Raw genomic sequence first — 57671 nt, 5'->3', positions numbered from 1 at the left:
CATGACCTCGAACATGTGGTAGCAGGGTCCGAAGCCCAACTGCTCCAGCGCGGCCTTCATGGACGCCGTGCCGGTGCGCGGGAGCCCCGCGCCGATGACGCGCATCATCGTTCCTGAAACTCCTTCCGCGGCACCGGCCTCGCCGCTCCGGGGCGCTTGGCGGGGACGACCGGTACCCGCCTGAATCTGTGCCCGGAACGGCGCGGCGGTCCACGGCGGAGTGAGCAAACGGTCAGCAACAACCGGTCGGCAGGACGCCGTCCAGGAGCATTCGAGGCGGATGTTCGAGCCGTGGTCGGCCTGGAGCATGACGCTGCGGGCGCTTCCGCCCGCCGGCCGGACGGCGATCTTGTCCTCGATGTCCTTGGCGCGCCGCCCGCGCACCCGTTGAACACCCACCGAGAAGACCAGACGGTGCCCGGACGGTTCGCCGATCAGGTTCCGGAGATGCCGTGGCGCAGTGCGGTCAGGCTGGGCTGGACGAGGCGTCCCAGCGGTCCGTTCGCGCGCAGTGCGGCGCGGGCGGCGTTGGCGCCGCAGGCGCCGTGTACTCCGCCGCCCGGATGTGCCGACGCCGACGCCAGGTACAGCCCCGGCACCGGCGTCTCGGGGCGGCCCAGCGCGCCGGGCACCGGTCGGAACACCAGCTGCTGGTGCAGCGCACTCGTCCCGCCGTTCAGCGCGCCGTTGCGCAAGTTGGCGTTGTGCAGCTGGAACGCGGGCGGGGCGATGACGCGGCGGTCGATGACGCGGTCGCGGAAGCCCGGCGCGTACCGCTCGATGAGCCGTTCCAGCCGGTCGGCCATGGCCGTGCTCTCGCGCTCATCCCAGACGCCGGTGATCCCGTCGGGGCCCGCGTCGCCCGTCACGCGCTGGGGCACATGCGTGTACGCCCACACCGACTCCGTTCCCGCCGGCGAGCGCGTCGGGTCGGCCGTGGACATCTGTCCCAGCAGGATGAACGGCTCGCCGGGCACCCTGCCGGTGGCCAACTCCGCGCAGCAGCCGGTCAGCGCGTCCATCCCCGACGCCAGATGCACCGTGCCGGCGCGCGCGACCCCCGGGGACGACCACGGGATCGGGCCGGACAGCGCCCAGTCCACCTTGAACGTCGCCAGGTCCCACTGGAAGCGGCGCATGTCGGCGCGCAGCGAGGGCGGCAGGTGCTCCCAGCCGACGAGCCCTCCGTACAGGGCGGGTGCCGCGACGTCGGCGAGGACGGCCCGGTCCGCCCGTACCGTCTCGCCGGACGCGGTGCGCACCCCCGCCGCGCGCCCGCCGGCCACGACGACCGAGGCGACCGGGGTGCCGCAGTGAACGCGGCCGCCCCGCGCTTCCAGCCGGCGCACCAGCGCCCGCGTCAGCTCGCCCCCGCCGCCCTCCGGCACCGGCCACCCGTACTGCTGCCCGATCATCGCCAGCAGCCAGCCGAACGCGGTGCCCCCCGCCGCCTCGGGGGACAGGTCGGTGTGCAGCGCCGCCCCGGCCAGCAGCAGCGGCCCGCCGGGCCCGGAGAACTCCTCCTCGCCGGCCCGCCGCACCGGCGACAGCAGGAAGCGCAGCATCCGCAGCATCCCCGCCGGCCGCAGCCGCGCCGCGATCGCCGCACCCGCCCGCAGCGGCGGGAACGGCCCGAACAGCGCCGCAAGGAGGTCGTCGCCGATGTGCTCCCAGCGCCGATAGAGCCGCGTCCACGCCTCCCCGTCGCCCGCGCCCAGCTCCTCCAGCGATTCGGCGGTGCGGTGGACGTCGCGTTCCAGCACGGCGCAGCGGCCGTCGGGCAGCGGGTGCGCGAGGACGGCCGGGGCGTGCCGCCACCTCAGCCCGTACCGATCCAGCTCCAGGGCGCGCATGACGGGGGACGCCACGCCCATCGGATAGAACGCGCTGCACACGTCGCTGACGTAATCGGGGTGCGCGCCGCGGTCGCTGCGCACACCGCCCCCCGGCTCCGGCTGCGCCTCCAGGACGTCCACCGACCAGCCCGCGTCGGCCAGCACATTGGCCGCCACCAGCCCGTTCGGCCCACTTCCGATCACTACGGTGTCGCTCATGCCCCACGCCCTACCCCGCGCTGCGTCGGGCTCTCGGGTGCGGGCTGGTGGCTGTCCGCTGGGTTCAGGGCGGGAGCAGGCCGATGGCGGCCTTGGCCATCCGGATCTTCTTGCTCGCCAGCTCCCGCGCCCGTTCGGCACCCTTGCGCAGCGCGGTCCGCACGTGGTCGGGGTCCTCGGCGAGTTTCAGGTAGCGCTCCCGGACGGGGGAGAGCGTGGCGATGACCGTGTCGGCGACGGCTTCCTTGAGTTCGCCGTAGCGGTCGAAGTCATCGGCCACACGCTGCGGGGTGTCGCCGGTGCACGCGGCCAGGATCGTCAGAAGGTTGGACACGCCCGGTTTGCGTTCGGGGTCGTAGAACACGTCGGTGCCGGTGTCGGTCACCGCCCGCATCACCTTGCGGCGCAGCACCTGCGGTTCGTCCAGCAGCCGCAGCACGCCGGCCTGGGACGCGGCGGACTTGCTCATCTTCTCGCCCGGCGAGGCCAGGTCCATGACGCGCGCGGCGACCGGCGGCGTGACGGCCTTCGGCACCGTGAAGGTGGGCCCGTACCGGGCGTTGAACCGCTCGGCCAGGTCGCGGGCCAGTTCGAGATGCTGGTTCTGGTCCTCCCCGACCGGCACCTCGTCGGTGTCGTAGAGCAGGATGTCGGCCGCCATCAGGATCGGGTAGGTCAGCAGCGAGACCCGGACATGCCCGCCGCGGCGCGACTTCTCCCTGAACTGGATCATGCGTTGCGCCTCGCCGAAGCCCGTGACGCACTCCAGCAGGTAGTGCAGTTCGGTGTGCTGCGGCACATGAGACTGGACGAGGAACAGGCACGTGTCGGGGTCGGCGCCCGCAGCCAGCAGCAGGGTCGCGAACTCCAGCGTCCGCCGCCGCACCTGCGCCGGGTCGTGCTCCAGCGTCATCGCGTGCAGGTCGGAGATGAACACCACCGTGTCCGTCTGCGCCTGCGCGGAGACGATGGGCGCGATCGCGCCGATGTAGTTACCGAGGTGCAGGTCACCCGACGGGGTGAACCCGGTGAGGCGTCGTGGCATCGTCCGATGGCTCCCGTGGAGGTCGGGACCGCCCTGGCCTGGCCACCGGACGCGGATCACGCGACGGCCGCCCGATCAGGGCGGCCGTGTGGTCAGAAAACGCGGATGAGTCGGTGCCGCCCCGTCAGGGGCGCCACCAGCCGAGACGACAGGAGCCCATCCGCATGCCCAACAGATTACCACCCGGCGTCCATGCCCACAGATCTCCTGAATGTGCGTGATTGAGCCGTGGAATCGTGCGCCCATTCCCGTGGTGGACGAGACGATTTCGGTGGTGGGGCGGCTCTCGCCAGTTAAGGCCGGGTTGCTGAGGGGGTGGGGGCTGGGGCCGGTGAGCTGCGGGAAGGGGCATGGTGCGATATCCGCATAAATGCGTATTGATTCGGGATTGTAGGGCGGGGACGGGGAGTCAAATATCGCTGCCAAGAGGTGGTGATGTCCATTTGCCGGTGAGGTCTGCCGGGTACGTTGACAGTGGGCACTCGCCTTACGGTCCGAAGGCGGACCACCTGGCGACATGATCACAGGAGCGTGAAAAATGACCGATTCGCGGGTTTCTCCGATCGTCTGGAGAAAGAGCAGCTACAGCAGTGACCCGAACCTCGCCGTGTGCGTCGAGGTCGCGGCCGTCGACGGTGCCCGCGCGATCCGCGACTCCAAGGACCCGGACGGTCCGCGGCTGTCGATGTCGGTCGAGGCCTGGCGGCGCTTCATCGGCTCGATCAAGAACGACGCCATCGAAGGCTGAGGACGACTGCGGGCGCGCGGATCGGCTACCGCCGCGCGCCCTCGCATGTCGGCCTCCCGGCCGGCAACATGCCGGTCAGCGCAGGTCCCATGCCCCGCGCTTGATCTCCTGGATCAGACCGCGCAATGCCGACCTCGGCATCACGAGCGTCACGGGCTGGGGGTTCTTGCTGTCACGAATCGCGGCCCACGAGCCGATCACGCTGAGACAGACGCATCCACCCGGCGAATCAGATCTCCTGCTCTTACGCCACGACGCTTGGTTCCACTCCCTTTGGCCGACCATTACCTCTTCCACTCCTCGGGAGCATTGCGGCGTTCGTAGATGAGGGGACGGCGTTGTCCGCGACGGAGCTCACCGACGATCGGCCGCCTGTTAGGCTCTGCTGCCTGTCGCTAAATACATGGAAGTCTCTGAAAATCAGACATCATAGTATATATTTCACTACACTGTACGCTCGATGCTGGACCGTGTCCAGATCGTGGACAGGGGCGGGGGAATGTGATCGGCGCTGAATCCTGCTCTTTACCCTATTCATGGGGCGTCGAAACATGGCAAGTCAAGGGCGGGCCGAGGCGTTGCCTCCCTGTCGTGCTACACGGGGATCGGATAGATATCGCAGTCGGCGCGCATGCCTTGCTGGGCGCTGAGCGTCGCCGGGTGGTTGGGGCCGTGCACTCGCCGGAGCCTGTCGATGGCTTGGGCGGTCAGGGTCTCGGCCTCCTCCACTTCACCCACGGCGTGCAGATCACGCGCATGGTTGAACTCACAGGCCAGCGCGGTCGGATGGTGGTCGCCGAGCACGCGCCGCGCTCGTGCGAGGGTCTCCCGGTCCCGTTCCAGCGCATCCTCGGGGTGTCCGAGCGCGCACAGATCGCTGGCCAGGTTGATCGAGCAGATGATGGTGCGCGGATGGTCCGGGCCGACCATGCGCGTCAGCACCTCCAAGGCGGCCTCGTCGAGCCTCCTGGCCTCATCGGTCTGTCCGTTCAAACGCAGCACGACGGCCAGGTTGATGTCGGCGGTCGCGGTATTGGGGTGGTCGGGGCCGAACATCTTCAAGAAGTTCTGCGCGGTCTCCCGCGTGAGCTTGATCGACTCGTCCAGTCTGCCGACCTGGCGGAGGTTGACCGCGTGGTTGAGCGCGGCGGACATGGACGACGGGTGGAAGGAGCCGTAGCGCGAGTGGTAGCGGTCCAGCGCTTCGGTCGACAGCTCTAGCGCCCGCTCGTGGTCTCCGGCCTTGCGCTCCATGACGGACTGGGCGCTCAGGGCCTCGGCCAGCCCGGCGAAGCTGTCGCCGAAGGTCGTCCTGAGGCGCTGGACGTTCCGTCGGGTCAGCTCACGCGCCGTCTCGTAGTCGCCGCACTCCATCTCGTCCCAGGCGATCGCCGCTTGGGACGACAGCGCTCTGGCGTGCGTCTCCCCGAAGATTGTGACGAGGTGCTGGTAGGTCTCGCGGTCCAGCTCGCGGGCCCCCCAGAAGTCGCCGGTGAGCCTGAGGCTGATGGCGTACAGGTGAGCCTGCTCCAAGGTGATCGGGTCCTCGGGCCCGTACATGCGGCGCAGCGTCTCGTGGTTCTGCCGGTCGTACTCCAGGGCCCGATCGAACTGCCCCAGGTACCGCAGGTCCGCGGCGACGAACCGCTGCGCCTCCAGGGTGCGCTCGTCATCGGCGCCGTGCGCCCGCTGCTGGACCTCGAAGACGCGCATGTGGTGCTGGTAGGCCTCCTCGAACCTGCCGTGAAGACGCAGGGCGCGGCCGAGGTGCAGTTCGGCGGCGAGGGTCTGGTCGTGGTCGGGGCCGAGCGTCCGGGTCCAGGTGTTGACGGCCTCCTCGGCCAGTTCCAGGAAGCCCTTGTGGTCGCCCCACTGGAACAGAAAGTCGATCTCGTTGAGGACGAGCTGGCGCGCCCAGACGTCGTCGGACTCGACGACGCGCGAGTAGAGGACGTGGGGGAGCAGGTCGGCGTACCGCTGCCAGTTGGTCGGCACCACCGGGTCCTCGGGGTCGAACTTGGCCATCAGCTGGTGGCCGCACCGGCGCAGCACCGCGGCCTCGTCCGGGTCGAGCTGGCTGACCAGCACCCGCTGCACCAGGCGGTGCAGCTGGATCGTGTTGTGCTTGTGGCTGATCTTGGCCAGCGCGTACTGGTTGATCGCGCGGATCGCCCGGCCCAGCCGGACCGGGTCGCCCAGGGCCTCCAGCAGTTCGGGTGGCCCCTCGACGTTGCGGGCGCCCGACAGCAGCCGCAGCGAGATCGGTTCGGGCGCGAAGAACGCGCAGACCTGCAGCAGTTGCAGCGCGGCCGGTTCGCTGCTGCGCAGCCGGTCCAGCGACACGTTCCAGGCCGCGGCGACCGGCAGCTCGTAGGGCGCCGGAGCCGAGTCGTAAAGCAGCTCGGTCGCCTTCTCGTGCTTTTCCTTGAACAGATGCAGATATTCGTCGACGGGCATTCCCGTCTCGGCCAGCCAGACCGCCGCCTGCGCGATGGCCAGCGGCAGGTCGCCGAGCACCTCGGCGAGTTCGTCGGCCGCCTCGTCGGAGATCTCCGGCCCGCGCAGACGCAGCAGCGCCTTGCTCTCCTCGCGGGCGAAAACGTCGACCTCAAGCGATTTGGCCACCTTCGTCCACGCCTGGTTCCGCGACGTGACGAGAATCTTTCCGGGGCCGTTGGTGGGGAAGAACTGCCGAACCTCCTCCAGCTCCTCCGCGTTGTCGAAAATGAGCAGCCAGTTGCGGTACGGGCGGCCCAGGCGCAGCGCCTCCCGCACGGCCGGCACCGCGACGTTGACCTCCTGGCTCACCGGCAGGTTCAACGCGGCGGCCAGTTCGGTGAGGTCCTGCTGGATCTGCCCGGGACGCTCGGACCGGATCCACCAGATCAAGTCGTAATCCGCGGTATGGCGGTACACGTACTCGATGGCAATCTGCGACTTGCCGACGCCGCCCATTCCGTGCAACGCCTGCGGCAACACGGCGGTGGTGCCCTGCGAAAGCCGCTCGTGCAGCTGTTCGAGCAGTTTTTCCCGTCCGGTGAAATTGATGTTCTGCGGGGGGACGTTCCCCCACACCGGGGGCGGGTCGGAAGGCTTGCGATCAGTCACCTGAGGAATATTGCGAATGGTCACACCGACTCCAAGTGGGGGAGGCTTGGCAACGTCCTGGGTGACGACGGCTCCATCCGCTGCGGCGGCGTCCAGCATCTGCGTCTGCATGGGGCCGTTCCTACCCGCGTCGTTGGCGTTCAGTGGAGGCGTCGTCGATCGTTGATCAACATTTGGTGTCGCGGCAGCCGACCCGAATCCGCCGGCCGAGCCGGGCAGCCGGGACTCCAGCTCCCGGGCGGCGCGCAGATAAGGGCCCGCCAGCGCGCGCAGCACATGCAGCGTCGGAACGGCGAAGGGCACCAGTTCGGCGCCGATCTCCGGCGGTTCGGCCTGCTCCGGCTCGGTGACCATGGCCATCAGGTCGCGCAGCCCGGCCACCCGGTCACCCAGATGCCGCCCCACCATGAGCAGCACCTGCGTGGTGTCGGAGCGGCGGCCGTTGGCCAGCAGCTCGTCCCGGACCCCGGGGACGAAGTCGAGCGTGACCTCCTCCGGCGCCTCGGAACCGGGGGCGCGGCCGGTGCCGACGCGGCGCACCAGGCCGCTGCCGACCACCTCGGCCAGATCCGACGGCCGCGACTGCGGCAGCATGGTCCGCTGGACGAGCCGCATGACGGGCGCGTTCAGCGGCGCCGCCGCCAGATGCACGGCCAGCGAGAACACGGTCGGGCTCACCGCCGCGCGGAAACGCCGGACGAGCTCGGACGCGGAGGCGGGCGGCGCCGCGGTGTCCTCGTCGTCGTCCGGATGCCAGGACGGAGACCGCCCGACCGAGCGGGTGTCGCACACCGCCACGGCGCCGAGCCAGCTGCCATTGGGTTCGGCCACGAAACGCGCCCACCCGGCGAGCTGACCGGGGTTCAGTTCGATGACCGGGATGTGCACCTGGGAGGGGCCGGGCGCCCCGGTGTCGTGGACGGCGGGCGGCCACGGTTCGTCGCCCACTGGCCGACCCGCGGGAAGACGCGGCGCCCCGTCGCCCCACGGCGCGGACGGGTAGCGCACCCGGTAGCTGCGGTTGGCCGCCGCCGGAGTCGACGCGTACAGCCGGGCGGGACGGGTGACCAGCCCGGTGCGCCGCCACTGGCGGCGGGCCAGCAGGTTGATCACGACCAGCGGGACCTGCCGCCCCCATCCGGCCAGCAGCCGCTGCGCGGTGCCCGAGTGCCAGGCGCGTCCGACGCCGTCGGTCAGCACGACCAGGAGCCTGCGTTCGCGCCGCCCCCGCCCGATGAGCCTTGCCGCCGGGCGGGCGGCGGACGGGCGGGCCGCCGGGCGCAGCAAGGGCTCCGCCAGGCCGGGCCGGTCGGTGTCGAGCAGGTAGGTGTGGATGGTGCGGAACGCGCCGACCCGGCCGACGCAGTCGATGAACGCGTCGGCCACCGGGCGGGTGAGCGCGGACAGCGGGCCGTCGTCGACGACCACGTCGATGTCCAGCCAGCGCTCCAGGGCGGGGCGCGTCTCGGGCAGCCACAGGTCGTCCTGGACGGCGCGGACGGCCGTCGCCTCCTCGTCCAGCTCCGGGGCTCCGTGCACGGACGGCACCGGTTTGCGGAACGGCCGCAGCGCCTGCTCGATGCGCCGCCGGTCGGGCAGCGGGTGCACCCCGGCGAACGGGTCGTCGTAGGGGAGGCCGCCGGGGCGGGGCACGCGCACGTGGCTGCCGTTGGGGCGCTCGCCCGGCCGGGCGGGGCGCGCGGGGGTGCCGAAGGCGAAGCCGTTGAGCGACGACGGGACGCCCGCCGGCTCCCGGGCGTGCTCGCGCGGAGGGGGCGCGTGGGCGCGCGCCTCGCCGTCGATGCCGAGCCGGCCCGCCGCCGTGTCGGGATCGGCCCCGCCGTCCGCGGGCCGTTCGTCACCGCCCCCGGCGGAGGGCCGCCCGCCCGGCGGCATCGCCGCAGAGGGGGACGGCGGGGGCTGCGGGGAGGCCGTGTCGGACGCGGACGCCGCGGCGACCATGTGACCGGCCAGCCAGATCGCGTCGGAGACCTCGAACCAGACAGGCCGCTGCCGCGGCGCGTCGGGGGCCTTGGGACGCGCCGGCGCTCGGGTGGTCGGTTCGTTCACTCAGCGGCCGCCTCGGGATTCAGGCGCTGCCAGAGCAGGTCCAGCACCCGCTCCCACTCGTCGCCGGGGAGATGCCGTCCCGAACCGGTCAGATAGGCGGCGTTGAGGAGCTGGTCCGCGGCGAGCCGGCCCTGGCTGCGGCGGTATTGAAGAAATCTGCGGACCAGTTGCCGGGTCCGCTCGTCGGAACGGTCGCTGAAATGCGCCGAGACCATATCGGCCAGGCGGGCTTCGTCCGGCTCCTTCATCGTGTAGAGAAGGCAGCGCCGGAGAAAAGCGGGAGGAAAATCGCGTTCGCCGTTGCTGGTGATGAAGATGAGGGGAAAGGCGCGGCAGCGCACATGCCCCCGCACGATCTCGGCGGTGCCGCCGGGGTCGGCGGTATGCACCGTCACCACGGGTTGGCGGGCACCGACGCGCACCAGCTCCGGTATCCGGTACTCGCCCTCCTCGAAGACGTCGAGCAGGTCGTTCGGCAGGTCGATGTCGCTCTTGTCGAGCTCGTCGATCAGCAGCACCCGGGGCAGCTCGTACGGCAGCAGCGCGGTGCCGAGCGCGCCGAGCTGCAGGTAGTTGCCCAGGTCGGTGTCGGCGGCCGCCCCGGCCTCGCCGCCGTCGCCGTCCTCGGCGCGGGGATGCGGCGGGCGCCCGGAACCGGCCAGCCCGCGGGCCGCGGCGGCGTCCTGCGCCCGGCCGATGGCGTCGTACTCGTACAGCCCTTCGCGCAGCGTGCTGCGGCTGCTGACCGGCCACCGCAGCACCCTGCCGAGCCCGAGCTCGCGGGCGACGCGGTAGGCGAGGGTGGACTTGCCCACCCCGGGCTCGCCGGTGACGAGCAGGGGACGGCGCAGCAGCAGCGCGGTGTTGACGATGTCGATCTCTTCACGGTCGGCGAACCGGGGCCGGTCGCTCGCCACCGGCCCGAGCCTGCGGACGAAGTCGCGCTCGTCGTCGGGCGGCGGGGGCAGCGGCGGACCCCCGTCGAAGGTGCGCCACGGGGGCGGCGGGGGCAGCGCGGCGGCGAGCTCGCCTTCGGCGAGGGGGCGGCCCGTGCCCCGGTAGATCCACCAGGCCGGGCGGTCGGCCGCCGACGGCCGCGGCGGTTGCTCCGGTGCACCGGCCGAACCGGTCCCGTTGCCGGAGGAAGGGGGCATGGACAGCTCGTCCGCCATCGGCAACGCCCTCCTGATGCGGCCCGCTGGTCCAGTCGGATTTATTGCGCGAATTGCACAAAGGCCTGATGCGGCGACCCGACTCTATCGTTGAGGATCCCCGTCTTGAGAGTGGTTGGCAAGATTTCCCGCGGTGAGGATCTTCTCTCCCGCGGGCCGGATAGCGGCGCACGCAGGCAGAAGCCGATTGTGTCCCGTTGCGAGATAAGTGCAGGTCTTGCGAGACCATCATCCTGGGGCGCGAAGAGTGTCTGCTTCGTCCAAAAAGTGGTGGGGGTCGTCCCAAAGCAGCGCGACCTGCGTGTCCGCACGACGGTTACGGTCGTCGGGCACCGGCATGGTCGCGCGCAGCCGCTTGATGTCGGCGGGCAGGTCGCGCAGGTCGCGCCGGTCGACGATCCGGCGCACCTCCTGCCGGATCTCGGCGGGCGGCTCCTGCGTCCGGTGCCAGAGCACCACGGGGATCCCCGCCCGCAGCGCCATCCACAGCTCGCTGCGCCCCGGCTCGCGGTCGGGCGGGCCGCTCAGCACGCACGCGACGATCTCGCGGCAGCCCAGCAGCCGGTGCCCCATCCGGCGCAGATGGGCGGGGTCCTCCGCGGTCGCCCAGTACGTCAGGCACTCGACCCCGTCGATCAGCACCTGCCAGCGCTGCCGCCACGCGCGGTGCATGTGCAGCGTGCGCAGCCGCTCCTGGCTGCGGATGAGGATCTCGTACTCGGTGCCCAGCGGCGCCGGATGCGGCGCGTCGGGCAGGTCGCGCGTCCACTCCTCGAGGTCCAGGTTGAGCATGTCCATCGGCAGGACGAACTCCAGCACCAGCGAGTCGTCCAGCTGGTAGGCCCAGCCCTCCTCGGCCTCGCGGATCAGCTCGCCGACGTGCCGGGGCACCTCGTCCAGCGGCACCACCCGGTCGTCGCCGGGTTCGGGGCGCCACTCCAGCGGATGCACCTGGCGCCAGTGCGACACGCGGCACATCACATGGCCGTCGACCAGGTCGTAGATCGGTTCGAGCTGGATGATGAGGTAGATCGGCTTGTCGGGACGAGCCTCCAGGGCCGGCATGCGGTCCCGCACGCGGTCGAGGTAGTCGGCCTGCGCGGTCGCCCCGTCCCGCCGCAGCTGCTCGGTCTGCGTCGCCAGCCAGTCGCGCAGCTGCTTGAGCCGCCAGGCGTTCTCCGAGGTGGTGGCCTCGGCGGCCTCGCGGGCCTGCATCGTGCGCAGCAGCATGGCGACGAAGATCAGGTGGGGGGACGGCCGGTCCGGCGCGGCGTTGTGGTCGAGCAGGGCGGTGAACGCGTCCCAGGCGTCGGTGAAGCGGAACGGGACGTGCGTGATGTCGCCGCCGGTCGCCGCGTAGTACAGCCGGGCCGGCGACGGCACGCGCAGCCCCGCCAGCAGGTCCTCCAGCTGGGACTCCATCGCCGGTTCCAAATGGTCGCGGACCGGGCTGACCAGCCTGCGCAGCCGCGTCACCGCCGTCGTCTGCCCGGCGATGAACTCCACCCCGCCGACCAGCAGGCGCATCCCGTCGGGGATTTCCCGGCAGGCCAGCACGAGGTGGTAGAGGTGGGACTTCGGGTTCGGCACTTCCGGCAGCATCAGCGGAAACCCGGACGCCTCGCTGATGTAGTGCACCAGCACCGCGCGCTCCGTCGACTCGCGGAGCGCCGGCACCTCGGTGAGCAGTTCGACGATCTCGGCGGTGGACTGCTCGATCTCCCCCGTCTCGGCGGACCTGTTGCGCAGGCTCTCGACCGCCCGCTGCGGCAGGGCCGACAACCTGCCCTCGTCCTCCACCATGCGTTTCTCCCCGGCATTCGGGCAGAGGTCCCCTCGCTCCGATCAAGTTAAGCACCGTTCGGAACGTCGGTCTGCGTCTCAGGACACAGTGAAATCCTCGGCCAGGTCCCAATACGGTCCCCCGATGTGTCAAGGGTAGGACGCGCTCCGGCGCGCAGACGACGGGGGCACCGAAATGATCACAGAAAGCTTGCCGGGAGCGTCGCGGCGCGTGCACAGTGGGAGTATCACCGCGCCAGGGAGTTCGAAGCGATGCGCGACGGCGTCGATCATGTCGGGGAAGCCCGGAGACAATGGCTTCCCTCCGGGCATTGCACGATCTTCGCCTGCGATATCGTCGGATTCGGGAAGCGGCCCGACGGCGTTCAGCGCAGGCTCCGCGAGGTCATGTACGGGGCGTTGAAGCGCTGCTTCGAGGCGTCCGGCCTGCCCTACGACGACTGCTACCAGGAGGACCGGGGAGACGGCGCGATCATCATCCTGCCGCCGGCTGCCGACCCGGCCCGCCTGGTCCACCCGCTGCCCGATCATCTGCGGGCCGAGCTGCGCAGACACAACGAGCTGTCGGTGCAGCAGGCGCGGATGCGGCTGCGCGTCGCGCTGCACGCCGGCCCGCTGACGATGGACGGCAACGGCATGGTCGGCACCACGGTGAACCACGCCGCGCGGCTGCTGGACGCCCCGGCGTTCAAGGAGGCATTCGCCGAGAGCGCCGCCGACCTGGCAATTCTTGCGTCGGACGAATTCCACCGCGAAGTGATCAAAGATGGGCTCGGCCCGATCGACCCGACCGAGTTCCACCGGATCGATATCCGGCTGAAGGAGACCGCCGCCGACGGCTGGCTGTGCATTCGCGAACCGGCGGGCGGGCGGCCGGCGGAGAACGCATCCGCGCTGGCTCCCGCGGGGCGGGAGGCCGAGCCGGACAAAACGGCGCCCGGGCCGGAGCCGGGGCGCGCGGATCCCGGAATGGACCGCCCGGCGCTGCCGCCGATCTTCGAGATCGTCGACCGGCTGCTGGAAATCCCGCTGCTGGCCTCGCCCGACGGCAGGGAGCAGATCGTCGGATCGCTGCGCCAGGAAATCGCCATACGCATCGCGCGGCGGCCGCAGCCGAACCTGGACGTGCATTCCATGGTGCGGACCTGCCTGGAGTTTCCGAACGGCCTGGAGGAGTTCCTGGCCGTCGTCCGGTCCCTCGCCGGGGACACCGCCCAGGTGAGGCGGCTGGAGCAAACCGTGGCCGCGCTCGTCCGGTCGCCGGACTGAGCCGCGCCGCCGCACACCGGCCACCTGCCCGATAACCTGCCCGGCCACCGGCCCGGCCATCTGCCCGGCCATCTGCCCGGACACTGCCCGGACACCTGCCCGAACGCCGCATCCGGGCCCGGCGCCGCACCGGCCCGCACGATTGGCAAGTGGTCAGCCACTATTGGCGAACCGTCAACAAATCGCTAATGTGGCCGTGCCCACATCCGGGTCGCCGCCGCGGCGGCGGTCGGACGGTGTGTCCCACGGCGTGTCCGGGGAGGAGGTGACGGCCATGGCGACGGTTCGGGTGCCGGCGCGGGTCCACGGCCTGCTCGGCGAGACCGGGGAGCTGTTCGTGGTCGCACTGGAGGGCCTGCGCCGCACCTGGGACGTGCGGGCCTGGTTCTGGGAGTTCGTCGAGCAGTCGCTGTTCCTCGCCCGCGTCACCAGCGTGCCGGTGATCCTGGTGTCGCTGCCGCTCGGCGCCACGGTCGCCTTGCAGGTCGGCCAGCTCGCCGCGCAACTGGGCGCGCAGTCGGCGACGGGCGGCGCGGTGGTCGTCGGCCTGGTGCGCGAGGTCGCGCCGATCGGGGCGGCCCTCATCATCGCCGGGGCGGGCGGTTCGGCGATGACCGCCGACATGGGCGCCCGCCACATCCGCGACGAGCTGGCCGCCATGGAGGTGATGGCGGTCAACCCGATCCACCGGCTGGTCACGCCCCGCCTGTGGGCGGCGAGCCTGGTCTCCACGCTGCTGGCCTCCCTGGTCATCGTCTCGGGAGCCGCCGGCGGGTTCGTGTTCAACGTGCTGCTGCAGGACGTGACGCCCGGCGCCTACTTCGACGGCGCGGTGTCCCTGCTGCAGCTGTCCGACCTGGTCGTCACGCTGCTGAAGGCGTGGCTGTTCGGACTGATCGCCGCCATGGTCGCCTGCTACATGGGCATGAACTGCGCGTCCAGCCCGGTGGGGGTGGGGCAGGCGGTGAACCGGGCGATCGTGGTCGCCTTCATGCTGGTGTTCGCCCTCAACTACGTGATCACGACGGTGTACTTCGTCGCGTTCCCGCCCCGCATCTGATGGCCGGCCCGTTCATTCCCCCGCGCGTCGCCGGCCGGGCGGCGGCGGTCGCCGCGACGGCCGCGCGGCGCAGCGGCGACCTGGCCCGGTGGCCGGTGTTCATCTACCGGGTGCTGCTGTACTCGCTGCGCGACCTGGTCTGGCACCGCCGGTACGGGCGGACCGTCGCGCGGCACGTCAGCGATGTCGTGGTGGGCGCCGGGGCCACCGTGGTCGGCGGCGGCATGATCTTCGTGATCTTCACGATGGCGTTCTTCGTCGGCACCGAGGTGGGGCTGCAGGGCTACACCGGGCTGCGGTCCATCGGCGCCGAGTCGTTCATGGGGCTGGTCGGGTCGTTCGCCAACGTCCGGGAGATCACCCCCGTGATCGCGGCGACCGCGCTGGCCGCTCAGTGCGGGTCGGCGTTCACCGCCGAGCTGGGCGCGATGCGGATCTCCGAGGAGATCGACGCGCTGGAGGTCATGGGCATCGGTTCGTTCACCTACCTGGTGTGCACCCGAGTGGTCGCGGCGCTGATCGCCCTGGTGCCGCTGTACCTGATCGCGCTGTTCGCCAGCTTCTTCGCCACCCGGTTGATCAGCACCGAGTTCTTCGACCTGGCACCCGGTGTCTACGACCACTACTTCCGGCTGTACCTGCCGACCATCGACCTGGTGTACAGCTCGATCAAGGTGGCGGTGTTCGCCTTCGCGGTGATCGCCATCCACTGCTACTACGGCTACTACGCCACCGGCGGGCCCGCCGGGGTCGGCCGCGCCGCGGGCCGCGCGATCCGGCTGTCCATCATCATGATCGTCACCCTGAACCTGCTGCTGTCCTACGTGTTCTGGGGTGCCGGAGCGACCGTGAGGCTGACCGGATGAACGACGAGATCCCGCTGCGCCGCGCGCTGCTCATCTCCGCGGTCACCATGGCGGTCCTGGCGCTCGGCGGATACCTGCTGATCGCCCGCCCGCTGCGGGCGGAAGGGATCCGGCTGACGGCCGAGTTCGGTCGCGCCGGGCAGGGCCTGGGCGACGACGCCCCGGTCAAGATCCGCGGTGTGACCGTCGGGTCGGTGGAACGCACCGAGCTCACCTCGGCCGGCCGCGCCCGCCTGACCCTGCGGCTGAACCCGGGGGTGCGCGTGCCGACCTCGGTGACGGCGTCCATCGAGCCCGCCTCGGCGTTCGGCCCCAAGTTCGTGAACCTGGTGCCGGGGTCGGGCGAGAACACCGGCCCGTACCTGGCCTCCGGCGCCGTGATCACCCGCACCTCCGCGGCCCAGGACCTGTCCGACCTGCTGGCCCAGGCGGACGCGACGCTGCACGCGGTCGACGCGACCGAGGTCGGCACGATCGTGCACACCCTCGCCCAGGGCCTGGCGGGGCAGGGCGGGCGGCTGCGCGCCACCATCGACCAGACCGGCACCCTCACCGACGTCGCCTACCGGCGCCGCGACGAGGCCCGCCGGTTCCTGGGCGACGCCGCCGACCTGACGGAGGCCCTGGCCCGCGCGGGCACGGCCGACGACGCCGTCTCCGTCGCCGGCGACGCCGACTTGCTCATCACGACGGCCGCGCAGGGACGGGACCGGCTCGGCTCGTTCGCCGACCGGCTCGCCGAGATCTCCGCGCTGGTGTCGCACGGCTTCGACAAGCGCGGCGGCCAGCTCGGCGAGGGCTTCCGGTCCGGGGAGCGCGCGGCCGCCGTCGTGTACGCCCAGCTCGGACTGGCCGGGAACGCGGTCCGGACCGGCAACGAGCTGCTGCCGCTGTACGGGGAGCTGTCCTCCCTGCCCGGCCCGCAGGGCAAGAACTACCTGCGCGTCCAGGGCCTGCTGCCCACCGACCCGTGCCGCCTGATCATCGGCCTGTGCGGTTCGACGGGAGGTCGCTGACATGACCGGATCGGCGCAGCGATCGGCACAGCGGGCGGGCGCTCTGGCGCGGGTGCGCCGCCGGCTGGCCGCCCTGCCCACGCAGGCCCGCGCCCGCATCGGGGCGCTGGTGCGCCTGGTCGCGTTCGTCACCGTCACCGGCCTGCTCACCGTGTACATCGGCGCGCAGATCGCCCGGGTGAGCCTTCAGGACGGCTGGTCGCTGACCGCCACCTTCGACGACGCCAGCGGCTTGGAGCGCGGCGACGAGGTGAAGATCGCGGGCACACCGGTGGGCCGGGTCGACGAACTGCGCGTCGTCGACGGCCGGGCCCGGGTGCGCCTCACCGTGAACCGGTCGGTCACCCTCCCCGCCGACAGCGAGGCCGCCATCCGCTGGCGCGACGCGATGGGACGCCGCGTCGTCTACCTCATCCCCGGCACCAGCCGGACGAAGATGAAACCCGGCGCGCACATCACCCGGACCCGGTCGGTGGTCGACGCCAACGCCCTGATCGAACAGCTGGCCCCGCTGACCAGGAGCGTCGATCCCGCCCGGGTCAACCAGGTGCTGGTGTCGCTGGCGCAGGCGCTGGACGGCAACGCCGGCGAACTGGACCGGCTGGTGGTGAACGTGGAGGAGCTGTCGTCCACCATCGCGGCCCGCCGCGCCACCCTGCGGCAGATGCTGGCCGACTACGCGACCGTCACCGAGATCATCGCCCGCCGCGACCGGCAGATCGCTTCCGCCGTGGACGACCTGGTCGAGCTGAGCGACGCGTTCGCCGACAACCGGCGGCTCATCGACCAGGCCCTGGTGGAGCTGGCGGCCCTGGCCAACACCTCCGACAAGGTGCTGGCGGGCAACAGCCGCGAACTGGCCTCCGTCATCTCCCGGCTGGCGCAGTTCACCTCCGGCGTGCGGCGCAACAGCGGCACGCTGGCGCAGGTGCTGAAGTCGGCGTCGCCCAAGCTCCAGCACATCTTCTCCTCCGTCGACAACGGGCAGTACATGGAGGTCGCAGCGCCCTGCATCAGCCTCGCCGCCCCGCCCTGCCCGTATCCGACCCGCCTGCCCGGCCCCCGCGAAACCGGCTCCAGCGGCAACAGCGGCGACAAACCGCGCGCTTCCGGAGGCGCCGCTTCCTCGGGGAACGGCGGCGTGGTCGCCCTCGACTCGTCCGATGCGCTGCGTCGTCTGCTGGTCGGAGGCGACTGAATGGCACTCAAATCGTTCCGCGACCGCAACCGGGTCGCCGTCGGGCTGGTCTCGATGGGGACGCTGCTCACCCTCGTCGTCGGTGTCTATCTGGTCGGCACCCGGGGCCTGCTGCAGAACCGCTACACCGTGACCGGCGTGTTCGCCGACACCGGCGGGCTGCGCTCCGGGGACGAGGTGCGGGTCGCCGGCATCCGGGTGGGCGAGGTGACCGCCGTCGACCCCGACTTCGCGCGGGGGCGCGTGCTGGTCACCTGGAAGGTGGACGCCGACGTGCACCTGGGGCCGGCCACCCGCGCCGAGGTCGAGGTCGCCAACATCCTGGGCGGCCGGTACCTGCGGCTGTCCGGCCCGGTCACCACCCCGTACCTGGCCGACCTGCCCCCCGAGCGCCGCCGCATCCCCCTCGACCGCACCGGCACGCCCACCACCGTCAACGACGTGCTGAACCTCACCACCAAGACCGTCACCCGGCTCGACACCCGGTCCATCGACCGGATCGTGAGCGAGCTGGGCGAGGTGAGCGAGCGCGACCGCGACCGGCTCGGCCGCGCCCTCACCGACCTCGCCGAACTGGCCGAGACCGTCGAGGAGTCCGACCCGCAGATCGACAAGCTGCTCACCAACGGCGAGCGCGTACTCGACCTCGCCCGGTCCAAGGACCGGCAGCTGTCCCAGCTGCTCACCAACGTGCGGATCATGCTCGACGAGCTGAAGCGCCGCCGCGACGAGCTGTCGACGTTCCTGGGCTCCGGGGGCCGGACCGTCACCGCGATGACCCGGTTGATCGACCAGCAGCAGCGCCGGCTGATCTCCGTCATCGACGACCTGAACCGCACCCTGGGCAGCCTGCGCCCCACGACCGACGACTTCAACGAGCTGCTCGCCTGGGCGGGCCCGACGCTCAGCGGGCTGTCGGCCATCGGCGGCCGGGGGCCCTGGCTGGACGTCGTGGCCACCGGGCTCGGCCCGCTGTCCCCCGAGGACCTGGCCGAACTGGCGCGGCTGTCGGCCACCAGGGAAGGAGGACGATGAGACGACTCGTCGCAACCGTGTGCGCGCTGGCCCTCACCGCGAGCGCGGGCGGATGCGCGGTGATCGGCGACGGCGACGGCACCTACCGCATCACCGTCTACTTCGCCAGGACCACCTCGCTGTACGAGAAGTCCCGGGTGAAGGTCATGGGCGCCGACGCCGGCACCGTCACCGCCATCCGCGACGAGGGCGACCGGGTGCGCGTCGACCTGGCCATCGACGAGTCGGTACCGGTGCGCCGGGACGCCAAGGCCGTGATCGCCTCGGCCAACGCGCTCGGTGAGCGGTTCGTCCGGCTGGAGCCGGCGTGGACACCGGGCCAGGCCAAGGCCCCGCCCGGCATGGTCATCCCGCAGGAGCGCACCGAACTGCCGGTCGAGATCGACGACGCGCTCGCCGCGTTCGCCAAGCTGAACCGGTCGATCGACCCCGAGCGGCTCGGCACGGCCGTGCAGCGCGGCGCCGACGGCCTGGAGGGCCACGGCGATGAGATCAACGATGCGCTGCGCGGCACCGCGTCCCTCACCCACAACCTGGCCGCCCACGACCAGCGGCTGGTCTCGCTCGCGGAGGGACTGCGCACGCTGGCCGCCGACCTCAACCGCCGCGACCGCCGCCTCGGCGAGCTCATCGACTCGTTCTCCACGACCAGCCGCGAGCTGGCCGAGGAGCGCACCCGCCTCAACCAGTTCGTCGAAGGGCTCGCCGCCATCCGCAAGAGCGAGGTCCTGGTCACCGCCTACCAGGAGACCCTGCCCAGCACCGTCTCCGACCTGTCCAACATCGTGATGACGCTCAAGGGCAACGCCGGCTCGTTGGAACAGGCCATCGACGCCCTCGGGAGGTTCGCCGACGTGGCCGTCCAGGCGTGGGACCGCAAGAACCACGTCGCCACCGTCCGCGTGCTCGTCCACGGCACCCTGCGCGCCTGGCTCCAGCCGCTGTTCACCGCGATGGGCTGGGGCACCGTCCCCTGCCTGCAGGGGAACACCGAACTGGCCAACTGCACCGACCCGCCCGGAAAGGACAAGCCGTGAGCGCCCGCACACCGCAGCACCGGCGGGCGGCCGGGGCCCGCGCCAGACGGTCCATCCCGGCCGCCGTTCTCGCCGCGCCGCTGGCGGTCGCCCTGGTGGCGGGGACGGGCGGCTGCTCCCTCCAGACGATCGGCGCGCCGCGCGGCGACATGACCCTCACCGCCACGTTCGACGACGTGCAGAGCCTGGTCGTCGGGCACAGCGTCCAGGTCGCCGACATCCGCGTCGGCACCGTCACCGGCATCCGCCTGGCCGGATACCGCAGCAAGGTGACGATGTCGCTGCGCGGCGACCGGCACATCCCCGTCGGCACCACCGCGACCATCGCCAGGACGTCGCTGCTGGGCGAGAACTACGTGCGCCTGGACCTGCCCCCCGGCCGCGACATGCGCACCGGGCCGTTCCTGCCGAGCGGCGCCGAGATCGCGCAGACGTCCGTCCAACCCGACCTGGAGCAGATCAGCCGGCGGCTCGGCCACCTGCTGGCCGCGCTGGGCGGCCAGGACCTGTCCACGATCACCAACGAGTCCGCGACCGCCCTCGACGGCAAGGGCCGCAAGATCAACACGCTTATCAAGAAGGCCGCCGACGTCTCCGACAGCTACGCCGCCGCCGGCCGCGACCTCGGCCGCGCCCTGGACAGCCTCGCCCGCATCGGCGGATCGCTGCACAAGGGCCAAGAGCAGATCGACCGGCTGCCCGGCAGCATCGCGCTCGCCACCGAGCGGCTGCAGGACGACCGGGCCCAGCTCAAACGGGCCATCCAGCAGCTGACCAAGCTGGCCCGGTCCGTCAACGCCAAGGTCCAGACCCGCCACGCCGAGCGCCTGGCCGTCCTGCTGCGCCGCGCCGACGCGCTGCTGGCCGCGGCCGTCCGCGGCGGCGAAGACCTCAAGGAGCTGGCGAACGCCGTGCTCGCCTTCCTGCGTGGGCCATCGGTCTCCTACAGCGGCCAGGGACTGCTCTTCATCTGGCTCAAGGGCTTCCTGCCGCAGCCCGGGACCGCCCAGCAGGCGACGCAGCACCGGCCGTTCACCGAGCTGATGGGGCCGCGCCGATGAGAGAACCCCGCATCCTCGTCAACCTGGTCTTCTTCGCCCTGCTCGGCGTGCTGCTGTCGGTGTGGGCGGTGCGCAGCATCATCCACATCGACGCCCTCGAACGGCCGTACCACGTCACCGCGGACTTCGCCACCTCCCCGGGGCTGACCTCCGACCTGGAGATCACGCACCTGGGCGTGCGGGTCGGCCGGGTCGGCGACGTCCGGCTGCGGCAAGGGCACGTGGAGGTGCGGTTCGACCTGAACCGCGGCACGCGCATCCCCGCCGGCGTCGGCGCCCGGGTGCAGCGCAAGTCGGCGATCGGCGAGCCTTACATCGAGCTGACCCAGCCGTCCAAGCCCGGCACCGGCGTGCTGAAGGACGGCGACCGCATCCCGCTGTCGCGCACCGCCGGAACCGTCGACTACCAGGAGCTGTTCGCCGGGCTCAACGCCACGCTGCGGGCCGTCGACCCGCGCGACGCCCGCACGCTGGTGCACGAGACGGCCACCGGGCTGCAGGGCCGGGGCGGCTCCATCCACGACATCATCGGCGACACCTACCAGCTCACCCGGACCCTCGCCGCCAACGCCGGGACGCTGGACGCGCTGTCGGCCGAACTCACCCGCCTCACCGCCACGCTGTCCGACCACCGCGACCAGATCGCCTCGGGCACCGCCGACCTGGCGTCGCTCACCGCCTCGGTGCGGCAGAGCCGCAAGGAGCTCGACGCCATCCTGGACGAGGGGCCCGGAGCGCTGGCCCAGGTGAACCGGCTGCTCCAGAAATCGCGGCCCGGGCTGGACTGCCTGCTCACGGCCGCCGCGACGCCGACCGCGCCGCTGCTCACCTCCGCCAACTCGGCCAAGATCCGGCACGTGCTGACCATGGTCCCCACCCTGCAGGCCCTGGTCGGCGACATCACGGCCCGGGACGCGTCCGGCACCTACGTGCGCGTCACACCCGTGATCACCCTGAGCGGGTCGCAGGCGGCCGCCGAGTACAACCGCCCCATCGCGCGCCCCGATGCGCCGGACGTGCCGCTGTGCAAGGCGACCGGGAAGGGCAAGGGCGGCGGCTCGGCGAAGGAGGCCGCCGGGTCGGCGAAGAAGGACTCCGGCTCCGCTCGCTCGGCGGGGACGTCCTCGCCGACCTCCGATCCGACCCTGTCGGCGAAGCCGGTGAGCTCCGTCGGCGAGCAGCCGGCGTCCTCGCGGTGGCTTCCGCTGCTGCCGCCGCTGATCGGCGTGGTCGTGCTGCTGGCCGTCGCCGCCCAGTTCGTACGTGCCCGTGTCCGCACCCGCAGATGACCCTCTTGGAGGTAGCAGTGCCAGCCGAGGTCACGACCGAGGAACAGCGCCCGCGGACCGCGGAACCGGACGCCGGGGAACCCGAGCGCGAGGAAGCGAAGGCCGAGGAGCCGAAGCGCGAGGAACCCAAGGGACAGGAACCCAAGGGCGAAGAGGCGAAGGCGAGCCCGGAGGACAAGGCCGACCCGGAGGAGGGGAGCGGCGCGGAGGCGAAGGCCGCCGAGACCCAGGAGAAGAAGGCGTCCGAGGGCCGGGAGAAGAAGGCGGCGGAAAACGCGGAGACGAAGGCGTCCGAGGACGCGGAGAAGAAAGCGTCCGAGGGCGCGGAGGGGGACGCGGACGAGGGGCGGGCATCCTCGTCACGCTCGCGCCGTCTGTCGTGGGCGGCGCTGGCCAAGGCGGCCGTCCTGGTCGCGTTGGCCGCCTCCGTCGTCACCGCCGGGCTGCAGTGGTACCGGGCCGACCAGGCCGCGCAGCGGGAGGCCGAGCGGCGGGCCGTGCGCGCCCGGGCCAGCGAGTTCGGGCAGGCGCTGCTCAGCTACGACCACCGCAACCTGCAGGCGGCCAGGAACCGCGTGCTGTCGATGGCGTCCGACGACTTCGCCAAGACCTACGACGCCGCGTTCACCGGCGGACTGGAGAGCGTCATCACCCGGCTCAAGGCCGACGCGACCGCGACCGTCCGCACCGTCTACCTCGGCGACATCGAGGGTTCGACGGCCCGGGCGATCGTGGTCATGGACTCGGAGGTGCACAGCTCCGCCGGCACCCGCCGGGTGCTGGGCTCCTACCTGGACATGCGGCTGACCCGCACCGGCAAGCGCTGGCGGGTCACCGAGGTCACCTCGATCGGCGCCGCCGACGAGACCATGACGGGCGACGACGGCGAGCAGAAGCAGGGCGGCGACACCCCGCTTCCGACGCCCTCCGCGTCCTCTTCCGGCAGGTGAGCGCGCCCGGCGGGGGCCGGTCGCGCCCGTGGCCGCCCGTGACCGCGCAGGTCCCGGCGCCGGTATCGTCGGATCGCGGGGACGGGGTGACGAGGGCGAGGACGCGATGAGTGTGCAGCGGGGGGACGGGGCGGCGCCGCGTCGTGTCCGCAAGGAGCCGGACGAGCGGCGCGACCAGATCCTCGCCTGCGCGCGCGAGCTGTTCAGCCGGCGCCCGTACACCACCGTGTCCAGCACCGAGATCGCCGCCGCGGCGGGGGTCAGCCGCGGGCTGCTGAACCACTACTTCGGCACCAAGCGCGAGCTGTACCTGGCGGCGGTGAGCCAGATGATGAGCGTGCCGCCGATCCCGGTGCCGCCGTTCGTGCCGGGCGTCAGCGTCGCCGAGCGCATCGACCAGAGCCTCGACGGATGGCTGGAGCTGCTGCAGCGCAACCGCGAGACCTGGATCACCGCCCTGGACCTGACCGCCTCGGGAGGCGACGCGGACCTGGACCGCATCCTGGAGGAGGCCCGCGACCGCGCCGTCGACCATATGACCGAGGTTGTGGGGCTCACCCCGCTGTCGCGGGAGCATCCGGAGATCCGCGCGGCGTTCCGCGGCTACTCCGCCATGGCCGAGGCCACCACCCGCGAGTGGCTGAAGTCGGGCCGCCTGTCCCGCGACCAGGTGCGTCTGCTGCTGCGGCAGGTCCTGCTGCACCTCATCGAGGACGTCGTCCCCGAGCTGGTGGAGACCGAGCCGGCGCGGCCCGCCGAGAAGTCCGCCGAGCCACCCGCCGAGGCGCCCGCCGGGCCGCCGCCCGGATGACGCGAGACCCGGCATTGGCCGCGGGGGTACGGGTCGCTAGTGCGGCCAACACCGGGAGTCCAGGGGCGTTCTCTGCTGGAACGTGCGGCAGGCCTTGCGGTACCGCACGCGGTAGGTCCTTGTTGACGGTTCTACACGAGTTATTGGCGCTTTGCCAATAGCAGGCCTACAGCGGGCGCTTGGCGAGGGCCCGGTCGAGCCGCTGCTTCGCGCGGGCGGCCTCCCGCGCCCGGTAGGCGATCGGCATGTACCGCAGGCGCTCGGGCAGCCGCCCGGTGGTGATGGCGATGGTCCGGCAGACGGCGCGCAGGCGCCGGTCGTCCGCGGGGCTCCACGGCAGCCCGAGCTTGTCGCGCGCCGCCGGGGGCAGCGTGCCGACGGTGATGAAGCGGACGAGCCGGCCGCCGGTGAGGCCGGCCGCCGCCGCCAGCGGCCGCAGCAGGGCGGGCGTCCCCGGCGGCACCCGCTCCAGCATGTCCAGCACGTCGTACGCCACCCGGTGCGGGACCAGGGTGTTGTCCACCATGTCGTCGAAGTAGGCCCAGTAGTCCGGGATCGACTTCGGCAGCATGCGCTCGGGGACCCGCAGGATGCGGCCGAGGTGCATGAACTCGTCGAAGAGCTGCTGCTCCTCCTCGGGCGTGAACGGGGCGGGGGCGAAGTAGCGCACGGCGGTCACCGAGGCGTAGTAGCCGGTCAGGTGCACCCAGGCCCACGGGTCGGCGGACAGCGCGTGGTGGGTGCGCCCCTCCTCGTCCACGGCGCTCAGCGGCTTGTGCATCTCGCGCAGCCGCAGCCCCTCCGCGATCGCCTCCTCGCCGCCGTAGATCCAGGTCTGCACCGAGGCGAAGCTGCGCGCCGCGCGCCCCACCGGGTCGACGCGGAAGCGCGACCGCTGGTCGACCACGGTGCCGATCGACGGGTGCATCACCTGCAGGACGAACGCGCTGTTGGCCGCGAGCACCGATGTGTGCAGCCCGACGGTGTCCCACAGGATCGAGCCGGGCTTGAACGGGACCGGCGCCGGCGCCTTCGCCCGTGCCTTCGTCCGGGTGCTCGCCAGCTCGGTGACGTTCGATTCGGTGGTGCCCGTGTCGTTGGTGATGGTCATGAGTCACTCCTCATGGCTTGTCGTCGGTGTCTGCGGACCGGTCGATGCCGCAGACCGGTCGGTGTCGTCAGACCAGTGGACGGCCGGTGCGGATGCGCCGGCGCACGTCCCAGATCAGCAGGTCGAACGGGAACCGCCGCACCACCGGCGGCTGGATGCGGATGAAGGCGCGCAGCGCGCCGATCAGCCGGTCGAACCGCCGCTGGTCCCGCTCGCTCCAGGGCAGCCGCATCTGTTCGCGGAACTCCGGCGGCAGGAACCCCGTGGTGACGAAGCGGTTGAACGGCCCGAACAGCAGGCTGACCGGTGCGGGCAGGAACTTCAGGTCGGCCAGGTCGCGCAGATAGCGGCGCACCGGCTCGTCGATGGAGATGTTCTTCAGCTCCCGCTGCCAGTACTCCTCGAAGGCGGCGCGGTCGCGCGGCCAGTCCTCCGGCCGCACCTGCAGGGTGGTGCCGAGGGGCGCCGACGCCCGGTAGAACCGCTCCCGCTCGGCGGGGTCGAGAGGGCCGATGAACGCGTGGTAGGTGTCCTCCAGCCCCCGGTACAGGCAGGCCGCGACCCACAGCTGCAGCTCGCGGTCGAAGGCGTTGTACTGCACCGGGCTGCCGGGGCGCGAACGGACCTGCGCGTGCGCCTTGTTCACCGCCTTGCGGTAGGCGGCCTTCTCCTTCGGGGTGCCCATGGTGGCGACGGCGAGGTAGCTGAACGTCGTCCGGGCCCGCTTGATCGGGTGGCGGTGCAGCTGCCCGCTCTCCACGGGGCTCTCGATCACTCCGTATCCGACCCCCGGCCGGGCCAGCTGCATGATCACGTTGGCGGCGCCGGCCAGCAGGGCCGCGCCGACGATCGCCTTGCGGTCGAACGGAACCACTTCGGTGGGAACCGCTCCGGTGGCGGGCATGGTGCCTCCGCTGATCTGATAACAAGCGTTTTCAGAAAGTGAAGGCCGCTCCGGCGGGTCTGTCAAGATGGCCGCATGGGTGCATCTGAGATGCGGGTCTACGGAGGCGTTACCGGTGCCGACCGCAAGGCCGAACGCCGGGCGCAGCTCGTCGAGGCCGGGCTGGACCTGCTCGGCGGCGCCGAGGGAGACCAGCTCACCGTGCGCCGCGTGTGCGGGCGGGCCGGGCTGACCCCCCGCTACTTCTACGAGAGCTTCGCCGACCGCGACGAGCTGGTGGCGGCCGTCCACGAGCACGTCGTGCAGACCATCGCCACCCGCGCCCTGGCCGCGGTGGAGGCCGCCGGGCCGGACGCCGAGGCCAAGATCCGCGCCGGGCTGGCCGAGCTCGTCCGCGCGGTGGCCGAGGACCGGCGGCACGGGCGGGTGCTGTTCTCGGTCACGCTCACCGACCCGCTGCTGGCCCGGCGCAGGGTGGAGTCCTCGCGGTTCTTCGCGCGCCTGCTCAGCGGGCAGGCGCGCCAGTCCTACGGCGTCCCCGACACCCCGGAGCTGGAGCTGGTCGCCCAGTTCATGGTCGGCGGCCTGGCGCAGACCCTGTCCGCCTGGCTGTCGGGCGCGCTGCGGCTGAGCGAGGCGGAGCTCGTCGCCGCCTGCGTGGAGATCTTCACCGCCATCGCCGACCGGAAGGCGCCCCCGCCGCAGGGCTGACCCCGGCCGCACGCCCCGCCTCCGCCTCGCTGTCCACCTCTCCTGCGGGCGGGGGCGCCAGCATCGGACCGAGCAGGGCGGCGGTCCGCGCCTCGGTCACCGACGGGCCTGCGGAGCGGGCGAGATCGGTGACGACGTTCAGCGCCGCGTGCACCCGGAACCGGATCGCGGCCGGCTCCTCTCCGGGGCGCAGCTCGGCGACCAGGCCGACCCAGGTGTCGACGTGCCGGCGCTGCGCGGCGCGCAGCCGCCGCAGGTCGGGCGGGGCCAGGTTCTCGCTCTCGGACACGTAGACCGCGGCCAGGTCCGCGTGCGCGAACGTGAGCCGCACGTAGGTGTCCACCAGCCGGTGCAGCGCCCGCCCCGGCGAGCCCGCGCCGACCAGCGCCTCGGCGGCGGCGTGCTCCAGACGGCCGGTGGCGCGGTCGTAGGCGGCGGCCAGCAGCTCGGCCTTGCCCGTGAAGTGCGTGTAGACGCTGGAGGCGGTGATCCCGGCGGCGCGGCCGATATCGGCCATGCTCACCTGGTGGTAGCCGTGTTCGTGGAACAGCCGCACCGCCTCGGCGAGCAGCCGCTCGCGGCGGGGGAGCAGTGCGAACCGGTCCGGGGGCCGGCGCGGCGGCGGCTCGGCGGGCGGCGCGGGCAGGTCGACGGCGAGCACGGCGTCCACGCAGTCCAGCAGGGTGCGCTCGGCCTTGGCCCGGGCCAGAGCCGCCCGGTGGGTGGCGGGGCTGGCGATCACGCTCAGCGCCGCGGCCACCAGCAGCGCGGCGTCCCGCCGCGACAGCCCGGGCCGCACCCCCAGCAGCAGTCCGCGCAGCGTGCGCACGGCGCGGTCGAACGGCACGGCCAGCGCCGCCTGCCGCTCGGCGTCGAGATGGCGGCCCTCCCACTGGTAGAGCCGGGCCACGGTGCGCCGCTCCAGGCCGTAGCGCACCAGCGCCCGCAGCACGGCCCGCAGGCGGTCGGCGGGCGTATCCCCCTCGGCGCCGGACTCGACGCACTCGGCGAACCGCAGGCCCAGTTCCCGCACGGCCGCGGCGAGCACGTCCTGCTTGGTCGGGTAGTGCCGGTAGATCGCCGGGCCGGTGATGCCGACCTCCCGGGCGATGTCCTCGATGCCGACGTTGTGGTAGCCGCGGGCGCAGAACAGCCGCGCGGCGACGAGGGCGATCGACTCCTTCCGGTCCTTGGGGCGTGGGCGCTGGCGGGGCGGCATGGCGCCGAGTGTAACCCGGGTCGGTGAACCGCCGAACACCTTCAGCCGCACTCGACTCGGCTCCTACCTGCGATAATGACACAGGAAGTAAGTGGCCATTCGGATCTATTGACAACCGAATAGCGTTCGGGTTGTGATGGTTGCCCCCGGCCGTCCCGGCGAAGGAGCAAGGATGATCACTGCAGCCGATGTGCACGCCGCGGTGGGCGCGCGAACGGTACGGGCCCTGCTGCGGCGCAACGCCGACGAGTACGGCGACCTGCCCGCCCTGACCGGAGCGGACGGCGCCACCCTTACCTGGCGGGAGCTGTACGACCGGGTACGGGCCGTGGCGAGCGGGTTGCGGGAACTCGGGCTGCGGCGCGGCGAGCGGATGCTCATCGGCATGTCCAGCCGTCCCGAGCACTGGATCGCCGACTTCGCCGCCGTCGAGCTGGGCGCCATCCCCTGTACCACCTACGCCACGCTGAGCCCCGCGCAGATCCACCAGATCGCGCTGCACAGCGCCGCCACCGTCGTGGTACTGGAGGGCCCCGCCGAACTGGAACGCTGGCAGCAGGCACTGGCGGCGATGCCGGGGCTGAAAGCGGTGGTGGTCGTCGAGGGCGCCGGCGGCGGCCACGTCCCCTTCGCCAAGCTGCAGGCGACACCGCCCTTCGACGGTCCGCAGGAACTGGTCGCGCTGGACGACCCGGTGACGATGATCTACACCTCGGGCACCACCGGAGACCCCAAGGGCGTCGTCCTCACCCACGGCAACGTGCTCTACCAGTGCGCCCTCCAGGAGCTCATCCAGCCGGTGCCGCCGCATCCGCGGACGATCGCCTACCTGCCGCTGGCGCACGTCGCCGAACGGGTGCTCGGCATGTACTTGCCGGTGTTCAGCGCCGGGCACGTCACGATCTGCCCCGAGGCCGCGCAGCTCCCGGCGACGCTGACGAAGGTGCGGCCGCACGGGTTCTTCGGCGTGCCCCGCGTGTGGGAGAAGTTCGCCGCCGCCGTCCAGAACGAGCTGTCCCGCCTGGAAGGGGACATGCGGGCGGCGGTCGACCGGGCGCGCAAGCTGGCCGCCGAGGCGTACCGGATCCGGGCCGACGGCACGCCGCTGCCCGACGACCTGGCCGCCGCGCTGGCCGACGCCGACAAGCTCGTGCTGCGCCCGCTGCGCGAGCGGCTCGGGCTCGCCGAGGCGCAGCGGCTGGGCAGCGGCTCGGCCCCGATCCCGCCCGAGGTGCTGGAGTTCTTCGGCAGCCTCGGCATGACGATCACGGAGGTGTGGGGGCTGTCGGAGACCACCGGCGCCGCCACCACCACCTACCCCGACCGCTACCGCGCCGGAACCGTCGGCGTGCCCGTCCCCGGGATGGAGGTGCGGCTCGCCGCCGACGGCGAGGTCGAGGTGCGCGGGCCGCTGGTGTTCCCCGGCTACCTGCAGGCGGACGGGCGCATCGAACCGGCCGTGGACGCCGACGGCTGGCTGCCGACCGGCGACCTCGGCACCTTCGACGCCGACGGCATGCTGCGCATCACCGGCCGCAAGAAGGAGATCATCATCACCTCCAGCGGCAAGAACATCGCCCCCAGCCGGATCGAGTCGCTGCTGCGCCGGCACCCCCTGATCGGGCATGTCGCGGCGATCGGCGACCGCCGCCCCTACGTGACGGCGCTGGTGGCGCTGGACGAGGAGGCCGCACCGGTGTGGGCCGCCGCGCACGGGCTGTCCACCACCGACTTCGCGGAACTGGCCGCGGACCCGCGGATCTGCGAGGAGGTCTCCGCCGCCGTTCGGGAGGCCAACGAGGCGCTGTCCCGCCCCGAACAGATCAAGGCGTTCCATCTGGTCGACCGTCCGTGGACACCGGACGGCGGCGAACTCACCCCCACCCTCAAGCTCCGGCGGGCGGTCATCGAACAGCGCTACGCCGCCGAGATCGACAGGCTCTACGCGAAAGGGCGGTCCTCGTGACCACGCTGACCGACGAGCAGCGCGACTTCGTCGACGCCGTCACCGACTTCTGCCGCCGCGAGGTGGGCGACCGCGACCGGTGGCTCAAGCTCACCGACGGCGGCCGGGAGCCGCACAACGCGGAACTGTACGGGAAGCTGGCCGACCTCGGCTGGCTCGGGGTCGCGGTGCCGGAGGAGTACGGCGGCGCCGGCCAGGGCATGGTCGACCTGGTGCTGCTGCTGGAGACCACCGCCTACTGGCAGCTGCCGATCGGCGGCTTCGCCACCTCGGCGATCACCGCGGCGTCCTACCAGAAGTTCGGCACCGAGCAGCAGAAGCGCCGGGTGCTCGGCGACTTCCTGCGCGGCAGGGTGCTGGCGGTCTCCATGTCGGAGCCGGGCGCCGGGTCGGACGTGGCCGGGCTGACCTGCAAGGCCGAGCGGCACGGGGACGGCTGGCTCATCAACGGCCAGAAGACCTGGTGCTCCAACGCGCACATCGCCGACCACATCCTGCTGGTCGCCCGCACGTCCACCGACGGCGGGCGGCACGACGGCCTGACCATGTTCTCCGTCCCCGCCGGGGTGGACGGCCTGACCGTGCACGGCATCGAGACCATGGGCGGCCGCGAGGTCAACGACCTGTACTTCACCGACTGCCTGCTGCCGGAGGACGCGGTCGTCGGCGAGGTCGGGCAGGGCTGGCGGCAGCTGATGGCCGGGCTGAATTTGGAGCGCATGATCCTGGCCGCGATGATGCTGGGAACCGCGCGCCGCGCCTTCGACGACACGGTGGCCTACGTGAGCGAGCGGCGGCAGTTCGGCCGTCCGGTGGGCTCCTTCCAGGCGCTGCGGCACCGGATCGCCGACCACGCCACGGAGCTGGAGTGCACCCGCCTGCTGGTGTACGACGTCGCCCGGAAGATCGACCAGAACCCGGAGCGGATGCTGCCCCGCGAGGCGTCCATGGCCAAGCTCAAGGCCACCGAGGTCGCCAAGGCCATGGCGCTCGACGGCATGCAGATGATGGGCGGCTACGGCTACGCCACCGAGTACGGCATGGAGCGGCTGCTGCGCTCCACCGTCGTGTCCACCGTGTACGGCGGCACCAGCGAGATCCAGCGCGACATCATCGGCAAGACCTACGGGCTGTGACCTTCGGGCCGCGACCTTCGGGCCGCGACCCCCGGGGCGCCCCGGCCGCCTGCGCCGGGGCGCTCCGCTCACCGCTGCCGGGCGACGGTCTCCATGTCCAGGTCGGCCATCCGGACGAGCCGGGCGCCCAGGTCGATGAGCGCTCGGCCGACGGCCAGCTCGTCGCCGATCTCGGGGACGTTCCGGTCCCGCGGGTGGCGGCGGGCGTGGCCGAACCCCTCCACCTTCGTGGAGGTCGACGACGTGAGAACGGCTCGGACGCCGGTGTCGTCGCCGTGCTCGTTGATGTAGACGTCCACGGACCACTGCTTGGTCTCCACGGCCTTCGCACCTCTCCTCTTCGCGCGAGTGCTCCTTTCAGCCTTGCCGGTGACGGCGCTCCCGGCCGGGTGCGATGGGCACCGGACGCAGGGACGAAGGTCCTTGCGTCCCGGTGTCCCGGCGTCCCGGCGGGCGGTGACCACCGCCGCAGCGGGTAAGGACCTTGGCCCGCGTACCAGCGCGCCCGGGCCTGCCTAGCGTCGTTTGCGGAAGGGCCCTGGGTGAACCGGGAAGGAGCCAGGACATGACAGACCCCGCCCTCACAGACCCCGTCCTCGTCGGCACCGACGGTTCCGACAGCGCCCACCGCGCCGTGCTGTGGGCGGCGGACGAGGCCGTCCTGCGGAACCGGCCGCTGCTGATCGTCCACGCCCTGGACAGCGCCCTGTACGCCGCGCCGCTGTTCGCGGCGCCCCAGGCGGTGGACGCCCTGACCGACGCGGGCCGGCGGATGCTCGCCGAGGCCGTGGAGATCGCCCGCGAGCGGCGGCCCGAGGTGCAGGTGAGCACCCGCCTGCTGACCGGACGCGTCAGCGGGGCGCTGCGCGAGCTGTCCCGGGAGGCGTTCGAGCTGGTGCTCGGGCACCGCGGGCTGGGCGGCTTCAGCAGCCTGCTGCTCGGCTCCACCGGGCTGACCATGGCCGGGCACGCCGCCGGGCCGGTCGTGATCGTGCGCGGCGCGCCCGGCGCCGAGCACGGTGAGATCGTCGTCGGGCTCGCGCTGGAGCGGGACGAGGACGAGAGCGAGACGCTGCGCTACGCCTTCGAGGCGGCCGCGGCCCGCGGGGCCCGGGTCCTTGCGATGAACGCCTGGGAGGTGCCGGCGGCCTACGCGGAGGCGAACCGGGCGCTGGACGACCGGCAGGTCGAGGAGAAGATCCGCTGGCGGCTCATCGAGGCGCACGCCCCCTGGCGCAAGGCCTACCCGGACGTCGAGGTGACCGAGCGGGTCGTCCGGGAGCACCCGGTGACGGCGCTGTGCGACGCCTCGCGCGAGGCGGACCTGCTCGTCGTGGGCCCCCGGCGCCACCGCGGGCTCGCCGCGCTGGGCCTCGGCTCGGTCAGCCACGGCGTGATCCACCACGCGCACTGCCCCGTCGCCATCGCCCGCGCCCGCGCCGACTCCTAGACACCGCATCTCCCGGACACCCGCGCCGGCTCCTGGACACCGCATCTCCCGGACACCCGCGCCGGCTCCTGGACACCGCATCTCCCGGACACCTGCGCGTCTCCCGGACACCTGCCCGGGTTTTGAACACCTGCGGAAGCCCCTGGACACCTGCGAGGGATTGCGGACACCGCGTCTTTTACAGGCCCGCCGTCGGCTCCTGGACACCGGCGCCGGCTTTCAGGCGTCGGGACGGTCGCGCAGCATCGAGGTCACGCGGGCGGTGCAGATGCGGCGGTCGCGCTCGTCGGTGACGACCACGTCGTAGGTGGCCAGCGTGCGTCCTGCTGACACCTTGGTGGCGACCGCCGTGACCACGCCGTCGGACACCGTCCGGTGGTGCGAGATGTTCAGCTCGATGCCCAAGGCCATGCGCCCCGGGCCCGCGTGCACCGCGGCGGCGCAGGAGCCCACCGATTCGGCCAACACGCAGGACGCCCCGCCGTGCAGCGTCCCGTAGACCTGCGTGTTGCCCTCGACGGGCATCCGGGCGACGACGCGTTCGGCGCTCGCCTCGACGATTTCGATGCCCAGCCGGTCGTCGAGGACGTTACGTCCCACGCCCAGCATCCGCGCCGTCGCCGCCGGATCCATGGCCATCACCGCTCCTTCGTCTCACGGATGCGCTGGCGCGCGTCCCCGTGGACCAGCGTGCGATCGGCCGTTATCCCAGTCAATCCCTGGATTTCGTTGCAGACCCCTAAGCGTTGGCTTAAAGAAGTCGGCGACCAGCGGACTGGCCTGGGCGCGGCTCGGTGCTCATCAGATGTCCTTCCCGGAGGGGGCGGGGGTGTGCGGTCGGGCGGCGGGCCAGTCGCCCCGGCGGAGGGCCGCGTGGACCTGGCGGGTCAGCTCGCGGGCGACGATCTCGACGGCGGGCGGGGCGCGTCCCGTCCTGGGGGTGGCGAGGACGACCGAACGCCACACGTCCGGTTCGCTGAGCGGGGCGGCGCCACCGCCCCAGCGCACCGGGATCCATGAACGGCCATGATGGTACTTCGGCCGGGGCGGTGGCGCCTCCGGCCGCGCAGCCCGTCTCCGGCCAGGCTTCCGGGAGGTCGCCGCATGACCGCGCAGCCGCTGTCCGGCATCACCGTCGTCACCGTCGAGCAGGCGGTGGCGGCCCCCTTCGCCACCCGCCAACTGGCCGACCTGGGCGCCCGGGTCATCAAGGTCGAACGCCCCGGCGGAGGCGACTTCGCCCGCCGCTACGACACCGCCGTGCACGGCCAGTCCAGTTACTTCGTATGGCTGAACCGGTCGAAGGAGTCGCTCACCCTGGACCTGAAGTCGCCGCGCGGCCGGGAGGTGTTGGAACGGCTGCTCGGCAGGGCCGACGTGTTCGTGCAGAACCTGGCGCCCGGCGCGGCGGCCCGGCTCGGCCTGGACGCCGCCTCCCTGGGCGAGCGCCACGCCTCGCTGATCCGCTGCACGGTGTCCGGCTACGGGTCGACCGGGCCGTGGGCCGACCGCAAGGCCTACGACCTGCTCGTCCAGTGCCAGACCGGGCTGGTGTCGCTGACCGGCACGGGCGAGCAGACCGCCCGGGTCGGCGTGTCCGTCGCCGACATCGCCGCCGGGATGTACGCCTACTCGGGCATCCTCACCGCCCTGTACGTGCGCGCCACCACGGGCGCGGCCCGCGCCGTCGAGGTCTCCCTGTTCGAGGCGCTGGCCGAATGGATGAGCCAGCCCGCCTACTACACCCGCTACGGCGGAACCCAGCCGCCGCGCATCGGCACCCAGCACGCCACCATCGCCCCCTACGGCGCCTACACCGCGGCCGACGGGCGGCAGGTGCTGCTGTCCATCCAGAACGAACGCGAGTGGGCCGCGCTGTGCGAGCGGTTCCTGGAGCGCCCGGACCTGGTGGACGACCCCCGCTTCGCCACCGGCCCCGCCCGTGTGGCGCACCGCGACGAGCTCAACGCCATCGTCGCCGAGCGCTTCCGGCGGTCCGGCTTCCGCGAGGTGATGCGGCTGCTGGACGACGCCGGCATCGCCAACGCCGGGGTGAACGACGTCGCCGACTTCCTCGACCACCCCGTGCTCCGGGAACGCGGCCGCTGGCGAGACGTGCCCACCCCCGGCGGCACGGTCTCGGCGCTCGTGCCGCCCGTCGACATCGACGGCGCCGAACCCCGCATGGACGCCGTCCCGGCGCCCGGCGAGCACACCGAGCGGATCCTGGCCGAACTCGGCTACGGCACCGCCGACGTCGACGCCCTCAGAGACGGCGGCGTCATCTGACCCGCCCCGCACCCGGCAGAAGGAGCAGCACACCATGAGCACCCTGGACGTCCTGACCGAGGACGAGCGCGCCGTCGTCGCCACGGTGCGCGACTTCGTCGACAAGGAGGTCAGGCCCGTCGTCCGGGACCTGGAACACGCCGGCGCCTACCCCGAGGCCCTGATCGAGAAGATGAAGCAGCTGGGCGTCTTCGGGCTGGCCATCCCCGAGGAGTACGGCGGCACGCCCGTGTCCACCCCCTGCTTCGTGCTCGTCACCGAGGAGCTGGCGCGCGGCTGGATGAGCCTGGCCGGGGCGATGGGCGGCCACACCGTGGTGTCCAAGCTGCTGCTGCACTTCGGCACGCAGGAGCAGAAGCGCCGCTACCTGCCGCGGATGGCCACCGGCGAACTGCGGGCGACCATGGCGCTGACCGAACCCGGCGGCGGGTCCGACCTGCAGGCCATGCGCACCGTCGCCCGCCGCGACGCCGACGGCTACGTGGTCAACGGCGCCAAGACGTGGATCACCAACGCCCGCCGGTCGGGGCTGATCGCGCTGCTGTGCAAGACCGACCCGGACGCCCGGCCCGCGCACCGGGGCATCTCGATCCTGCTGGTCGAGCCGGGCCCCGGCCTGACCGTCTCCCGCGACCTGCCCAAGCTCGGCTACAAGGGCGTGGAGAGCTGCGAGCTGGTCTTCACCGACCACCGGGCGCCCGCCGAAGCCCTGCTGGGCGGCGCCGAGGGCGCCGGATTCGCCCAGATGATGAAGGGCCTGGAGACCGGACGCCTGCAGGTCGCGGGCCGCGCCCTCGGCGTCGGCCGGGCCGCGCTGGAGGACGCGCTGGCCTACGCCCGGGAGCGCGAGACGTTCGGCAAGCCCATCTGGCAGCACCAGTCGATCGGCAACTACCTGGCCGACATGGCGACGTCCCTGACGGCGGCCCGCCAGCTCACCCTGTACGCCGCCCGTGAGGCCGACGCGGGCCGCCGCGTGGACATGGAGGCGGGCATGGCCAAGCTGTTCGCCTCCGAGACCGCCATGCAGATCGCGCTGAACGCGGTCCGCATCCACGGCGGCTACGGCTACTCCACCGAGTTCGATGTCGAACGCTACTTCCGCGACGCGCCCCTGATGATCATCGGCGAGGGCACCAACGAGATCCAGCGCAACGTGATCGTTCGCCAGCTCGTCGCGCGCGGCGGCCTGGACGCCTGACACCGCCCCGGCGCCCGCCCCGGTGGCGGGGAGGGCTCGGGGGCTCAAGGGGTGGCGGGCACCAGGGTTGCCTCGCCGCTAGTCCCTCCTTGCCGCCATCGGGTAATCCCCTACCGGCTGTGCACACATGGACCATGTTCGGTGACCCTTGCGGGCGGTTTTCGGTGGACCACTGGCCCGGCGCTGGGCCTCCGTCCCGGCGGGCATGGCACGCCTTAGGGCACGTCAGCCCATTCAGGCACTGCCGCCACACCGGTTCCTAGGGGAGCGGCGTAGGGGTTGTTCAGGGGTACCCCTGGCCGACCCCCGCTGTTAGCGTCATCAACGTTTTGATGGAAATCCCTGTTCGGGCTTCTATCACCTTCTTGGGGGGCTTGAAGAAGGAGCAAAAAGGCGCGAAGAGAAACCGTCAGTCCATGCGACCGAGGTGCCGACCCGGAACACCCGCCATAGCATCCCGTCAACGTTTCGGGCGGTGAACCGCGCACTCGGGTGTGCGTGCATTCCTTCTGCAAGAGTAAGAGTACGGCTCGCCAGAACGGCCTGTAGAGGCTCCCCCGTCGCCGGCGTGTCGGAGTTGTTCGAGTTTCCGTTGCGTGTACCGGTATGCCGGGCGCATTCCCCCGGACCGGTGGGCGCAGGCCACCCCGCTGTACACAGGTGAGATCGAATCGTAGGGGAGTCATAGTGGAGGGGCACCGGAACATCGACCGCGAACCGGTCGTCTACGTGGAGATCAGCAAACTGGCCGGCGCCGACTCGCCGCGGACGTCCGGAGAGGACGCCGAGCACGTGGAGGTGCTGGCCGCGGCGCAGACCGAACTGCCGCCCATCATCGTGCACCGCGCGACGATGCGGGTGATCGACGGGCTGCACCGGCTCAAGGCGGCCAAGCTCCGCGGCGAGGACCGGATTGCGGTCAGGTTCTTCGACGGGGACGAGGCCGACGCCTTCGTGGTGGCGGTCGAATCGAACATCTCGCACGGTCTGCCACTGTCGCTGGCCGACCGCAAGCGCGCGGCGGAACGGATCATCAAAACGCATCCGCAGTGGTCCGACCGCATGGTCGCCTCCGTCACCGGCATCGCCCCGGGAACGGTCGCGGACATACGCAGGCGCACGGCGGGCACGGTGCCGCCGCAGACGGTCCGGATCGGCCAGGACGGCCGGGCCCGTCCGATCAACGGCAACGAGGGGCGCCGGCTGGCGTCGGAACTGATCGCCAAGAACCCCGACCTGTCCCTGCGGCAGATCGCGCGGGCCGCGGGGATCTCCCCGGAGACGGCGCGCGACGTCCGCAACCGGATGCGGCGGGGCGAGGACCCGCTGCCCCGCCGCCGGAGCAACACGGTGAGCCTGGCCAGCCGGCGCGCCGGCCACGGGCACGCCCTCGGCGACCCCCGGCGGGCCGCCGTCCGCACGGCGCCCCGGGACCGCGCGGCCGTCGTGGAGCGGCTCAAGGCGGACCCGGCGCTGCGGTTCAGCGAGACCGGCCGCAACCTGCTGATGCTGCTCAGCATGCACACCCTCAAGGCCGCCGAGTGGGACGAGATCATCAACAACGTGCCGCCCCACTGCAGTGGCATCGTCGCCCAGCTGGCCCGCGACTGCTCGCAGATGTGGTCGGAGTTCGCGATGAGGGTGGAGCACCAGGTCGCCAACATCGTCTGACGGCCGGAGGGTGGCCTCCGCCGCCTGTCGGCGGGGAGGCCACCGGTTCGCCGTCCCGCAGGGACCGCCGCCCATCAGTACTCCCTGCGGTGGAAGACGACCGCCGCGGCGGCCAGGGCGACGGCCGCGGCGGCGGCGAGCAGCCCCAGCCCGGCCCACGGCGGCAGGGCGGGCTGCACCGCCATGATCTGGGCGCCCGCCGTGACCGGCCAGTACGTGCGCGCCAGATCGTCCAGCGGACTGGGGAGCAGCGGGCTCAGCGCGGGCACGACGAGCGTCGCGACGACGAGGACCACGAGGGCCGCCGCGGTCGTCCGCACCAGCACCCCCACCGCGAGCCCCGCCAGCGCCACCAGGGCGAGGTAGAGGCCGGCGCCCGCCGCGGTGGGGAGCACGCCGGCGCCCGGCAGGCCGCCCGGGCCCGCGTCCGCGCTGCGGGCGAGCAGCAGGGCGGCGGCGCTCGCGCCCCCGCCCACCAGCAGCGCGACGAGCGCGCACACCGCGGCCTTGGCGGCCAGCAGGCGGCCCCGGCGCGGCGTGGCGGCCAGGCTCGTGCCGATCATGCCGGTGGTGTGCTCGGAGGTGACGGCGAGCACGCCGACCAGCCCGAAGGCGATCTGCGCCAGGTAGTAGGCGCGCAGGCTGGGCCGGACGGCCCCGAGCGCCGCGCACTCGGCGGCCACCGCCTCCCGGCAGGGGGCCCGACCGGCCAGGACGCCGAAGACCGCGCAGAGCACCAGCACCGCTGCTGCGGCGAGCACCGCGTCGCGGGCCGAGCGCAGCGTGCGGATCTTCGTCCACTCCGCCCAGAGCGCGTTGCGGAAGGTCGCCGACGCGTGCCGCGCCCCGGAGCCGGCATCCGGGTGCACACGGGTGGCGCACATCAGGCGGCCCTGCCGGCGCGGTCGCCGTCGGCGCCGCTTTGGACCAGTTCCAGCAGCACCTCCTCCAGGGACGGCCGCAGCGGGGTGAGCTCGTGCAGGCGGACGCCGCACGCCGCGGCCAGGCCGTGGATCTCGGCGCCGTCCATGCCGGACACCACGAGCGTGCGGCCGGTGCCCTGGCGGACGCGGGCGCCCGCCGCGGTCAGCCGGTCGGTGAAGAACCGGTGGTCGTCGCAGCGGATCAGCGCCCGCTGCCGGGCGGCGCACCGGGACAGCTCCTCGGCGCTGCTGTCGGCCACCAGGCGGCCCCGGTCGAGCACGATGAACTGGTCGGCGATCCGCGCCATCTCGCCCATCGGGTGGCCGGTGACCAGCACGGTGCGCCCCTGGTCGGCCAGGCGCCGCAGCAGGGTGCGCAGCCAGGCGACGCCCGCCGGGTCCAGCCCGCCGATCACGTCGTCGTAGATCAGCACCTCGGGGTCGCCGAGCAGGCTCGCGGCGATGCCGAGCCGGCGGCGCATCCCGGCCGACAGCACGCGGATGGGCCGTTCGGCCATCTGCTCCAGGCCGACCAGCCGGAGCGCCTCGCCCACCCGCCACCGGGGCAGGCCGTTGCTGCGGGCCAGCCACAGCAGGTGGTCGCCGGCCCGGCGGCCCTCGTGCGCCGCCCCCGGGTCCAGCAGCGCGCCCACCTGCCGCATCGGGCTCGGCAGGTCGGCGTAGCGGCGGCCGGCCGTGGTGGCGGTCCCGCTGGTCGGCGCGGTGAGTCCGAGGATCATGCGCAGCGTGGTCGTCTTGCCGGCGCCGTTGGGGCCGATCAGCCCGGTGATCCGGGCGGGCCGGACGGTGACGGTGAGGTCGTCGACCGCCCGGACGGCGCCGTACCGCTTGGTCAGACGGTGCAGCTCGATCATGTCCCTCCCCTCGACGTGATCTGGTCGTCGCGACGCCGCGGGCCCGCCGCGGCCGTCCCGGGCGGCTCGGCCGCCCCCGCCGGTGCGGACGCCTGCGGGCAGCCCGGTGGTCCGGCCCGCAGCCGCCGCACGAGGTCGGCGCGGCGGGTGACGCCGAGCTTGCGGTAGATGCGGGTGAGGTGCTGCTCTACGGTGCTGATGGTGACCAGCAGGGTGTCGGCGATCTGCCGGTTGGTCCGGCCCTGGACGACCAGCGCGGCGACCCGCCGTTCGGCGTCGGTCAGCCCGGCGGCCGGATCGGCGGGCGCCGCGATCGTGTCCCGCGCCGGCGTCGTGAGCGGGAGCATCTTGTTGTGCGCGGGCACGCGGGCGGCGCCCTGCGCCTTCTTCGGCTCCGGCGCCGCCTTGGGCGCCGTCTCCGTCTTCGCCGCGCTCTTTCTCTTCGGCGCCTCGCCGAGCGCCTTCCGGGCCCGGCTGAGCTCACAGCGCGCGAGCGACAGTTCATACCGGTCGTCGCACCGCTCCAGGACGCGCACCGCCTCCTCGAGCAGCTCGCCGCGGCGCCGCGGGTCGGCGGCGGCCAGCGCGCGCACCCGCAGCGAGACGCCCAGCGTCCGGCCGGTGCGGTGCCGCGCCATGGCCAGCTGCTCGTCGGCCAGCTCCGCGGCCCGGTCGGTCTCGCCGAGCTCCAGCAGCGCCTGCGCCGCGTCCGTGCGCCACGGGACCAGGCCCGGGACGTCGATCCGCCAGTCGCGCATCCGCTCGCCGCAGGCCTCAAAGTCCGCCAGGGCTATCTCCGGATGCCCGGTCGCCAGGTGGAACCGGCCGCGCGCCCGCAGGTAGTGCAGGCCGCCCAGGGTGTCGAACATGGCGTCGGGCACCGCGATGCCCAGGTGGGTGGCGGCGTCCTCGTAGCGGCCCATCGCCGTCGTCGCGTACACCGACGCCGCGATGGGCACGCCGATCGCCACTCCCCAGCTCGCCGGGGAGATCCGCGCGAGCGCGGTGCGGGCGTGGTCCGCGGCGGCGGTGAGGTCCCCCTGCCGCACGCAGATCAGCGCGCGTGCGGCCGCCAAGGTCGCGTGCCACAGCGGTTCGTGCCGGGCCGCCGCCTCCTCCAGGAGAGGGTCGCACCAGCGCGCGGCCGTGTGCGGGTGGTCGTCGTAGATCAGCGCCGCCAGCACCGCCAGCACCGCCCCGGGGGATGTCTCGGTGAGCCGGGTGCCCTGCATGAACTGCTCGGCGGTGCCGGGGACGTCGAGGTCCGTCCGGCCGGTCAGCACCTCCCGCAGCGCGGCCGCGGCCCGCAGCCGCCGGTTCTCCAGGCCCGGCACGACATGCCGCGCGGCGGGCCGGTCGGCGGCCGCGCCGTCCGCCGCCTCGGCATACCCCGGGTAGACGCACGACAGCAGCAGCCGCGTGGCCGTCAGGAAGCAGGCGGACCAGTCCAGCGGCGCCTCCGCCCGGCCTGTGAGCGGGCCGAGGACCTCGGCCGCCTCGCCCGGCCGCCCGTGCCACATCAGGTAGCCGGGCAGCCTGGCGGCGTGCCGCCCGTTCAGCCGCTTCGCCCGCACCGCGTCGACGAGCCCGGGCAGCAGGCGCTCCACCGACCCCGGGTCGACGAGCCATTCGACGCGGGCCATCGCCATGGTGATCTCCGCCCGCCGCCGGTCGTCCGCGCAGTTCTCGCGGGCCAGCCGGAGGCAGACCAGGGCGGTGTGCGCGGCGCCGTCGGTGCGGGCCTGCTCGGCCGCCTCCACCAGCACCGGAACCTTCCAGGACTCCTCGTCGGCCGGGTGGAGGTCCTTCTGGGCGGGTCCGGTGGCGTCGGGGTCCGTCGGGGCGGCGGGCCGGCCGGCGGCCTCGGCGGCGGCGATGAGGTGCTCGGCGACGGTCCGGGGCGCCGCGCCGCGGTCGTGCAGCAGCCTGGCGGCCCGCTCGTGCAGCACCGCGCGCTCCTCGGCGGTCATGCCTTCGAGCACGGCCGCCGGGACGGCCGGGTGACGGAACCGGCCGGCGTCCAGCAGCCCCGCGGCGTCCATCGTGTCGATCATGTCGGAGACGTACTCGGCGTCCAGCCCCAGCAGCGCGCCCACCAGGACGGGCGGGCACGGCTCGCGCAGGACCGCCAGGGCGCGGGCGACGCGGTGCATCTCCGGGCCGCCGCGGTGCAGACAGTGCAGCGCGACCCGGGGGAACGCGTCGCCCACGGCGAGGTCGGCCGCGTCCCGCACCGGGCCGTCCTGCGGCGGGACCCGCTCGTCCTGCAGCAGGGCCTGCACGAGGGCCGGGTTGCCCCCGGTGACCGCGTCGCAGACCGGGGCGAACTCGTGCGCCTGGCGGGGGGCGAGCCTGGTTTTGAGCAGCTGGATCTGCCCGCGGCGCGACAGCGGCTTGACGCGCAGCCGCCAGTAGTGCGGCTGGCTCTGCAGGTCCGCGTGGAACCAGGGGTGCTCGCGGCGGGGGCCGATGCGCTCGGTGAGCACCATCACGATCGGGGCCGCCCTGAGCCGGTACGCCGCGTAGGACAGGAAGCTGAGGGAGGCGGCGTCGGCGTGGTGCACGTCGTCGAGGCCGATGACCAGGGGGGTGCGCGCCGCCATGCCGAGCAGGACCCTGCACAACTCCTGCAGGACGGGCCAGGTCGTCTGGGCGGTGGTCTCGGGCTGGAACTCGCCCCCGGCGAACGCGGCGGTGCCGATCTGCTCGTCCAGCAGCCGCCTGGCGTCCTCGCGTCCGGGGGGAAGCTCCACCCCGCGGAACAGCTGCCGCACCACGCCCAGCGGGGACCGCTGCTCGGCGTGCGACGCCGTCGCGCCGAGGTAGACCGCGCCCGCCGCGGCGGCGTGCTCGGCGAGGGAGTGCAGCAGAGCGCTCTTGCCGGACGCCACCGTGCCGCCGACGACCACCACCTTCCCGTGGCCGTCCAGCGACTCGGCGAACAGGCTTCGCAGTGTCGTCAATTCCAGTTCTCGCTCGATCAGATTCATGTGCGCGCCCCGAGGAAGTGGAATCAACCTGCTAGTCGGCGGTGGGGTGGACGGTTCCGCTCTCTCGGCCGGTGTGCGACATTCGAGGTCCTCCTGGTGCCCGGTCGGCTCGGAAGGGGAGACGAAGCGAGCCAACCACTGGCGATGTCACAAGGCGGTAACGTGACGTTCGTCTCAGTGGACGCCGGGGCGGCGGGGGCCGTCCGGGGGCGCGCGGGCCTCGGCCGCTGCGCGAGGCGGGCGGGCAGATGGCAGGGTCCGGACAGGACGTTCTCCATCGGTGCGGATGAAGACGCAGGTCACCCCATGGAAACTACTCTCTGCATACAGATGCTAGCTGATGGTGATTTGATCCGTCGTCGGTCTGATGCGAACGTCATGAAGGACCGGTCGTCGACGCCCCCTGCCATGCGTACCTGAGCACGACTGTGGGACGCGGCAGTGCCGGACCGTTGGGGCGCGGACACGGAATGCAACCTTTGCGGGGGGATCGCCGCATGCGCATTGTGGAGCGGACGGGGGAACTGCTCACTTTGCAGAATCTGCTGGCACCGGATCAGGAGCGGCCGGGGAAGGTCGTGCTGATCGAGGGCGCCGCGGCCACCGGCAAGACGACGCTGATGCACGCGTTCGCCGGACGCGCGGTCGAGGCCGGGGCCGCCTTCCTGAGCGCGTCGGCGTCGCGGGCGGAACGCCAGCTGCCGCTGAGCGCCGTCAACCAGCTGTTCCACGATCCCGCGCTGCCGCCCGCGGAGATCGAGCATGCGGACCGGCTGATCCAGGACGGGTCCCTGACGGTGCGGGCGCTCGGCGTCCGGGCGGCGGGCGGCGCGGCGGGCGAGGCGGTGGCCCAGGTCCCCGCGCCCATCCTCAGCAGGCTGACCGCGATCGTGCTCAAGGCGGCCGAGCAGCGGCCGCTGGTCATCGGGGTCGACGACATCCACCACGCCGACGACGCGTCGGTGCAGTTCCTGCTGTACCTGGCCCGCCGGATCGGCAGCGCCCGGGTGCTGCTGGTGCTGACCGAGTGCCTGCGCCCGACCCGGCCGCACTCGCTGCTGCACACCGACCTGCTGCGCGAGCCGCACTGCCGGCGGCTGCGGCTGCGGCCGCTGTCGGAGTCGGGCGTGGCCGAGCTGCTCGCCGAGCACGTCGGCGCGGCGATCGCGGAGCGGCTGGCGCCCGAGTGCCACCGGGTGACCGGCGGCAACCCGCTGCTGGTGCGCGCGCTGATCGAGGACCACCGGATGGCGGAGCCGACCCGGCCGGTCAGCCTGATCTTCGGCGACGCCTTCCGGCAGGCGGTGCTCACCTGCCTGTACCGGGCGGAGGCCACGACGCTCGCCCGCGCCGTCGCGGTGCTGCCCGACGGGGTGTCCGGCGGGCTGCTCGGCGAGCTGGCCGACGCCGACGCCGCGTCGGTCGTCGCGACCTGCCAGGTGCTCCAGGCGGCCGGACTGCTGGACGCCGGGGGGGTCCGGCACGAGGCGCTGCGGGCGGCGGTGCTGGGCGGGATGCGCCCGGACGAGCGGACCGCGCTGCACCTGCGCGCGGCCGAGCTGCTGCACCGCCACGGCGCGCCCGCCGCGGTGGTCGCCGAGCGCCTGCTGGCCGCCGACCGGGCCGGGGGGACGTGGGCGGTGGCGGTCCTGCGGGAGGCGGCCGAGCAGGCGTTCGCCGAGGGTCGGGTGTCGGACGCGACCGACCTGCTGCGGCTGGCGCTGCGCGAATGCGGCGACGACGACCAGCGCCCGGCCGTCCAGCTGGACCTGGCCCGCGCCGAGTGGCGGATCGACCCGGCGATCGCGGCCCGGCACCTGCCCGACCTGGTCCGCGGCCTGCGCAAGGGGCGCCTGCCCGCCGGCGGCGACGCCACCCTGGTCAGCTGGATGCTGTGGCTCGGCCGTACCCACGACGCGCTGGAGATCCTGACGGAGGTGTCCGGCGGCGTCGCCCTGCCGCACGCCGGCCCCGGGCGGCGGGCCGAGCACGGGCCGCGCACCGAGCCGTCGCCGTGGTGGCTGCCCTACGCCTACCCGGGGCTGACCCGGCTGGAGGGGCTCGGGGACATCCTGCGCCCGCCGGGGGACGCACCGGACACCGCCGTCCCGGTGTCTGTCGCACCCTCACCGCGCACCGAGGCGATGCTGGTGAACGCGCTTGCGCGGGGAGCGGTCCAAGAAGCGGTCCAACGGGCCGAGCAGCTCCTGGAGGAGGCGGGGCCGGCGTTCCGGTCGCCGCTGCCGATCGCGGCGATCGCGGCCCTGGTCTACGCCGACGAGCTCGACGCCGCCGAGCGGTGGTGCGACACCCTCGGCAGGTCGACGGCCTCGTGGCCGCCGCAGGGCCGGGCCCTCCTCATGGCCATGCGCGCGCTGGTGCACCACGCGCGCGGCCGCCTGGAGGCCGCGGTGAAGTGCGCCCGCGAGGCCCTCACCCTCATGACACCCAAGGGCTGGGGCGTGGTGATCGCGATCCCGCTCGCCACCATGGTGGTGTCACTGACGGCGGCCGGCCGGTACGAGGAGGTCGAGGAGTTCCTCGACATGCCGCTGCCGGAGGGGCTGTTCCACAGCCCGTTCGTACTGCCCCACCTGCAGGCCCGCGGGCGCTACTACCTCGCGATCAACCGGCCGAAGGCGGCGCTGGCCGAGTTCCAGACCTGCGGCGAGCTGATGACGGCGTGGGGGTTCGACGGCCCCGGGCTCGTGCCGTGGCGCACCGACATGGCGCAGGCCCATCTCGTCCTCGGCGACCGCCAGAACGCCAGGAGGCTCGCGGCCGAGCAGCTGCGGATGCTGTCGCCCGCCCAGGCCCGCACGCGCGGCGCCACGCTGCGCACGCTCGCCGCCGCCTCCGACGTCGACCGGCGCACCGAACTGATCACCGAGGCGGTGGAGCTGCTGGAGCGGTCGGGCGACCGGCTGGAGCTGGCCCGCGCGCTCGCCGATCTCAGCGAGCTGTACCACGCCACCGGCCAGGAGCGGCGGGCCCGCGCCGTGGAGCAGCGCGCCCGCGCGCTCGCCGCCGAGTGCGGCGCCGGCGAGATCGGCGGCACGCTGTCGCCGCGCCCGGCCGGGGAGGACGAGCGCGGCGAGGCCGCGGGCCCCGACCTGCTGCACGGCCTGAGCGTGGCCGAGCTGCGGGTGGCCGCGCTGGCGGTCGACGGGTACACCAACCGGCAGATCGCGCGCCGGCTGCGCGTCACCACCAGCACCGTGGAACAGCACCTGACGAAGGTGTACCGCAAGCTGCAGATCAGCCGCCGGACCGACCTTCCGGTGACCCTGCTGCTGCAGTCGTCCCAGGATTTCCCGGCGTAGCGGCCCCGGGGAAAGGCCGCCGCGCCGGGAACGGTACCCCCGATCGGAATTGAACCGACAACATAACCCTTTTAAGGGGTTCGCCTCTGCCAATTGGGCTACGGGGGCGGAACGATTCTAACTTCGGCCCGGCGGGATTCTCCATGTCCATTGTCGGAGATTGCGGAGCGCGGCCGGCCGGGGTCTTGTGGGCAGCAGCGGACCGCGGGGAAATCCGGCCTGGTACGGGGCCTGCGGGGGCTCGTCCAAGTGTGCAGAAACTCTGCTTGGACGCGATGTCCGGACCCGGCCGTGAATCGATCGGCTTGCTGCGGCAATCCCCGCCGTCCGGGCCGTGCGGCACCGCCGTCCGACCTTGTCGGCCGTTCCGCCGCGTGCAATCCTGACCGGGCCGAGGACACTCCGCAGTTCAATGCCACACAGGTCCGCCATGCCCGGACGGAGCAGCGAAATCATGGAAAACGCTCGGACGGTCGCCTCGTGAGCGGGGGGGACATCGATATCCAGCAGGCCGGGGCCCGCGCGCTCGACGGCGCGCCCGGCGACGCGCTCGACAACGCGGCCGGCACCGCACCCGGCAGCGTGCCCGGCAGCGTGCCCGGTAGAGCGTCCGGTGACGTGCCCGGTGCCGCGTCCGCCGACCGTGGCAAGCCGGAGCCGGCGGCCGCCGCGGCCGTGCTGCGCAAGGAGGAACTGCACGCCAGCGTGTCCAGCCCGCTCCTGGACACCATGAACTTCCTCAACGAGATCACCCTGCGCTATCCCGAGGCGATCTCGTTCGCGCCCGGCCGCCCCTATGACGGCTTCTTCGACAACGAGCAGATCTTCACGCACATCCGCCGGTTCCTCGACCACCTGGCCGCGCAGGGCGGCACGCCGCAGGACGTGCGCACCGCCGTGTTCCAGTACGGCCCGACCGCCGGCCAGATCCGGGACGTCCTGGCCGACTCCCTGCGCGTGGACGAGGGCATCGACGTGCCGCCCGAGTCGCTCGTGGTGACGGTCGGCGCGCAGGAGGGCATGCTGCTGGTCCTGCGCGCCCTCCTGGGCGGCCCCGACGACGTGCTGCTGGTGTCCAGCCCCTGCTACGTGGGGATCACCGGTGCGGCCCGCGTGCTGGACGTCGCCGTCACGGCGGTCGAGGAGCGGGAGGACGGCGTCTCCTGCGACGACGTCGAGGCGGTGATCCTGGCCGAACGCGCCCGCGGCCGCCGCCCGCGCGCCTTCTACGTGGTGCCCGACCACGCCAACCCGTCGGGCAACACGATGGATGTGAAGAGCCGGCACGCGCTGCTCGACCTGGCCGCCCGCCACGACATCCTCATCCTGGAGGACACCCCCTACCGGCTGGTCAGCCCGGGCACGCCGCTGCCGACGCTGAAGGCCCTGGACCGGGAGAAGCGGGTCGTGCACCTCGGCTCGTTCTCCAAGACGCTGTTCCCCGGCGCCCGGGTCGGCTTCGTCATCGCCGACCAGCCGGTCGCGGACGCCGACGGCCGCGTCGGCCTGCTGGCGGACGAACTCGCCAAGATCAAGAGCATGGTGACGGTGAACACCTCCTCGCTCAGCCAGGCCGCCGTGGCGGGCGCGCTGCTGGCCTCGGACGGACGGCTCTCGGTGCTCAACGCCGAAGCGGCCGAGTACTACGGGCGGGCCATGCGCGCGGTCCTCGCGGGGCTCGACCGCAGCATCCCGGCCGACCGCCGCGCCGCGCTCGGCGTGCGCTGGAACCGGCCCACCGGGGGGTTCTTCCTGCGGATGCAGGTCCCGTTCCGCGCCGACAACGCGGCGCTCGCCCGGTCCGCGCAGGACTTCGGGGTGATCTGGACGCCGATGTCGTACTTCTATCCGCAGGGCGGCGGCGAGCACGCCATCCGGCTGTCCACCAGCTACCTGACCACGGCGGAGATCGAGGAGGGCACCGCCCGGCTCGCCCGCTTCATCGAGGCGCAGAGCGCGGCGTCGCGATGACGGCCCCCTTAGAGACGCAGCTCGGCCACGCCCCGGAGGGCAACGGCCACGCCAACGGGCGGGCCGCCTCGGACGGGCGAGCGAGCACCGGCGGGCGAGCGAGCACCGGCGGGCGAGCGAGCACCGACGGGCGGGGCGGCGCGGACGGCCGCGTCAACGGCAACGGCCGCCGCCCGCAGCCGGCGCCGCCGTCGATGGACGTGCTCCGCCGGCGGCATGCCGGGCTGCGCTCCCGCATCGTCGGCGGCGACCGGGCCGCCATCGAACGGCAGCACCGGCTCGGCAAGCTCACCGCGCGGGAACGGCTCGACCTGCTGCTGGACGAGGGCACCTTCGTCGAGACCGACCTGTACCGCCGCCACCGGGCCGCCGAACTCGGCATGGCGGACCGCCGCCCGTACACCGACGGCGTGATCACCGGCTCCGGCGAGATCTTCGGCCGCCGGGTGTTCGTCTACGCGCAGGACTTCACCGTGTTCGGCGGGGCGCTGGGCGAGGCGCACGCGGCGAAGATCCACAAGGTGATGGACCTGGCGCTGGAGAACGGCGCGCCGCTGATCGGGTTGAACGACAGCGGCGGCGCCCGCATCCAGGAGGGCGTGATGGCCCTGGACGGGTACGGGGGGATCTTCCGCCGCAATGTGCGGGCGTCCGGGGTGATCCCGCAGATCAGCGTGATCATGGGGCCGTGCGCGGGCGGAGCGGCGTACTCGCCGGCGCTGACCGATTTCACGTTCATGGTGCGCGGCACCGCGCAGATGTACCTGACCGGCCCGGACGTGGTGGAGGCGGTCAGCGGGCACCGGGTGAGCCATGCCGAGCTGGGCGGCGCGGACGTGCACGGCGAGCGCACCGGTGTGGCCACGTTCGTGCACGACGACGAGGAGACGTGCCTGGCCGAGGTGCGGTACCTGGTGTCGCTGCTGCCGTCCAACAACCTGGAGGAGGCGCCCGCGCTTGCGCCGACCGGGGCGGCCGACGACGAACGGCCCCGGCTGGCCGAGATCGTCCCGGTGGAGCCGAACAAGCCCTACGACATGCACCGGGTCGTCGAAGAGCTGGTGGACGGCGGGGAGTTCATCGAGCTGCACGAGCAGTGGGCGCGCAACGTCATCTGCGCGCTGGGCCGCATCGACGGCGAGGTCGTCGGGGTGGTGGCCAACCAGCCGATGGTGCTGGCCGGGGTGCTGGACGCCGACGCCGCGCAGAAGGCCGCCAGATTCGTACGGTTCTGCGACGCGTTCGGCATTCCGCTGGTGACGCTGGTGGACGTGCCGGGCTTCCTGCCCGGCGTCGAGCAGGAGCACGACGGCATCATCCGGCACGGCGCCAAGCTGCTGTACGCCTACTGCGAGGCGACGGTGCCGCGCGTCCAGGTGATCCTGCGCAAGGCCTACGGCGGCGCGTACATCGTCATGGACTCCCGGTCGATCGGCTGCGACCTGTCCCTGGCCTGGCCCACCAACGAGATCGCCGTGATGGGCGCCGAAGGCGCCGTCAACGTGGTCTTCCGCAAGCAGCTGGCCGCCGCCGACGACCCCGACGCCCTGCGCGCCGAACTGATCGCCGAGTACACCCGGCAGCTCATGCACCCGCTGTTCTCGGCGGAGCGGGGACTGGTGGACGACGTCATCGACCCGGTGCGGACCCGCGCCGCGGTCGCGCGCGGCCTGGCCATGCTGCGGCGCAAGCGCGGACCGGCGCCGCAGCGCAAGCACGGCAACGTGCCCCTGTGAAACCCCTGTGAACTCTTTCGGGAAGGTGGCTGCAGTGATCAGATGCGGTGTCACAACGACCGGCTGCGACCCTCGACCGGCGGCGTCATGACCACCGCGGCGGACGCGCCTCCGCTGGAGGCCATGGAGACGGACCTGAGCACCGCCCGCGAGCGGCTGGCGGAGGCCGCCCGGCACGTCGAGGACCTGGTGGCCGCCGCGCCGGACCCCGCCGAACGCGAACCGGAGGTGCGCGAGCGGATCGCCGCCGCGACCGGCGCGGTGCGGGCGCTGCGGGCGCGGTTCATGGACGTGCACGCCGACGCGGTGTACGACGAGCTCACCGACGGCCGCGCGGTCGAACTGCGCATAGCGGAACTGGTGGAGGCCGCCGCGACCGCCTTCCCCGGGCTGGTGCCCACCCCGGAGATGATGGCCGTCGAACGGTCCCGGCCGCAGGCCGCCAAGGAGGGCCGGGAGATCGACCAGGGCATCTTCCTGCGCGGGGTGCTGCGGTCGCCGGTGGCCGGTCCGCACCTGCTCGACGCGATGCTGCGGCCGACGCCCCGGGCGCTGGCGCTGCTGCCGGACTTCACCCGCACCGGCCTGGTGGAGACCACGTCGGTCCGGGTGGAGCGCCGCGACGGCGTGGCGTATCTGACGATGTGCCGGGACGACTGCCTGAACGCCGAGGACGAGCAGCAGGTCGACGACATGGAGACCGCCGTCGACCTGGCGCTGCTCGACCCGGCCGTGCGGGTCGGGGCGCTGCGCGGCGGCGAGATGCCCCACCCCCGCTACCGCGGCCGGCGGGTGTTCAGCGCGGGCATCAACCTCAAGCGCCTGCACGGCGGCGGCATCTCGCTGGTCGGCTTCCTGCTGCGGCGCGAGCTCGGCTACATCCACAAGATCGTGCGGGGTGTGCGGGTAGAACAGGACGCCTGGTGGCAGTGGCCGGCGGTGGACAAGCCGTGGGTCGCCGCCGTGGACTCCTTCGCCATCGGCGGCGGCATGCAGCTGCTGCTGGTGTTCGACCATGTGATCGCCGCGTCGGACGCCTACGTCAGCCTGCCCGCCGCGCAGGAGGGCATCGTCCCCGGCGCCGGCAACTTCCGGCTCGGCCGGGCCGGCGGGCCGCGGCTGTCCCGCCAGGTCATCCTGGGCGGCCGCCGCGTGTGGGCGACCGAACCGGACGCGCGGGCGGTGGTCGACGAGGTCGTCGAGCCGGCCGAGCTCGACGCGGCGCTCGAACGCAGCGTGCGCAGCCTGCAGGGCCCGGCGGTGCTCACCAACCGGCGCATGCTGAACCTGGCCGAGGAGCCGCCGGAGGAGTTCCGCCGCTACATGGCCGAGTTCGCGCTGCAGCAGGCCCTGCGCATCTACGGGCAGGACGTGCTGAACAAGGTCAGCCGGTTCACCGTCCGCCCGTCATGACCGGCCCCGGCGGCGCCGACCGGGTGCGCTACGAGAAGAAGGGGCACCTGGCCCGCGTCACCCTGAACCGGCCCGACGTGCTGAACGCGATGGACCTGCGGATGCACGAGGAGCTCGGCGCCGTGTGGGACGACGTCGAACGCGACGACGACGTGCGGGTCGTGGTGCTCACCGGCGCCGGAGACCGGGCGTTCTCGGTCGGGCAGGACCTCAAGGAACGCACCCGGCTCACCCGGGAGGGCGCGCCGCCGACCACCTTCGGCAGCCGCGGCCAGCCGGGCTGGCCGCGGCTCACCGAACGGTTCTCCTTCTCCAAACCGGTGGTCGCCCGGGTGAACGGCTACGCCCTCGGCGGCGGCTTCGAACTGGCCCTGGCCTGCGACATCATCATCGCTTCCGAGCGGGCGGTGTTCGCGCTGCCGGAGGTGCGGCTCGGCCTGGTCCCCGGCGCGGGCGGCGCGTTCCGGCTGGCGCGGCAGCTGCCGCTGAAGATCGCCATGGGGTATCTGCTCACCGGCCGCCGGATGAGCGCGGCGCAGGCGCTGCGGTTCGGGCTGGTCAACGAGGTCGTCCCGCACGAGGAGCTGGACCGCTGCGTCGAGGCGTGGACCGACGACCTGCTGCGCAGCGCCCCGCTGTCGGTGCGGGCGATCAAGGAGGCGGTGCTGCGGTCCGTCGACATGCCGCTGGAGCAGGCGTTCGCCACCCGGTTCGTCTGGGAGGAGCGGCGCATGCACAGCCGCGACGCCGTGGAGGGGCCGCGGGCGTTCGCAGAAAAACGCGATCCGCAGTGGTGCGGATATTGACATCGCGGTGAACGATAAAAGATCAGGGGCGTGCCCGACCGGCGCGCCCCTCTCCTTTTCCGGGCGGTGTCCAAGTATCGAGGACGCGCGGTTGGACACCGCCCCGCCGTCGGCTCCCGCACCCCGCCACCTGCACCGTCGGCCCCCGGAGGTGCGAAAACCGCCGACGCGTCCGACCGGCTGAAACCCGGGTGGTAGACAGCGGGACCGTAGAGCAGAATTCCGGTTCGGGACATCCGAGCGAAATTCCAATCCGAGGAGTGGTCGTGGCCAATCCGTTCGACGACGAAGACGGCACGTTTTACGCCCTCGTCAACGACGAGGGCCAGTATTCGCTGTGGCCGACGTTCGCCGAGGTGCCGGCGGGCTGGGAGATCGTCCACGGCGAGGACACCCGCCAGGCGTGCCTGGACTACATCGAGGAGCACTGGACCGACATGCGTCCCAAGAGCCTGATCGCGGAGATGGAGCGCCAGGCGCCATGATCGGCGGCCCGGGACCGGTCATGACCATCCGCGGGTTCGGGGAGGACACCGACTCGACCCGCCGGCGCGTCACCCCCGGCACGGCGCGGCGCGCCCTTCCCTACGCCCGGCCGTACCGCTGGACCATCGCGGCGCTGCTGCTGCTCACCTCGCTCGTCGCGGTGGCGCAGGTGGCGAGCCCCCTGCTGCTGAAGATTGTGATCGACGAGGGCATCATCCCCCGGGAGAAGGCACTGGTCGTCTGGCTCGCGCTGGCGGTGGCCGGTCTGGCGCTGCTGGAGGCGGTGCTGACGTTCACCGAGACCTGGCTGTCGGGGAAGATCAGCGAGGGGCTGGTCTACGACCTGCGCACCCAGGTGTTCGACCACGTCCAGCGGCAGCCGATCGCGTTCTTCACGCGGACGCAGACCGGGTCCCTGGTCAGCAGGCTGAACACCGACGTGGTGGCGGCCCAGCAGGCCGTCACCACCCTGCTGTCGCAGTCGGCGTCCAGCCTGCTGTCGCTGATCCTCGTGCTCGGCACGATGTTCTACCTGTCCTGGCAGATCACCCTGCTGGCGCTGGTGGCGCTGCCGCTGTTCCTTCTGCCCGGTCGGCTGGTGGGCCGTCGGCTGCAGGGCCTGATGCGCGAGTCCATGCAGTTGAACGCCGAGATGGGCACGCTGATGCACGAGCGCTTCAACATCGCCGGCGCGCTGCTGGCCAAGCTGTACGGGCGCCCCGACAGCGAAAAGCGCCTGTTCACCGAGCGCGCCGGACGGGTTCGCGACATCGGCGTCGTCACCACGGTGTACTCGCGGATGCTGCTGGTGTCGGTGACCCTGCTCGGCTCCCTGGCCACCGCCCTGGTGTACGGGCTCGGCGGCGTGCTGGTGGTGGACGGCTCGTTCCAGCTCGGCACGCTGGTGGCGCTGGCCGTGCTGCTGACCCGGCTGTTCGGCCCGATCAACCAGCTGTCGTCGATGCAGGCGAGCGTGATGACCGCGCTGGTCAGCTTCGACCGCCTGTTCGAGGTGCTGGACCTCAAGCCGCTCATCGCGCAAAGGCCCGGCGCGGTGGCGCTGGACCGCTCGCGCGGCGCCCCGGACATCGAGTTCGACGCGGTGTCGTTCCGCTACCCCAAGGCGTCGGAGGTGTCGCTGGCCTCGCTGCAGGGCTACGGCGCCCCGCCCGAACGCGGCGACGACGCGCTGACCCTGGACCAGATCTCGTTCCGCGTCCCGGCGGGCACCCTGACGGCGCTGGTCGGACCGTCCGGTGCGGGCAAGACGACGATCACGCAGCTGGTGCCGCGGCTCTACGACCCGCTGTCGGGGACCGTGCGGATCGGCGGGCACGACGTGCGGGACCTGACGTTCGACTGCCTGCGCGACACCGTCGGCATGGTCACCCAGGACGCGCACCTGTTCCACGACACCCTCCGGGCGAACCTGCTGTACGCACGTCCCGACGCCGAGGAACGGGAACTGGTCGAGGCGTGCAAGGCCGCGCAGATCTGGGACCTGATCGCCGCCCTGCCCGAGGGCCTGGACACCGTGGTCGGCGACCGCGGCTACCGCTTCTCCGGCGGTGAGAAGCAGCGCCTGGCGATCGCGCGGCTGCTGCTCAAGGCGCCGTCGATCGTGGTGCTGGACGAGGCCACCGCGCACTTGGACTCCGAGTCGGAGGCCGCGATCCAGCAGGCGCTGAAGACCGCGCTGCGGGGCCGGACCTCACTGGTGATCGCGCACCGGCTGTCCACGATCCGCGACGCCGACCAGATCCTGGTCGTCGACGCGGGCCGCATCGTCGAGCGCGGCACGCACGAGGAGCTGCTGGCGGCCGACGGGCTCTACGCCGAGCTGCACCGCACCCAGTTCACCCGGCAGCCGTCCCGCAACGGCGCCGCGCCCGCGCCCGCCGGCCCCGGCTACGGCGACCCCCCGAACGGCGCCGGGCTGCCGCCGCTGGAGGGGGTGCCGCCCGGCGGCATGATGATGCCGCCTCCGATGCAGGGTCCGCCTCCGATGCAGGGTCCGCCTCCCGGCGGGCCGCCCATGCAGGGACCGCCGATGGGCCCGCCGCCCGGCGGGGGCCCCATGCCCGGCGGCCGTCCGCCGCAGGGATCGGGCTGAGGAGGTGCCGGGGTTGGTCGCCGACTTTACGGCCGGGACGCTGCTGGAGCTGGCCGCAGCGGGACGCCTGGCCGCCGAGTACCCGCTGGTCTGCCGGATCGTGGCGGCGCTGGCGCAGCAGGAGCAGGCGCAAGGCGAGCTGGTGCGCGCCGGACGCCTGCTGGAACGGGTGGACCCGGCCGAGATCCAACGGCTCCACCCCGACCTTCCGGGCGTCTCCGTCGGCATCACCGGGCACGGCACCCTGTCCGGGCTCACGCCCCCGCTGCGGGCCGAGTTCGCCCGGCACGGCCTGGTCGCCCGTCCCATGGTCACCGGCTTCGACGGGTACGTGCGGGAACTGGGCGACCCGGACAGCGAACTGTCCGCCGCGCGGCCCGACCTGGTGCTGTGCGTGCTCGACCCGGCCATGGTGTTCGACGAGGTCCCGCTGCCGTGGACGCCGGAGGACGTCGAACGCGCCGCCACCGCCAAGGTCGCACTCATCGAACGGCTCGCCGAGCGGTACACGGGCACGGGACGCGGCACCCTGGTGCTGAACACGATGCCGCTGACGCGCCGCCACACCGCGCAGCTCGTCGACTGGCGTTCCAGGGCGCGGCTCGGCGCGGTGTGGCGGCAGGCCAACGCCCGCCTGCTGGCGCTGGCCGAGCAGCACCCGTCCGTCGTGGTGGTGGACCTGGACCCGCTCGTCGCCGAGGGCGTCCCGGTCGGCGACGACCGGCTCGGCACCTACGCCAAGGCCCACCTCACCGACGACCTGCTGGCCGCCTACGCCCGCGAGATCGGCCACCTGGCCAGAAACCTCGTCGGCCGCACCAAGAAATGCCTGGTGCTCGACCTGGACGACACGCTGTGGGGCGGGGTGCTCGGCGACGACGGCGTGGACGGCATCGAGCTCGGCGGCGGCTACCGGGGCGAGGCGTTCCTGGCGTTCCAGCGCGTCGCCAAGCAGCTCGGCTCGCAGGGCGTGCTGCTGGCCGCCGTCAGCAAGAACGACCCCGACCTGGTGGAGCGCGCGCTGCGGGACCACCCGGCGATGGCGCTGCGGGACGCCGACTTCGTCCAGGTCGTCGCCAACTGGCGGCCCAAGCATGAGAACCTGGCCGGCCTCGCCGACCGGCTCGGCCTGGCCGTCGACAGCTTCGTCTTCGTCGACGACAGCCCCTACGAACGCGGCCTCGTCCGGCGCGAACTGCCCGGCGTCGCCGTCGTCGACGTGGACGGCGAACCCGCCCTGCACGCCGCGCGGCTGCTGCGCGACGGCTGGTTCGACCAGCGGGAGCTGACCGGCGAGGACCGGGTCCGCCCCGCCCGGTACCGGGAGGAGGCGGCCCGCAAGGGGTTCCTCGACCGCTTCGACTCCGTCCAGGACTACCTGCGCGAACTGGACGTGCGGGTGCGGGTGGGCCCGGCGACCGAACCGGAGGCCGCCCGCGTCTCCCAGCTGACGCTGCGCACCAACCAGTTCAACCTGACCGGCCGGCGGCTGCAGCCCCAGGACGTCCGGCGGCTGCTGCACGACCCCGACGCGCTCGTCCTTGCCGTGCACGTCGCCGACCGGTTCGGCGACAGCGGCCTGGTCGGCGCGGTCCTCGCCCGCTGGCGCGGCGACCTGCTGCACATCGACAACTTCCTGCTCAGCTGCCGCGTCTTCTCCCGGTCGGTCGAGGAGGCGTGCCTGAACTGGGTACTGCGGCACGCGCGGGACCGCGGCGCCGCCGCGGTGCTCGCCGGATACCGGCCCAGCAGCCGCAACGGCCTGGTCCGCGACTTCTACCCGCGCAACGGGTTCGTCCCCGAGGGCGACGACGGGACCATGCTGACCTTCCGGCACCCGCTCACCGAGATCGCGCCGCCGCCCGCGCACATCCGTCTCGTCGAGGTCCATGAAGCGCCGTGACACACCCGCTCGGGGGGAACCATGAACAGTGCCGTGGAATTCGTCGCGCTCCTGCGCGCCGAACTGGGGCTCCCGCTGACCGAGGACGACCTGGAACGCGCGCTGCACGAGCTCCCCGGCTGGGAATCGGTGCACCTGCTGTGGCTGGTCACCATCCTCGAACAGCACACCGGCCGCCGGATCAACGTCGTGGACCTGCTGGAGGCCCCCAACCTGAGGCACGTCTACGACCTCGCCGCGGACGAGCAGGGGGTGCGCGATGCCCGCTGAGCACCGCCTTCCGCTGTCGGCCGCGCAGTACGACCTGTGGCTCGCCCAGCGGGTCGGGGCGCCCAGCGCCACTTACAACTCCGGCGAGTACCTCGACATCCGCGGCCCGGTGGACGAGACCGCGTTCGCCCGCGCCGTCCGCGCCGCGGTCGCCGAGGCCGACGTGCTGCACGTCCGGATCGTCGAGGACGGCGAACGGCCCTGGCAGATCCCGCACGCCACCGGGGACATAGACCTTCCCGTGCTCGACGTCAGCGGGGAATCCGACCCGGAAGGCGCCGCGCTCGGCTGGATGCGCCGCGAACTCGCCGCACCGGCCGACCCGCTGCGGGACCGGCTGTTCGCGTTCGCCCTGTTCCGCGTGGCACCCGACCGGTACTTCTGGTACCAGCGCTACAACCACGTGGTGATGGACGCCTACGGCTGGTCGCTGATCGCCCGCCGCGTCGCCGACGTCTACACCGCGCTGGTGCGGGGCCGCGAACCGGCACCGGCGCGGTTCGGCTCGCTGCGCGACCTGCTGGAAGAGGAACGCGCCTACCGCGACTGCGCCGACTTCGCCGCCGACCGCGCGCACTGGACCGGGCGGTTCGCCGACCGGCCCGACCCGGTGACCCTCGGCACCGGCGCGGCGCCCGGCGAGTTCCGCCGGGACGCGGTGCGGGCACCGCTCGGCGAACGGCTCCGCGACCTGGCGCGGCGCGTCGGCACCAACTGGTCCACCGTGGTCACCGCCGCCACGGCGGCCTACTTCGGACGGCTGGCCGACGGCGGCGACACCGTCTTCAGCCTCGCGATGACCGGCCGCATCACCCCGCTGTCCGGACGCACTCCCGGCACGCTGGCCAACGTCCTGCCGTTCCGGCTGGACGTGCCGCCCGGCGCGACCCTGCTCGACCTCACCGGGCGGGCTCGCGACGTGCTCCGCGACACGGTGCGGCACCAGCGCTACCGGGGCGAGGACCTGCGGCGGGAACTCGGCTGGCCCGCCGGGCGGTACTTCGGCCCCGTCCTCAACATCATCGGCTTCGAACGCGTGCTGGACTTCGCCGGCGCCCCCGCCACCGCCCACGACGTGTCCATCCGCCCGGTGGACGAGCTGTCGATCGTGGTGCGCGGCGGCGACGAGACCTCCATCGAGTTCGAGACGAACTCCGCCCCCGAGGCCCTCGCCCACCGCGAGCCGTTCGTCCGCTTCCTTGAGGCCGTGGTGGCCTCCCCGGACCTCCCGGTGGGCCGCGCGTCCCTGCTCGACCGGGCCGGCCGCGACCTGGTGGTGACGGGCTGGGGCGGCACCGGCGGCACCGGCGGCTCGCTGGTGGACCTGTTCGAGGAGCGGGTTGCTGCGGTGCCGGGTGCGGTGGCGGTGGTTGATGGGGGTCGGGTGTGGTCCTTTGCGGAGTTGGACGGGTTTGCTGAGCGTGTGGCTGGGGGGCTGCGTGGTCGTGGTGTGGGGCGGGGTGGTCTGGTGGGTGTGGTGTTGGTGCGGTCGGCTGAGTTGGTGGGGGTGTTGTTGGGGGTGTTGAAGGCGGGGGCGGCGTATGTGCCGGTGGATCCGGCCTGGCCGCGGGCTCGTCGTGAGGCGGTGTTGGCGGGTGTGGATGTGGTGGTG

Annotated in this window: 45 protein-coding genes and 1 tRNA gene (1 of these 46 running past the window's edge); 29 read left to right on the top strand and 17 right to left on the bottom strand. The window is 72.7% G+C overall.

All coding sequences use genetic code 11. The features are described from left to right. The 3 genes from QSK22_RS22695 to trpS all read right to left on the bottom strand — a co-directional run. Positions 1–108: the start of a sulfotransferase family protein gene (locus QSK22_RS22695; protein WP_285496327.1), read on the bottom strand. 594 nt of this gene lie to the left of the window's left edge; 108 of the gene's 702 nt are visible here — the first part of the coding sequence; the start codon lies at positions 106–108; its stop codon lies off the left edge, out of view. A 326-nt stretch (positions 109–434) separates the two neighbouring features. Further along, the gene (locus tag QSK22_RS22690; RefSeq protein WP_285496326.1) at positions 435–2054 is read right to left on the bottom strand and encodes a phytoene desaturase family protein; all 1620 of its coding nucleotides are present in this window, start codon (positions 2052–2054) and stop codon (positions 435–437) included. 64 nt (positions 2055–2118) lie between these two features. Beyond that, complete coding sequence (trpS, locus tag QSK22_RS22685) at positions 2119–3099, bottom strand: tryptophan--tRNA ligase (protein WP_285496325.1); 981 nt, start codon at positions 3097–3099, stop codon at positions 2119–2121. Positions 3100–3637: 538 nt separating this feature from the next. Between trpS and QSK22_RS22680 the strand changes: the two genes are divergently transcribed. Continuing rightward, positions 3638–3847: a DUF397 domain-containing protein gene (locus tag QSK22_RS22680; protein WP_285496324.1), complete on the top strand. Its 210-nt coding sequence runs from the start codon at positions 3638–3640 to the stop codon at positions 3845–3847. A 75-nt stretch (positions 3848–3922) separates the two neighbouring features. Here the strand turns inward: QSK22_RS22680 and QSK22_RS33805 are convergent, their stop codons facing one another. From QSK22_RS33805 to QSK22_RS22665, 4 genes are all read right to left on the bottom strand, one after another. Continuing rightward, complete coding sequence (locus QSK22_RS33805) at positions 3923–4132, bottom strand: DUF397 domain-containing protein (RefSeq protein WP_352231471.1); 210 nt, start codon at positions 4130–4132, stop codon at positions 3923–3925. Positions 4133–4441: 309 nt separating this feature from the next. Beyond that, on the bottom strand, positions 4442–9025 hold the full coding sequence (gene fxsT / locus QSK22_RS22675) for an FxSxx-COOH system tetratricopeptide repeat protein (protein WP_285496323.1): 4584 nt from the start codon (positions 9023–9025) through the stop codon (positions 4442–4444). Continuing rightward, positions 9022–10197: an AAA family ATPase gene (locus tag QSK22_RS22670; RefSeq protein ID WP_285496322.1), complete on the bottom strand. Its 1176-nt coding sequence runs from the start codon at positions 10195–10197 to the stop codon at positions 9022–9024. The genes fxsT and QSK22_RS22670 overlap by 4 nt, the downstream gene beginning before the upstream one ends. A gap of 228 nt (positions 10198–10425) precedes the next feature. After that, complete coding sequence (locus QSK22_RS22665) at positions 10426–12000, bottom strand: VMAP-C domain-containing protein (protein ID WP_285496320.1); 1575 nt, start codon at positions 11998–12000, stop codon at positions 10426–10428. A gap of 387 nt (positions 12001–12387) precedes the next feature. Here QSK22_RS22665 and QSK22_RS22660 point away from each other — a divergent pair, with 387 nt between their 5' ends. From QSK22_RS22660 to QSK22_RS22610, 11 genes are all read left to right on the top strand, one after another. Next, positions 12388–13269 (top strand): effector-associated domain 2-containing protein, encoded by an 882-nt coding sequence (locus QSK22_RS22660; protein ID WP_285496319.1) that lies wholly within the window; start codon positions 12388–12390, stop codon positions 13267–13269. A gap of 274 nt (positions 13270–13543) precedes the next feature. Beyond that, the gene (locus tag QSK22_RS22655; RefSeq protein ID WP_285496318.1) at positions 13544–14329 is read left to right on the top strand and encodes an MlaE family ABC transporter permease; all 786 of its coding nucleotides are present in this window, start codon (positions 13544–13546) and stop codon (positions 14327–14329) included. Then, positions 14329–15195: an ABC transporter permease gene (locus tag QSK22_RS22650; protein ID WP_285496317.1), complete on the top strand. Its 867-nt coding sequence runs from the start codon at positions 14329–14331 to the stop codon at positions 15193–15195. Before QSK22_RS22655 ends, QSK22_RS22650 begins: the two co-directional genes overlap by 1 nt. Next, positions 15192–16211: an MlaD family protein gene (locus QSK22_RS22645; protein WP_285496316.1), complete on the top strand. Its 1020-nt coding sequence runs from the start codon at positions 15192–15194 to the stop codon at positions 16209–16211. Before QSK22_RS22650 ends, QSK22_RS22645 begins: the two co-directional genes overlap by 4 nt. Before the next feature lies 1 nt (position 16212). Beyond that, entirely contained in the window at positions 16213–17409 is a 1197-nt protein-coding gene (locus tag QSK22_RS22640; protein WP_285496315.1) for an MCE family protein, read from the top strand. Next, a complete protein-coding gene (locus tag QSK22_RS22635; RefSeq protein WP_285496314.1) occupies positions 17410–18444 on the top strand; it encodes an MlaD family protein in 1035 nt (344 codons plus the stop codon). Beyond that, positions 18441–19481 (top strand): MCE family protein, encoded by a 1041-nt coding sequence (locus QSK22_RS22630; protein ID WP_285496313.1) that lies wholly within the window; start codon positions 18441–18443, stop codon positions 19479–19481. Before QSK22_RS22635 ends, QSK22_RS22630 begins: the two co-directional genes overlap by 4 nt. Continuing rightward, entirely contained in the window at positions 19478–20542 is a 1065-nt protein-coding gene (locus tag QSK22_RS22625) for an MCE family protein (protein ID WP_285496312.1), read from the top strand. The genes QSK22_RS22630 and QSK22_RS22625 overlap by 4 nt, the downstream gene beginning before the upstream one ends. Beyond that, positions 20539–21831 (top strand): MCE family protein, encoded by a 1293-nt coding sequence (locus QSK22_RS22620; RefSeq protein WP_285496311.1) that lies wholly within the window; start codon positions 20539–20541, stop codon positions 21829–21831. The genes QSK22_RS22625 and QSK22_RS22620 overlap by 4 nt, the downstream gene beginning before the upstream one ends. Positions 21832–21848: 17 nt before the next feature. Further along, the gene (locus tag QSK22_RS22615; RefSeq protein ID WP_285496310.1) at positions 21849–22781 is read left to right on the top strand and encodes a VirB8 family type IV secretion system protein; all 933 of its coding nucleotides are present in this window, start codon (positions 21849–21851) and stop codon (positions 22779–22781) included. 106 nt (positions 22782–22887) lie between these two features. Then, on the top strand, positions 22888–23592 hold the full coding sequence (locus tag QSK22_RS22610) for a TetR/AcrR family transcriptional regulator (RefSeq protein WP_285496309.1): 705 nt from the start codon (positions 22888–22890) through the stop codon (positions 23590–23592). A gap of 166 nt (positions 23593–23758) precedes the next feature. Here the strand turns inward: QSK22_RS22610 and QSK22_RS22605 are convergent, their stop codons facing one another. Together QSK22_RS22605 and QSK22_RS22600 are read right to left on the bottom strand one after the other, a co-directional pair. Further along, a complete protein-coding gene (locus tag QSK22_RS22605; protein ID WP_285496308.1) occupies positions 23759–24703 on the bottom strand; it encodes an oxygenase MpaB family protein in 945 nt (314 codons plus the stop codon). Between the two features lie 67 nt (positions 24704–24770). After that, positions 24771–25607 (bottom strand): oxygenase MpaB family protein, encoded by an 837-nt coding sequence (locus tag QSK22_RS22600; protein ID WP_285496307.1) that lies wholly within the window; start codon positions 25605–25607, stop codon positions 24771–24773. 75 nt (positions 25608–25682) lie between these two features. Between QSK22_RS22600 and QSK22_RS22595 the strand changes: the two genes are divergently transcribed. Beyond that, the gene (locus QSK22_RS22595; protein ID WP_285496306.1) at positions 25683–26318 is read left to right on the top strand and encodes a TetR/AcrR family transcriptional regulator; all 636 of its coding nucleotides are present in this window, start codon (positions 25683–25685) and stop codon (positions 26316–26318) included. Here the strand turns inward: QSK22_RS22595 and QSK22_RS22590 are convergent. Next, positions 26275–27537 carry a TetR/AcrR family transcriptional regulator gene (locus QSK22_RS22590; protein WP_285496305.1) on the bottom strand — a complete coding sequence of 421 codons (1263 nt, stop codon included), beginning with the start codon at positions 27535–27537 and terminating at the stop codon, positions 26275–26277. The two genes, QSK22_RS22595 and QSK22_RS22590, sit on opposite strands and share 44 nt — an antisense overlap. 172 nt (positions 27538–27709) lie before the next feature. On the opposite strand from QSK22_RS22590, the gene QSK22_RS22585 reads away from it, so the two are divergent. Both QSK22_RS22585 and QSK22_RS22580 read left to right on the top strand, forming a co-directional pair. Further along, positions 27710–29503, top strand: coding sequence for an AMP-dependent synthetase/ligase (locus QSK22_RS22585; RefSeq protein ID WP_285496304.1), 1794 nt, complete (start codon positions 27710–27712; stop codon positions 29501–29503). Beyond that, complete coding sequence (locus QSK22_RS22580) at positions 29500–30639, top strand: acyl-CoA dehydrogenase family protein (protein WP_285496303.1); 1140 nt, start codon at positions 29500–29502, stop codon at positions 30637–30639. Before QSK22_RS22585 ends, QSK22_RS22580 begins: the two co-directional genes overlap by 4 nt. A gap of 68 nt (positions 30640–30707) precedes the next feature. Here QSK22_RS22580 and QSK22_RS22575 read toward each other — a convergent pair whose 3' ends face one another. After that, positions 30708–30959, bottom strand: coding sequence for a DUF1876 domain-containing protein (locus tag QSK22_RS22575; RefSeq protein ID WP_285496302.1), 252 nt, complete (start codon positions 30957–30959; stop codon positions 30708–30710). A gap of 245 nt (positions 30960–31204) precedes the next feature. Here QSK22_RS22575 and QSK22_RS22570 point away from each other — a divergent pair, with 245 nt between their 5' ends. Continuing rightward, positions 31205–32089 (top strand): universal stress protein, encoded by an 885-nt coding sequence (locus QSK22_RS22570; protein ID WP_285496300.1) that lies wholly within the window; start codon positions 31205–31207, stop codon positions 32087–32089. Between the two features lie 219 nt (positions 32090–32308). Here QSK22_RS22570 and QSK22_RS22565 read toward each other — a convergent pair whose 3' ends face one another. Beyond that, complete coding sequence (locus QSK22_RS22565; protein ID WP_502872352.1) at positions 32309–32728, bottom strand: PaaI family thioesterase; 420 nt, start codon at positions 32726–32728, stop codon at positions 32309–32311. A 162-nt stretch (positions 32729–32890) separates the two neighbouring features. Beyond that, positions 32891–33097 (bottom strand): hypothetical protein, encoded by a 207-nt coding sequence (locus tag QSK22_RS22560; RefSeq protein ID WP_285496299.1) that lies wholly within the window; start codon positions 33095–33097, stop codon positions 32891–32893. 96 nt (positions 33098–33193) lie between these two features. On the opposite strand from QSK22_RS22560, the gene QSK22_RS22555 reads away from it, so the two are divergent. From QSK22_RS22555 to QSK22_RS22545, 3 genes are all read left to right on the top strand, one after another. Next, the gene (locus tag QSK22_RS22555) at positions 33194–34378 is read left to right on the top strand and encodes a CaiB/BaiF CoA transferase family protein (RefSeq protein WP_285496298.1); all 1185 of its coding nucleotides are present in this window, start codon (positions 33194–33196) and stop codon (positions 34376–34378) included. A gap of 34 nt (positions 34379–34412) precedes the next feature. Then, positions 34413–35579 carry an acyl-CoA dehydrogenase family protein gene (locus QSK22_RS22550; protein WP_285496297.1) on the top strand — a complete coding sequence of 389 codons (1167 nt, stop codon included), beginning with the start codon at positions 34413–34415 and terminating at the stop codon, positions 35577–35579. A gap of 687 nt (positions 35580–36266) precedes the next feature. Continuing rightward, positions 36267–37250, top strand: a complete 984-nt coding sequence (locus QSK22_RS22545) for a ParB/RepB/Spo0J family partition protein (protein ID WP_285496296.1) — start codon at positions 36267–36269, stop codon at positions 37248–37250. Between the two features lie 74 nt (positions 37251–37324). On the opposite strand, the gene QSK22_RS22540 is transcribed toward QSK22_RS22545, so the two are convergent. The 3 genes from QSK22_RS22540 to QSK22_RS22530 are packed head-to-tail and all read right to left on the bottom strand — an operon-like array spanning position 37325 to position 42038. Then, complete coding sequence (locus QSK22_RS22540; protein WP_285496295.1) at positions 37325–38134, bottom strand: ABC transporter permease; 810 nt, start codon at positions 38132–38134, stop codon at positions 37325–37327. Further along, positions 38134–39048, bottom strand: a complete 915-nt coding sequence (locus tag QSK22_RS22535) for an ABC transporter ATP-binding protein (protein WP_285496294.1) — start codon at positions 39046–39048, stop codon at positions 38134–38136. Before QSK22_RS22535 ends, QSK22_RS22540 begins: the two co-directional genes overlap by 1 nt. Beyond that, entirely contained in the window at positions 39045–42038 is a 2994-nt protein-coding gene (locus QSK22_RS22530) for a helix-turn-helix transcriptional regulator (protein WP_285496293.1), read from the bottom strand. Before QSK22_RS22530 ends, QSK22_RS22535 begins: the two co-directional genes overlap by 4 nt. A 497-nt stretch (positions 42039–42535) precedes the next feature. Between QSK22_RS22530 and QSK22_RS22525 the strand changes: the two genes are divergently transcribed. After that, entirely contained in the window at positions 42536–45361 is a 2826-nt protein-coding gene (locus QSK22_RS22525) for a helix-turn-helix transcriptional regulator (RefSeq protein WP_285496292.1), read from the top strand. A 34-nt stretch (positions 45362–45395) separates the two neighbouring features. Here the strand turns inward: QSK22_RS22525 and QSK22_RS22520 are convergent. Then, a tRNA-Leu gene (locus QSK22_RS22520) sits at positions 45396–45469 on the bottom strand. Positions 45470–45841: 372 nt separating this feature from the next. On the opposite strand from QSK22_RS22520, the gene QSK22_RS22515 reads away from it, so the two are divergent. The 9 genes from QSK22_RS22515 to QSK22_RS22475 all read left to right on the top strand — a co-directional run. Further along, positions 45842–47332 carry an aminotransferase-like domain-containing protein gene (locus tag QSK22_RS22515; protein WP_285496291.1) on the top strand — a complete coding sequence of 497 codons (1491 nt, stop codon included), beginning with the start codon at positions 45842–45844 and terminating at the stop codon, positions 47330–47332. Between the two features lie 194 nt (positions 47333–47526). Continuing rightward, entirely contained in the window at positions 47527–49068 is a 1542-nt protein-coding gene (locus QSK22_RS22510; protein WP_285496418.1) for an acyl-CoA carboxylase subunit beta, read from the top strand. 87 nt (positions 49069–49155) lie between these two features. Beyond that, positions 49156–50481, top strand: a complete 1326-nt coding sequence (gene dpgC / locus QSK22_RS22505; protein WP_285496290.1) for a (3,5-dihydroxyphenyl)acetyl-CoA 1,2-dioxygenase DpgC — start codon at positions 49156–49158, stop codon at positions 50479–50481. Continuing rightward, positions 50478–51287, top strand: a complete 810-nt coding sequence (gene dpgD, locus QSK22_RS22500) for an enoyl-CoA-hydratase DpgD (protein ID WP_285496289.1) — start codon at positions 50478–50480, stop codon at positions 51285–51287. The genes dpgC and dpgD overlap by 4 nt, the downstream gene beginning before the upstream one ends. A gap of 266 nt (positions 51288–51553) precedes the next feature. Beyond that, entirely contained in the window at positions 51554–51772 is a 219-nt protein-coding gene (locus QSK22_RS22495; protein WP_285496288.1) for an MbtH family protein, read from the top strand. A gap of 20 nt (positions 51773–51792) precedes the next feature. Further along, positions 51793–53886, top strand: coding sequence for an ABC transporter ATP-binding protein (locus tag QSK22_RS22490; protein ID WP_285496287.1), 2094 nt, complete (start codon positions 51793–51795; stop codon positions 53884–53886). A 13-nt stretch (positions 53887–53899) separates the two neighbouring features. Beyond that, complete coding sequence (locus tag QSK22_RS22485) at positions 53900–55789, top strand: HAD-IIIC family phosphatase (RefSeq protein WP_285496286.1); 1890 nt, start codon at positions 53900–53902, stop codon at positions 55787–55789. 21 nt (positions 55790–55810) lie between these two features. Continuing rightward, positions 55811–56059: an acyl carrier protein gene (locus QSK22_RS22480; RefSeq protein ID WP_285496285.1), complete on the top strand. Its 249-nt coding sequence runs from the start codon at positions 55811–55813 to the stop codon at positions 56057–56059. After that, positions 56049–57671, top strand: a 1623-nt coding sequence (locus tag QSK22_RS22475; RefSeq protein WP_285496284.1) for a condensation domain-containing protein, incomplete at its 3' end; no start/stop codon positions are given. The genes QSK22_RS22480 and QSK22_RS22475, both read left to right, overlap by 11 nt.

This window comes from Actinomadura sp. NBRC 104425 (genome assembly GCF_030269545.1).
Lineage (GTDB): Bacteria > Actinomycetota > Actinomycetes > Streptosporangiales > Streptosporangiaceae > Spirillospora > Spirillospora keratinilytica.
Note: the sequence above shows the minus strand (reverse complement) of the source record. Positions and strands in the feature narration are given on the sequence as shown.

Coding starts and splice junctions, on each gene's coding strand:
- QSK22_RS22605 (WP_285496308.1), bottom strand. CDS start 24,703: ATGACCATCACCAACGACACGGGCACCACCGAATCGAACGTCACCGAG.
- QSK22_RS22680 (WP_285496324.1), top strand. CDS start 3,638: ATGACCGATTCGCGGGTTTCTCCGATCGTCTGGAGAAAGAGCAGCTAC.
- trpS (WP_285496325.1), bottom strand. CDS start 3,099: ATGCCACGACGCCTCACCGGGTTCACCCCGTCGGGTGACCTGCACCTC.
- QSK22_RS22525 (WP_285496292.1), top strand. CDS start 42,536: ATGCGCATTGTGGAGCGGACGGGGGAACTGCTCACTTTGCAGAATCTG.
- QSK22_RS22595 (WP_285496306.1), top strand. CDS start 25,683: ATGGGTGCATCTGAGATGCGGGTCTACGGAGGCGTTACCGGTGCCGAC.
- QSK22_RS22540 (WP_285496295.1), bottom strand. CDS start 38,134: ATGTGCGCCACCCGTGTGCACCCGGATGCCGGCTCCGGGGCGCGGCAC.
- QSK22_RS22530 (WP_285496293.1), bottom strand. CDS start 42,038: ATGAATCTGATCGAGCGAGAACTGGAATTGACGACACTGCGAAGCCTG.
- QSK22_RS22550 (WP_285496297.1), top strand. CDS start 34,413: ATGAGCACCCTGGACGTCCTGACCGAGGACGAGCGCGCCGTCGTCGCC.
- QSK22_RS22480 (WP_285496285.1), top strand. CDS start 55,811: ATGAACAGTGCCGTGGAATTCGTCGCGCTCCTGCGCGCCGAACTGGGG.
- QSK22_RS22645 (WP_285496316.1), top strand. CDS start 15,192: ATGAACGACGAGATCCCGCTGCGCCGCGCGCTGCTCATCTCCGCGGTC.
- QSK22_RS33805 (WP_352231471.1), bottom strand. CDS start 4,132: ATGGTCGGCCAAAGGGAGTGGAACCAAGCGTCGTGGCGTAAGAGCAGG.
- dpgC (WP_285496290.1), top strand. CDS start 49,156: ATGACCACCGCGGCGGACGCGCCTCCGCTGGAGGCCATGGAGACGGAC.
- QSK22_RS22670 (WP_285496322.1), bottom strand. CDS start 10,197: ATGGCGGACGAGCTGTCCATGCCCCCTTCCTCCGGCAACGGGACCGGT.
- dpgD (WP_285496289.1), top strand. CDS start 50,478: ATGACCGGCCCCGGCGGCGCCGACCGGGTGCGCTACGAGAAGAAGGGG.
- QSK22_RS22600 (WP_285496307.1), bottom strand. CDS start 25,607: ATGCCCGCCACCGGAGCGGTTCCCACCGAAGTGGTTCCGTTCGACCGC.
- QSK22_RS22620 (WP_285496311.1), top strand. CDS start 20,539: ATGAGAGAACCCCGCATCCTCGTCAACCTGGTCTTCTTCGCCCTGCTC.
- QSK22_RS22635 (WP_285496314.1), top strand. CDS start 17,410: ATGGCACTCAAATCGTTCCGCGACCGCAACCGGGTCGCCGTCGGGCTG.
- QSK22_RS22570 (WP_285496300.1), top strand. CDS start 31,205: ATGACAGACCCCGCCCTCACAGACCCCGTCCTCGTCGGCACCGACGGT.
- QSK22_RS22585 (WP_285496304.1), top strand. CDS start 27,710: ATGATCACTGCAGCCGATGTGCACGCCGCGGTGGGCGCGCGAACGGTA.
- QSK22_RS22660 (WP_285496319.1), top strand. CDS start 12,388: ATGTACGGGGCGTTGAAGCGCTGCTTCGAGGCGTCCGGCCTGCCCTAC.
- QSK22_RS22655 (WP_285496318.1), top strand. CDS start 13,544: ATGGCGACGGTTCGGGTGCCGGCGCGGGTCCACGGCCTGCTCGGCGAG.
- QSK22_RS22640 (WP_285496315.1), top strand. CDS start 16,213: ATGACCGGATCGGCGCAGCGATCGGCACAGCGGGCGGGCGCTCTGGCG.
- QSK22_RS22650 (WP_285496317.1), top strand. CDS start 14,329: ATGGCCGGCCCGTTCATTCCCCCGCGCGTCGCCGGCCGGGCGGCGGCG.
- QSK22_RS22590 (WP_285496305.1), bottom strand. CDS start 27,537: ATGCCGCCCCGCCAGCGCCCACGCCCCAAGGACCGGAAGGAGTCGATC.
- QSK22_RS22490 (WP_285496287.1), top strand. CDS start 51,793: ATGACCATCCGCGGGTTCGGGGAGGACACCGACTCGACCCGCCGGCGC.
- QSK22_RS22510 (WP_285496418.1), top strand. CDS start 47,527: ATGGACGTGCTCCGCCGGCGGCATGCCGGGCTGCGCTCCCGCATCGTC.
- QSK22_RS22535 (WP_285496294.1), bottom strand. CDS start 39,048: ATGATCGAGCTGCACCGTCTGACCAAGCGGTACGGCGCCGTCCGGGCG.
- QSK22_RS22690 (WP_285496326.1), bottom strand. CDS start 2,054: ATGAGCGACACCGTAGTGATCGGAAGTGGGCCGAACGGGCTGGTGGCG.
- QSK22_RS22565 (WP_502872352.1), bottom strand. CDS start 32,728: ATGGCCATGGATCCGGCGGCGACGGCGCGGATGCTGGGCGTGGGACGT.
- QSK22_RS22665 (WP_285496320.1), bottom strand. CDS start 12,000: ATGGTGGAGGACGAGGGCAGGTTGTCGGCCCTGCCGCAGCGGGCGGTC.
- QSK22_RS22555 (WP_285496298.1), top strand. CDS start 33,194: ATGACCGCGCAGCCGCTGTCCGGCATCACCGTCGTCACCGTCGAGCAG.
- QSK22_RS22630 (WP_285496313.1), top strand. CDS start 18,441: ATGAGACGACTCGTCGCAACCGTGTGCGCGCTGGCCCTCACCGCGAGC.
- QSK22_RS22610 (WP_285496309.1), top strand. CDS start 22,888: ATGAGTGTGCAGCGGGGGGACGGGGCGGCGCCGCGTCGTGTCCGCAAG.